Here is a 56639-nt window from a genome sequence, read left to right as displayed (position 1 = left end):
GCGCCTTCGTCAAGGCCGAACTGGCGCCCTACAAATGCCCGCGCGAGATCGTCTTCCTGGACGCGCTGCCGCGCACGGCGACCGGCAAACTCCAGCGGTTCCGATTGCGCACCCATGGTGACCAGCAGTGATCCACACGACCTAAGATGATCAACGTGTCCGACCAGCATGCACCACGGTCTCTCATCGTCACGCTCTACGGAGCCTACGGCCGCTTCATGCCGGGCCCCGTGCCCGTCGCCGAGCTGATCCGGCTGCTGGCCGCGGTCGGCGTGGACGCCCCCTCCGTACGGTCCTCGGTGTCCCGCCTCAAACGGCGCGGCCTGCTGCTGCCGGCCCGCACGGCCCGCGGCGCCGCCGGGTACGAACTGTCACCGGACGCCCGCCAGTTGCTCGACGACGGCGACCGGCGCATCTACCCGGTGACTCCGCCCGAGGACGAGGGCTGGGTGCTCGCCGTGTTCTCGGTGCCCGAGTCGGAACGGCAGAAGCGGCATGTGCTGCGCTCACGGCTGGCCGGCCTCGGCTTCGGCACGGCGGCCCCCGGGGTGTGGATCGCCCCCGCACGGCTGTACGAGGAGGCCCGGCACACCCTCCAGCGGCTGCGGCTCGACCCGTACGTGGACTTCTTCCGCGGCGAGCACCTCGGTTTCGCGGCGACCGTCGAGGCGGTGGGCCGCTGGTGGGACCTGGCCGCGATCGCCAAGGAGCACGAGGCCTTCCTCGACCGCCACGCGCGCGTGCTGCGCGACTGGGAGGAGCGGGCCGACACACCGCCGGATGAGGCCTACCGCGACTACCTCCTCGCGCTCGACTCCTGGCGGCATCTCCCCTACACCGATCCCGGCCTGCCCGCCCCCCTGCTCCCGGAGGACTGGCCGGGCCAGCGGGCGGCGGCGGTGTTCCGAGGCCTGCACGAGCGGCTGCGGGACGCGGGGGCCACGTTCGCCGGCTTGTGATCCCGGACACATCACGGTCCCCTAAGACAACCCTCAGGCTCCTCTGCCCCTCTTCTCAAGTTTCTTACCTAGCGTCCCCCGGGTCGTCGTGAGAAAGAAGAGGACCGTTGCGCATGACCACCACGGCAAGGGCTCGGGGAGCCACCGTCTGGCTCACGGGACTGCCGAGCGCGGGCAAGACGACCATCGCCCGCCTGCTCGCCGACCGGCTGCGGACCGAGGGACGTCGGGTGGAGGTCCTGGACGGCGACGAGATACGCCGCTTCCTCTCCGCCGGCCTCGGCTTCTCCCGCGAGGACCGCAACACCAACGTCCAGCGGATCGGCCTGGTCTCCGAGGTCCTCGCGCGCAACGGCGTCCTGTCCCTCGTGCCGGTGATCGCGCCCTACGCCGACAGCCGTGAGGCGGTGCGCGAGCGGCACGACGCGAGCCGGACGCCGTATGTCGAGGTGCATGTGGCGACGCCGGTCGAAGTGTGCGGCGAACGGGACGTGAAGGGGCTCTACGCCCGGCAGGCGGCGGGCCGGCTGACCGGACTGACCGGGGTGGACGACCCGTACGAGCCGCCCGCGGCCCCCTCGCTGGTGCTCAGGACGCAGGACCAGACGCCCCAGGAGTCGGCCGACGCCGTGTACGCGGTGCTGGCGGAGCGGGGGCTGGTGTGAGCGGCTCGGGTCCGTCCCGTCTGGGGCGACGCTGACCGCCGGCATGGTCGGCCTTGCCTGACGGGCGGTGCCCTCAAGTCCCCAGCGTGAGCCGGGGCTTGGGGGCGTCCGTGCGTCCGGTCTGCGGCCGTCGGCTGCCCGCGCGGTACGGATCGGGCCAGACCACGCCGGGACCGTCGTACCCCTGCTCGGCTGCCGCGTGCAGGGTCCAGTGCGGGTCGTACAGGTGCGGGCGGGCCAGCGCGCACAGGTCCGCCCGGCCGGCCAGGATCAGTGAGTTGACGTCGTCCCAGGAGGAGATGGCGCCGACCGCGATCACCGGGAGGCCGGTCTCGTGGCGGATCCGGTCGGCGTACGGCGTCTGGTACGAGCGGCCGTACTCCGGGTGCTCCTCGGCCACGACCTGTCCGGTGGACACGTCTATGGCGTCGGCGCCGTGCGCGGCGAAGGCGCGGGCGATCTCCACGGCGTCCTCGGCCGTGTTGCCGCCCTCGGCCCAGTCGGTGGCGGAGATGCGGACGGTCATGGGCCGTTCCTGCGGCCACACTCCCCGGACCGCGTCGAAGACTTCGAGCGGGAAGCGCAGGCGCTTGGCGAACGAGCCGCCGTAGGCGTCGGTGCGCCGGTTGGTCAGCGGGGAGAGGAAGCCGGAGAGCAGGTAGCCGTGGGCGCAGTGCAGTTCGAGAAGGTCGAAGCCGGCCCGGGCGGCACGCCAGGCGGCCGCCGTGAACTGCTCGCGGATATCGGTCAGTTGGGCGCGGCCGAGCTCGCGCGGGGTCTGGTTGAAGGGCTTGTGGGGGATCGGGGAAGGCGCCACGACGGGCCAGTTGCCCTCCGGCAGGGGTTCGTCGATGCCCTCCCACATCAGCTTGGTCGAGCCCTTGCGGCCGCTGTGGCCGAGCTGCAGGCCGATCGCGGTGCCCGGTGACCGCGCGTGCACGAAGTCCGTGATCCGCTTCCAGGCCTCGGCCTGTCTGCCGCTGTAGAGACCGGTGCAGCCGGGTGTGATGCGCCCCTCGGGCGAGACGCACACCATCTCGGTCATCACCAGCCCGGCGCCGCCGAGGGCCCGGGCGCCCAGGTGGACCAGGTGGAAGTCGCCGGGGACGCCGTCGGTGGCGGAGTACATGTCCATCGGCGAGACCACGACCCGGTTGCGCAGGGTCAGACCGCGCAGCCGGAACGGCGTGAACATCGGGGGCGTGCCGGGCGGGCAGCCGAACTCGCGCTCCACGGCGCCGGTGAAACGCGGGTCGCGCAGGCGCAGGTTGTCGTGGGTGACGCGGCGGCTGCGGGTTAGCAGGTTGAAGGCGAACTGGCGGGGCGGCTGGTCGAGGTACAGGCCGAGGTTCTCGAACCACTCCAGGCTGGCGCGGGCGGCGCGTTGCGTGGAGGCGACGACGGGTTTGCGCTCCGCCTCGTAGGCCGCCAACGCCCCCTCCAGCGACGGCTGTTCCTCAAGGCAGGCGGCCAGGGCGAGGGCGTCCTCCACGGCGAGCTTGGTGCCGGAGCCGATGGAGAAGTGGGCGGTGTGGGCCGCGTCGCCGAGCAGCACGGTGTTGCCGTGCGACCAGTGTGCGTTGACCACCGTGCGGAAGGTGGTCCAGGTGGAGTTGTTGGAGCGCAGGGGGCGACCGCGGAGGGCTTCGGCGAAGATCTTGGCGCAGCTCTCCGTCGACTCCTGCGCGGGGACCTCGTCGAAGCCGGCGGCCTTCCAGACCTCCTCGCGCATCTCGATGATCACGGTGGAGGAGTCGGGGGCGTAGGGGTAGCCGTGGAGCTGCATCACGCCGTGCTCGGTCTCGGCGATCTCGAACCGGAAGGCGTCGAAGGGGAAGTCGGCGGCGAGCCAGATGTAGCGGCAGTGGTGCGGGGTCACATGGGGGCGGAACACATGGCCGAGGCGTTGGCGAGTGGTGCTGTTGACTCCGTCGGCTGCGACGACCAGGTCGTGGGTCCGGGCCAGGTCGGCCGGGGCCTCGGTGCCGAAGCGCAGGTCGACGCCGAGAGCGCGGCAGCGGGTGTGCAGTATGGCGAGGAGTCGCCTGCGGCCCAGTGCGGCGAAGCCGTGACCTCCGGAGGTGTGCCGCAGGCCCCGGTGCACGATGTCGATGTCGTCCCAGCGGACGAAGTCCTCGCACAGTGCCGCGTAGACCTCGGGGTCCGCGTGCTCGATGCCTCCCAGGGTCTCGTCGGACAGCACCACGCCGAAGCCGAAGGTGTCGTCGGGGGCGTTGCGTTCCCACACGGTGATGTCCCGCCCGGGGTCGAGCCGTTTCAGCAGGGCCGCCGCGTACAGGCCACCGGGGCCGCCGCCGATGATCGCGATGCGCCGGACGGGAGTGGGCATGATCACCGCCCCTTCCATTTCGGCGGGCGCTTCTCCGTGAATGCCGCGTGGAACTCCCGGTAGTCCTCGCCGTTCATCAGCAGGGCCTGGGTCGCGGCGTCCAGTTCCACCGAGGCCGCGAGCGGCATGTCCAGCTCCGCCGTCAGCAGTGCCTTCGTCTGGGCGTACGCGAGTGCCGGACCCTCGGCCAGGCGACGGGCCAGGGTCTGCGCGGCCTCGTCCGCGCCGCCCTCCGCCGTCAGTTCGCTGATCAGGCCGATGCGCTCGGCCTCGGGGGCGCGGACCGGCTCGCCGAGCATGAGGAGACGGGTGGCGTGGCCGAGGCCGACCACGCGGGGCAGCAGGTAGGCCGCGCCCATGTCGCCGCCGGACAGGCCGACCCGGGTGAACAGGAAGGCGAAGCGGGCCGAGGGGTCCGCCACCCGGAAGTCGGCCGCCAGGGCGAGGACGGCCCCCGCACCCGCCGCCACCCCGTGCACGGCCGCGATCACCGGGAAGGGGCACTCCCGTACGGCCCTCACGACCTGGCCCGTCATCCGGTTGAAGTCGAGGAGCTGGGCGGTGTCCAGGGCGAGGGTGGCGCCGATGATCTCGTCGACGTCACCGCCGGAGCAGAAGCCGCGGCCCTCCCCGGCCAGGACCAGGGCCCGGACGGAACGCTCGCGGGACAGCTCGGCGAGCAGGTCGCGCAGGTCGGCGTAGGCGCCGAAGGTGAGCGCGTTGAGTTTGTCGGGACGGGCGAGGGTGACCGTGGCGACCCCGTCGGCGAGGTCGACGCGCAGGTGCTGCCAGTGGGGGGTGCGGGCGGCGGAGCCGGTGAAGGGGCTCATGTCCGTGCGGCCTCCTCGTGCTCGGGCTGGGTGCGAGGTTCGAGGTGCGCTCTTCCCTTCGAAGCTATCACTCATCTTTGACTGTCGTCACGAGTGCGCGATAGGAGCATCCCGATGTGACCTGGCCGCGTCACATCCGTCACGGCTCGTCGACAGACCGGCAACGGCGGGATCAGCCGTGCGAGGCAAGCCGTTGCTACGGGTAAGCCGCCTGCCAACGGGGCCGAAGGTCCCGTGCGGCGCCCGCCGGACGACACCGCCGACGGCGCCGTACCATTCATACGGTTGAAAGCAGGACAGCCTGCTCATGAACGGAACCGCCTTGCAAGATCGCCCCCCAGCCTCCGCCTCCTGGCGCATCGCGCTGCCGCATTCCGCCGCGGCCGTGCCCGTGGCGCGCGCTCTGGTCCGCACCGCGCTGGCGGAGCTGAAGCACGGGGCGGACTGCGACACCGCGGAGCTGCTGACGGCCGAGCTGGTGGCGAACGCCGTGGAGCACACGGCCGGCGACACCCCGATAGAGCTGGTCGTGGAGCTGCTGCCGACCGGCTGCCAGGTGGAGGTGCACGACCCCGACCCGGCACCCCCGGGCCACCTGACCCACCCGGACACCAGGGACCCGGACCCCTGGCAGGAACACGGCCGGGGACTGCTCCTGATCAGGGCGCTCAGCTCGTCGTGCGGGCACCGCCCGACCGAGACCGGCAAGGCGGTGTGGTTCCGGCTGCCGGTGGTGCCGCCGCAGTGGCACCCGGCGTGACGCTCAGGCCAGCGTCGCGACCAGCACGGCCTTGATCGTGTGCAGACGGTTCTCCGCCTCGTCGAACACGACCGAGTGCGCCGACTCGAACACCTCGTCCGTGACCTCCAGGGACTCCAGCCCGTGGGTCTCGAAGATCTCCTGCCCCACCTTCGTACCGAGGTCGTGGAAGGCGGGCAGGCAGTGCAGGAACCTGACGTCCGCGTTCTCCGTGGCCCGCAGCACGTCCATGGTCACCGCGTACGGCGACAGCGCGGCGATCCGCTCGTCCCACACGTCCTTCGGCTCCCCCATGGAGACCCAGACGTCGGTGGCGACGAAGTCCGCCCCGCGCACGCCCTCCTCCAGCGACTCCGTGAGGGTGATCCGCGCCCCGCTGTCCACGGCGAGCGCCCGCGCCCGCTCGACGACGTCCGGAGCGGGCCAGTAGGTCTTCGGCGCGACGATCCGCACGTCCATCCCGAGCAGCGCGCCGGTGACCAGGTACGAGTTGCCCATGTTGAACCGCGCGTCCCCGAGGTAGGCGAACGCGATCTCCCGGACCGGCTTCGCGGTGTGCTCGGTCATCGTCAGCACGTCGGCCAGCATCTGGGTGGGGTGCCAGTCGTCGGTGAGCCCGTTGTACACCGGCACCCCGGCGTACCCGGCCAGCTCCTCCACCTTCTGCTGGCTGTCCCCGCGGTACTCGATCCCGTCGTACATACGACCGAGCACGCGCGCGGTGTCCCGTACGGACTCCTTGTGGCCGATCTGCGAGCCGGAGGGGTCCAGGTACGTCGTCGAGGCACCCTGGTCCGCCGCCGCGACCTCGAACGCGCAGCGGGTGCGGGTCGAGGTCTTCTCGAAGATCAGCGCGATGTTCTTCCCGCTCAGGTACCGCGTCTCGGCCCCCGCCTTCTTGGCGGCCTTCAGCTCGGCCGCCAGCTCGACCAGGCCGAGGAACTCCTCGGCCGTGAAGTCGAGCTCCTTGAGGAAGTGGCGCCCGGCGAGGGCGGTGGGAACGGTCGCCATGGGGGCGCTCCAGAGGGACGGACGAGAACAGGACCCTGGAAGTCTATACGATGTTCAGCATTTCTATACAGCCGCCCTTTCTATACGGCCGCCCTCTCCACCGGACAGCTCATGCAGCGCGGTCCGCCCCTCCCCCGGCCCAGCTCGCTGCCCGGGATCTCGATGACCTCGATGCCCTGCTTGCGCAGATGGGTGTTGGTGGTGGCGTTGCGCTCGTAGGCGACGACGACACCGGGCTCGACGGCGAGGACGTTGCAGCCGTCGTCCCACTGCTCGCGCTCGGCCGCGTGCACGTCCTGGGTGGCGGTCAGGACCCGGATCTCGCTGAGCCCGAGCGCGGCGGCGATCGCGCGGTGCATGTGCTCCGGCGGGTGGTCGGTGACCTTGAGCTCCTTGTCGCCGACGCCCGGTTCGATGGTGTACGAGCGGAGCATGCCGAGCCCGGCGTACTGGGTGAAGGTGTCGCCGTCGACCATCGTCATCACGGTGTCCAGATGCATGAAGGCCCGCCGTTTCGGCATGTCGAGGGCCACGATCGACTGCGCGGAGCCCTCGGCGAACAGCTTGTGCGCGAGCATCTCGACGGCCTGGGGCGTGGTCCGCTCGCTCATACCGATCAGGACGGCGCCGTTGCCGATGACGAGGACGTCGCCGCCCTCGATGGTGGACGGGTAGTCGGCCTGCCCCTGCGACCAGAGGTGGAACGTCTCGTCGCGGAAGAGCGGGTGATGGCGGTAGATCGCCTCGAAGTGGACCGTCTCGCGCTGCCGGGCCGGCCACTTCATGGCGTTGACGGAGACCCCGTCGTATATCCAGGCGGAGGTGTCCCGGGTGAACAGGTGGTTGGGCAGCGGGGCGAGGAGGAAGTCGTCGAGGTCCATGACGTGGAAGCGCACGGAGGTCGGCTCCGGGTGCGCGTCCAGGAACTCCCGCTTGGTCATCCCGCCCACGAGGGCCTCCGCGAGTTCCGCGGCGGGCAGCGCCTCGAAGGAGGCCCTGAGGTGGTCGGTGGCCAGCGGGCCGTACTCCTTCTCGTCGAAGACGCGGTCGAGCACGAGCGACCGGGCCGCCGGGACCTCCAGGGCCTCGGTGAGCAGGTCGCCGAAGAGGTGCACGGCGACCCCGCGGTCGCGCAGCACGTCGGCGAACCCGTCGTGCTCGGCGCGCGCCCGGCGCACCCAGAGCACGTCGTCGAAGAGCAGTGCGTCCTTGTTGCTGGGGGTGAGCCTTTTGAGCTCGAGATCCGGCCGGTGCAGGATGACGCGGCTGAGCCGCCCGGCTTCGGAGTCGACATGGAATCCCATGCCTCCATCCTGACCACCGAGGAGCCTGTTGACCCCTGGGTCCGCCCGGATTTCTCTTCTCGTCCCGTTGACGACAACCCTTCACGCGAGTTATCGTCCACTAGACGAAAAGAGGGGTTTCGATGGCCGACATCACCCGGCGCCTCGGCTGGCGCCATCTGCGCGGCGCGCCCACCGCGCACATCCGCCACCACCGCGGCGGCACGCTGCTGCACGACGGTCCGGGGCTCAGCTTCTGGTTCCGCGCCCTGACGGCCGCGCTCTCCGAAGTGCCGGTGGACGACCGCGAGTTGGCCATGACCTTCCACGCCCGTACGTCCGACTTCCAGGACGTGGCGGTGCAGGCGACCGTGACCTACCGGATCGGCGACCCGGCACTGGCCGCCGCTCGTATGGACTTCTCGATCGACCCGGACACCGGGGTCTGGCGGGGGGCGCCGCTGGAGCAACTGGGCACGCTGCTCACGGAGACGGCCCAGCAGCACGCGCTCGACGTACTGGCCCGGACCCCCCTGTCCTCCGCCCTGGTCGACGGTGTGGCGGCGGTGCGCGAGCGGGTCGCGGCGGGCCTGGACGCCGAGCCACGGCTGCCCGCCACCGGCATCGAGGTGGTCGCCGTCCGCGTGATGGCACTGAGACCCGAGCCGGAGGTGGAGCGGGCCCTGCGCACCCCGGCCCGCGAACAGATCCAGCAGGAGGCCGACCGCGCGACCTACGAACGCCGGGCCGTGGCCGTGGAGCGCGAGCGGGCCATCGCCGAGAACGAACTGGCCAGCCAGATCGAACTCGCCCGCCGCGAGGAGCAGTTGGTCGAGCAGCGCGGCACGAACGCGCGCCGGGAGGCGGAGGAGCACGCGGCGGCGGACGCGGTACGGGCCGAGGCGGAGGCGACGCGTTCGGTACGGCTGGCGCGCGCGGAGGCCGAAGGAGCGCGCGCGGTCGGCGACGCGAAGGCACAGGCGCAGGCCGCCTGGTTGCAGGTGCACGCGGATGTCGAGGTCGCCACCCTGCACGCCCTGGCCGGGACCCGGCTCGCGGAGAACCTGCCGCACATCGACAGCCTGACGATCTCCCCGGACGTGCTGACGGGCCTCCTGGCCAAGCTGGGCGCACGGGAGCCGGAGTGAGTCTCGCGCCACGGGCCGTCCTGGTCCATCGCACCACGGAGTACGCGGAGTTGGTGGCCCACCACGGCACCCACGGCCAGGCCGCCTTCTTCCTCGCCTCCCGGGGCCGGGACATCGCGGAGGTCGCCGAACGCCATGAGCGCACCCGGCGCGCACTCGCCGAGGTGACCGCCGCGATTCCGCTGACCTGGCGTCAGGCCCGGGTGGAGCGGGCGGACCTGGACCGTTTCCTGTTCGCTCCCGAGGACGTCGTGCTCGTGGTCGGCCAGGACGGACTGGTGGCGAACGTGGCCAAGTACCTGTCCGGCCAGCCGGTGCTGGGCATCGACACCGAGCCCGGCCGCAACCCCGGCGTCCTGGTACGGCACCGCCCGCGGGACACGGCGGAGCTGCTGGCGGTGGCCGGTGCGAGTGTCCAGGAGCTGACGATGGTCGAGGCCGTCGCGGACGACACCCAGCGGCTCGTCGCGCTGAACGAGATCTACCTGGGTGCCGCCGGTCACCAGACCGCCCGATACCGCCTGGGCCTGGAGGGCGACGGGGGTGTCGTCGAGGCCCAGGCTTCGTCCGGGGTGCTGGTGGGGACGGGGACCGGGGCCACGGGCTGGCTCCGGTCCGTGTGGCAGGAGCGGGGCGCCGCCCTACGGCTGCCCGCCCCGACGGAGACCCGCCTGGTCTGGTTCGTCCGCGAGGCCTGGCCCTCCCCGGCCACCGGCACCTCGCTGACCGCCGGCGAGCTCCCCGCCCCGGCCCGCCTGCGCCTCACCGTCGAGTCCGAGCGCCTGATCGCCTTCGGGGACGGGATGGAGGGCGACTCCCTGGAGCTGACCTGGGGGCAGACCGTGGAGGTGGGCGTGTGCGGGGAGCGGTTGCGGTTGGTGGGGTGAGGGGTGGGGGGTGACGACAGGTCACCCCCCACCACGCCCGGACCCGCGGCTCACAGTCGCGGGTCGACCGGCTCCGACTCCAGCGCCAGCACCCCGAACACCGCCTCGTGGACCCGCCACAGCGGCTCGCCCTCCGCCAGCCGGTCCAGGGCCTCAAGGCCCAGCGCGTACTCGCGGATCGCGAGGGAGCGCTTGTGGTTCAGGAACCTCTTGCGCAGCCGGTCGAGGTTCTCCGGACGGGTGTACTCGGGGCCGTAGATGATCCGCAGGTACTCCCGGCCGCGGCACTTGATGCCGGGCTGCACCAGGCGACCCTCCGTGCTGCGGACCACCGCCCCGAGCGGCTTGACGACCATGCCCTCGCCGCCGCGGCCGGTCATCTCCAGCCACCAGTCCACGCCCGCCCGCACCGACTCCGGGTCACCGGTGTCGACGTAGAGGCGTCGCGTGGTCTGGAGCAGGCCCGTGCTGTCGTGCTCCACCATGCGGTCCAGCAGGGCCAGCTGCTCGTCGTGCGGGAGCCCGGCGAGGCTGCGGCCCTGGACGGCGAGGATCTGGAACGGTGCCAGGCGGACGCCGTCCAGGCCCTCGGTGGTCCAGCAGTAGCGGCGGTACGCGTCGGTGAACGCGGCGGCGTGCACGGCGCGTTCCCGCTGGCGGGCCAGCAGGTCGGCGACCTCGACACCGCGCGCCGCGGCACCCTCCAGCGCGGCCAGCGCGCCCGGGAACACCGCCCCGGACGCGGCACCGACCGCCGCGTACTGCGAGCGCAGCAGGCCCGAGGCCTTCAGCGACCACGGCATCAGCTCGGCGTCCAACAGCAGCCAGTCCGTGTCGAGTTCGTCCCACAGTCCCGCCTCGGCGACCGCCGCCCGCAGCCGGTCCAGGATCGATTCCGTGACCGACTCGTCGTCGAAGAACGGGCGGCCGGTACGGGTGTAGAGGGAACCCGTCGGACCCTCCACGCCGAAGCGCCTGCGGGCCGTCTCCGCATCCCGGCACACCAGGGCCACGGCCCGCGAGCCCATGTGCTTCTCCTCGCACACGACCCGCTCGACCCCGTCCCCGGCGTACTGCGCGAACGCCTCCGCCGGGTGCTCCAGATAGCCCTCGACCCGCGAGGTCGCCGTGGGCGCCATGGTCGGCGGCAGGTAAGGCAGCAGCCGCGGGTCCACCGCGAAGCGGCTCATGACCTCCAGGGCCGCTGCCGCGTTCTCCTCCCGGACGGCGACCCGGCCCTGGTGCCGGGTCTCGACGGCCCTGCGGCCGTGCACGTCGGCGAGGTCGAGCGGCCGGCCGTCGTGCCCGCCCGGGGCCTCGGACCTCAGCGGCTTCGTCGGCTCGTACCAGACCCGCTCCGCCGGTACGTCGACCAGCTCCCGCTCCGGCCAGCGCAGTGCCGTGAGCTTGCCGCCGAAGACCGCGCCGGTGTCCAGGCAGATGGTGTTGTTGAGCCAGGTCGCCTCCGGGACCGGGGTGTGGCCGTAGACCACGGCCGCCCGGCCGCGGTAGTCCTCCGCCCACGGGTAGCGCACCGGCAGCCCGAACTCGTCGGTCTCACCGGTGGTGTCGCCGTACAGCGCGTGCGAGCGGACCCGGCCGGAGGTGCGGCCGTGGTACTTCTCCGGCAGACCGGCGTGACAGACCACCAGCCGGCCGCCGTCGAGGACGTAGTGGCTGACGAGGCCGTCGATGAACTCCCGCACCTCGGCCCGGAACTCGTCGGAGACGCTCTCCATCTGCTCGATGGTCTCCGCGAGGCCATGGGTGTGCTGGACCTTGCGACCCTTCAGGTAACGGCCGTACTTGTTCTCGTGGTTGCCCGGCACACACAGCGCGTTGCCCGACCTGACCATCGACATCACGCGCCGCAGCACACCAGGGCTGTCCGGTCCGCGGTCGACGAGGTCACCGACGAAGACCGCGGTACGGCCCTCGGGGTGGACGCCGTCGGTGTAGCCCAACTTGCCGAGCAGCGACTCCAGTTCGGCGGCGCAGCCGTGGATGTCGCCGACGATGTCGAAGGGGCCGGTGAGGTGGGTCAGGTCGTTGAAGCGCTTCTCGGTGACGACGGTGGCCTGCTCGATGTCGGCCACCCCGCGCAGGACGTGCACCTTGCGGAAGCCCTCGCGCTCCAACTGCCTTACCGAGCGCCGAAGTTCGCGGATGTGGCGCTTGATGACCCGGACCGGCATGTCGACCCGGTCGGTGCGGCCCGCGTTGCGCTCGGCACACACCTCCTCGGGGACGTCGAGCACGATGGCGATCGGCAGGACGTCGTACTGCTTGGCCAGGTCGATCAACTGCCGTCGGGAGTCCGACTGCACGCTGGTCGCGTCGACGACCGTGCGGCGGCCGGCGGCCAGGCGCTTGCCCGCGATGTAGTGCAGGACGTCGAAGGCGTCCTTCGTGGCGCCCTGGTCGTTCTCGTCGTCGGAGACCAGACCACGGCAGAAGTCGGAGGAGATCACCTCGGTCGGCTTGAAGTGCCGGCGCGCGAAGGTGGACTTGCCGGAGCCGGAGGCGCCGACGAGGACGACGAGGGAGAGGTCGGTGACGGGGAGCACCCGTCCCCTGGTCTGTGTCTCGCTCATGCGGCCTTCGCCTCCTTCTCGGTCCTGATCACGGCTGTGCCCAAGGTGAAAACGGCCATCTGCGTGGGCGGTCCCACTTCCGGGTCGTCCGGCCCCACGGGCACGAACTCCACGTCGTAGCCGTGCCGTTCGGCCACCGCCGACGCCCAGGCCCGGAACTCCTGCCGGGTCCACTCGAAGCGGTGGTCGCCGTGCCGGACGTGCCCGGCCGGGAGCGACTCCCAGCGGACGTTGTACTCGACGTTCGGGGTCGTCACGAGGACGGTCCGCGGGCGGGCCGCGCCGAACACCGCGTACTCCAGGGCGGGCAGCCGCGGCAGGTCGAGGTGCTCGATCACCTCGCTGAGCACGGCGGCGTCGTACCCCTTGAGCCGCTTGTCGGTGTACGCCAGCGAGCCCTGGAAGAGCTGGACGCGGGAGGCCATCCGCTCGCCCATGCGGTCCAGCTTCAGCCGCCGGGAGGCGATGGTCAGCGCCCGCACCGACACGTCGACGCCGACGATCTCGGTGAACTTCGGGTCCTTGAGCAGTGCCTGCACCAACTGGCCCTGTCCGCAGCCGAGGTCGAGGACGCGGGCGGCACCGGCGGCGCGCAGCGCCTCCAGGATGGCCTCGCGGCGTTGCACGGCGAGCGGGGTCGGCTTCTCCTCGGTCTCCGTCTCCGCCTCGACGGCGTTGTCGATGTCCTCGACCTCGCTGTCGTCGGCCTCGGCGAGCCGCACCAGTTCCAGGCGTTCCATCGCCTCGCGCGTCAGCGACCAGCGACGGGACAGGTAGCGGCTGGTGATCAGCTTCTGCTCCGGGTGCCCGGGCAGCCAGCCCTCACCGGCCCTGAGCAGCTTGTCGACCTCGTCGGAGGCCACCCAGTAGTGCTTGGCGTCGTCGAGGACGGGGAGCAGGACGTACAGGTGACGCAGGGCCTCGGCGACGGTGAGCTGCGTGGACTCCAGTTCGAGGCGGACGTAGCGCGAGTCGCCCCACTCGGGGAACTCGCTGTCCAGGGCCACCGGTTCGACGGTCACGGTCCAGCCGAGCGGCTCGAAGAGACGCCGTACGAGCTCGGGACCGCCGCGGGCCGGAAGCGCCGGTACCTCGATGCGCAACGGCCGGGGCTGCGAGGGCAGTTCGGGCTTGGCGGCGCACACCGCGCGCATGGCGCTGGAGAAGACCGCGCTCAGCGCCACCGCGAGCAGCGAGGAGGCCGCGTAGGGGCGGTCGTTGACGTACTGCGCGAGGGCCGAGTCCGGGGCGCCGCCGCGTCCCTTGCCCTTGCCGCGCCTGACCAGCGCCACCGCGTCGACCTCCAGCAACAGCGCCGCCGTGCAGCGCTGATCGTCCGCCTCGGGATACAGGACGTGCGCCCTGCCGTAGGAGGTGGAGAACGCCTGCGCCTTCTCGGGATGCTTGTGCAGCAGGTAGCCGAGGTCGGTGGCGGGGCGCTCGGGAGTGCCGGTGGTACTGATCGTCAGAAACATGCGAGTGGCCTCTCCGGCCGGTGGAAGGGACTGGGTGCCGTACGCGCGAGAGCCCCCGAGGACGGTGATCCCGGGGGCTCGGCAGGACGACGGCCTCAGCTTCCCACAGTCCGTCCCACCTGCGCCTTCGATTAACGGCGCCGGCTACGACAGCTGCGCCTGGACCTGCGCGGAGATCAGCTCCAGGTGGTCGAGGTCGTCGAGGTCGAGGACCTGGAGGTAGATCCGGCGGGAGCCCACGGCGGCGTAGCGGCCGATCCTGTCGACGACCTCGGCGGGGGTGCCGGCCAGGCCGTTGGTCTTGAGCTCCCCGACCTCACGGCCGATGGCCGCGGCGCGACGGGCGACCTCCCGGTCGTCCTTGCCGACGCAGACGACGAGCGCGTTGGAGAAGGTGATCGCGTCGGCCGCGCGGCCCGCCTCCTGGGCGGCGGCCCGGACCCGGCCGAACTGCGCCTCGCTGTCCTCGGCCGAGGCGAACGGCATGTTGAACTCGTCGGCGTACCGGGCGGCGAGGCGCGGGGTGCGGGTGGTGCCGTGGCCGCCGATCAGCACGGGGATCTTGTCCTGGGCGGGCTTGGGCAGCGCGGGCGACTTCGTGAGCTGGTAGTGCTTGCCCTGGAAGTCGAAGGTCTCGCCGGGCTCGGTGGCCCACAGGCCGGTGACGATCTCCAGCTGTTCCTCCAGGCGGGGGAACTTCTCCTTCGGGAACGGGATGCCGTACGCCGTGTGCTCCTCCTCGAACCACCCGGCGCCCAGGCCCAGTTCGACACGCCCGCCGGACATCTGGTCGACCTGGGCGACCTGGATCGCGAGGACGCCGGGGAGCCGGAAGGTGGCGGCGGTCATCAGCGTGCCGAGACGGATCCGCTTGGTCTCGCGGGCCAGGCCGGCGAGGGTGATCCAGGCGTCGGTGGGCCCGGGGAGGCCGTCGCCGTCGCCCATCCTGAGGTAGTGATCGGAGCGGAAAAAGGCGTCGAACCCGAGGTCCTCGGTGGCCTTGGCGACGGTGAGGAGGGTGTCGTAGCTCGCGCCCTGCTGGGGCTCGGTGAAGATGCGGAGGTCCATGACTCCATCCTGCACGCAGGAGTTCGCCCTGGCCCCATCGGTCCCGCGCTCCCCCTCGTCCCCGGGCGGGTGAAAATCCGGCAACGGGGTGCGCGAGGGCTGACCGTGCCAGTGACCGGGCCCTTTGGTGATCGTTGGCTCGGGCGGAACCGGCTTGTCGTCGCCGGTGCGTGATCCGTTACCCGCGTCGGCCCCTCCGCCGGGGTCCTGGGGCCGAGGAGGCCGTCATGTCCGAAGAAACCGTGCCGCTGACTGCGGGGGCTGGGCAGCCGAAGGGCCTGCTGCAGCAGATGGAGGAGCTGATGGCGGCGCTCAACGCGGACCTGTCGGCACTCAAGATCGAAACGGGTTTTCCGCCCGATGAATCACAGGGCGTCTGAACTGGGGCGATGGCAATGTACGGTCGCTAATCCGGCCAACTCGTCGATCATGCTCGGGGCTAGGAATCGATGGCGCACCGTGCAGGGCGCCATCGGTCCACAGACGGCTAGGTCGGAGCGGGTGCCGAGAGGTCCGGCGGCCCATAGCGGAGCGTAACCGACCAATGAATCAAGGATTTGCGGCGTCAACTCGCTCCCGAGTTAGGTGGTCGGCATGACGCAGAACAACCCGGCCGCGACGGAAAACCGGCCCACCATCAGCATTGACCAGTTCAACCAGCTCAGCGAGACCATGTACAGAGCGCAGCTCGGCGTCTCGGCCTCGCAGGAACTCCGCCCTGGTCAGGAGCCCCGGCAGCCGCACCGTGATCTGGCCCTTCAGGTGCTCCAGACACTTGGGCTCAGTCTCCGGGTGGAGGACCCCGAGGAGTTCAAGAAGGCCCTCGGTCACGGCAACTGGTAGTGAGCATGGAGCCCCGCCAGGGCAGGATCTGCCGGGTCAGGGCGCGATCGTGCAGCCAGGAGCGCAGCTCGGGCGGCCAGGTCTCCACGGCGGCCCGGTCGGCCTCGGTCAGGCCCTCGGGCAGGAGGGTGTCGGCCACATCCTTGGAGGACGGGTCGGCCGACAGGTTGACCATCTTCCCCCGCAGATGGGCGGCGGTGAACTTGTCGTAGGCGAGCTGGTGCAGGTCGACGGCCGAGCAGTTGGTCTCACCTGCGATCTGCTTGATGGTCCGCAGAAAGGTCGACTTGCCGGACCGGGGCGGCCCGAACAGGAACGCGGCCTTGGTCGGGGTGCGTGACTGATCGAGCATCAGCGAGACGATGTCTTCCAGCTCGGCCGCCCGGGCCGGGCACACCTGCCATCACGTCCTGCTGACCACTTGCCGGCCGAATAACCGAATCGACTAAATCAGCTCCGCAGACGGGTTCCCCGCCGCAGAATCCTCGACATGACTGCTGCTGACTGGATCAAGTTCACACCTGGATGGCTCGCCTTCGTCATCTCCGTCGGGACCTTGGTCCACAAATGGTGGCGGGGACGCCATGTGCGCGCCCTCGGGCCCGACAGCGACGCCCTGCGCACGCTGCTGGCGGACTTTCGGACGTGGTTCGCCATGACCCTGGACGAGCCCGTGACGCAGACGCAGCTACAAAACACGGACGGGACCACGAGCGCCCATCAACGTCTCAACGATCTCATCGGGCGCCGTTCGGACAAGGAACTGATCAAGCACCTCGAACGGGTCGGCGAGCACTGGGCGCAGTTCTCGGCCTACCTGATGCCGGGGAGCCCCTACATGCAGCCCGGCACGTCGCAGCGGGCCGAGTGGGAAGCCGAGAGGGAACGGCTCTGGGACGAGCAGCGCCGCATATCGGAGGAGGGGCGCAACGAGGTCGAGGCGGCTCTTGGGCGCCTGAACAAGCTGGAGCGAAAGAACCTCAAAGTGTCGTGATCACATTCCTGCCCCCTGGTACGTACCCGCAAGGACAGCTGGGACATGCGGCAGGGATATTGAGACAAGGCTCGGGACAGAGAGCGGGGGCAGGGGGACAGCCGACAAGGACAGGGACAGGGCGGGGACACGAGGCGGCACAGCCGACAGGGACATGTCCCGCCCGTGTCCCCGGGTCCGGGCCGAGCGGGAACAGCGGAGCCGCCTCCGGCGCTCCCGCTGCAAGGGAGCAGGACGGCCACGGGCCGAGCCGTCAGACCGCTGACGGCGATCTTCGTCAGGGTCTGATCAGGATGGCCGTCAGGTGCTGATCAGCACATTGACCAGATACCTGACGACCGTTTTGGCCTGGGTATGTTCTCTGGCCTCGCAGCCCTGACGCGTCAGGGGTGCTCAGACGTTGAGGTCGCTGCGTGCGGCAGCGATGACCTGGTGAGCATCGGAGCCGTAGACGGCGGACTCCCGCAGGGTGTTCCAGGTGCGCAGGTACGTGTTCACGCTGGCGTCGTCCTCGACCCACAGCTCGCTGTGCCAGGTCTCGACGATCACTCGGCTGTCGTCGTAGATCCAGAAGGCCGTGGCGGGCGGGATCTTGAGCGAGGAGCTGAACGGGATGATCCCCAACTCGACCGTGTCCAGGCCGACGGCGCCGGACAGCCGGTCGAGCTGCGCGGCCAGGACCGACGGCGGACACACCAGGGCGCGCAGCGCGGCCTCCCACAGGATCAGGTGGAAGCGCTTGGTGGGGTCGTACAGGGCTTCCTGGCGCTTCATGCGGGAGCGGACGGCGTCCTCGGTGTCCCGGGGCGACTGCTGGAGTTCGGCGTACCGGGTGAAGATCGACCGGGCGTAGTCGGGGGTCTGGAGGATGCCGAAGACCATGGAGGACTCCCAGCCCCGGAACACCGAGGCGTCGGTGTGTGCGCTCAGGTGGGTGTCCTGGACGGGCTTGTGCCCCGAGGCGAGCTGCCGCCGCCAAGAGCGGATGTGCGACTCGAACCCCCGTAGCCGGGCGAGTAGTTCGTCGTACGTGTCGGGGTGGCCGGTCCCGTCGGCCCACGCGCGGAGGTCGTCCGGCGTGGCGGTCTGACGGCCGTTCTCCAGCTTGGAGACCTTGGGCTGCGGCCAGCCGAGCCGCCGGGCGAGTGCGGAACCGGTGAGCCGACCGTCCGGGGCCGACAGCCGTAGCTCGCGCAGCCGTACCCCGAGCGCTTCGCGCGCCTGCTGGTAGTCGGTGGTCACCGGTCCCGCTCCCTGGTCGTGCCCTACTTCGCGGACAGGTTCGCCGCGAACTCGTCGTACGGCACGGCGTAGTGCGTGGCGGCGTCGCGCGCCTGGGCGTACCGGTTGACCTCCACCGGCTCCGTGATCAGCTCCACGCCGGTCAGCTCGTCGGCGTCGGTGAAGTTGAGCCGGGCCACCAGCCGGGAGTCGAACAGCCAGAAGTCCTCTTCGGGGAGCTGGAGGCGCTCGGCGTCGGCCCGCCAGAGCTGCCGGATGTCCTCACCGACGGAGCTGTTCCGCCGGGCGTTGTCGAGCAGGTAGAGCTGGCCCGGCGTGGGTGGGTTGTCGACGACGCGCACGCGCTCGAACCGCTTGCCGAGGGCGGTCTGTTCGCGGCGCTCGGCGCACCACTCCTCATCCCTGCCCGCCCAGTCGAGGGGCTCGCCCCGGAGGAACTGCGCGTAGGTGTCGGTGACCTCGTCGGAGGCATACCGGCGGCGGGTCTCCAGCCGCCAGGCCGTGTGCTTGAAAGCGGTGAACAGCCGGTCGAACTCGTCCAGGCCGATGATGTTCGGCACGCGGTTGACCTCCTTGGGGCCGAAGTCGACGAGCAGTTCGCGCGGGACCACGATGGGCACCTCACCCTCCCCCAGGTGCCGCAGGCGGGCGATGTCGTCGGGGTCGGTGAGGGCGGGTCCGTGAATGATCACTTCACCGGTGTCGAGGTCTTCGTGCACGGCCGGGCAGCCGTTCACGCCGCTGCCCGTGCCGTTGAAGCGCAGCCGTCGCGCCATGATCAGTTCCTTTCGCCGGGTACTGATGACCTCATGATCACCGTGCCCGGGAGGGGACGGTACAGATTCGCCGGGGCCCCGTGGACATAAACGGCTATAGGCAGTCCCTACCCGAGAATAATTGGGTCTAGGCGCTAGGCCTCTCAACTGGCTCACCAGAACGCTGAGTTCATGGTCACAGCGCAGCAAGAGCCGGGCACCTCGGATGTCACAGCGGCGGTCGAAACTCTGCGGGAAGCACTGACGGCGGCGGGGCTCGTCCTGCCGTCCCTGGGGGCGGATACGGCGTCGCCCTCACTGAACCTGATCACCCTCGGCCGGGTACGCGCTGACGTCGCGCTACGGCTGGCCGACGTGATCCAGCGGGGGTGCGCATGAACACGTACGAGCCGGAGCCCGGCGACCTGGTGTACGACGAGGCAACGCGCAAGGTCGGCCGAGTGATGGGGCATGAGGGGCCGTACGTTCAGCTCCGGCCGCCCGGCGGCGGACGGGAATGGGACGCGCGCGGCCCCCTTCGGCCCGCTACGGCGGCGGACAGGCTGTCGGCGGGCGTGGCCCTGGCGAACGCCCGGAGCCGAGGAGAGGCACCGTGAGCGCGCCTTCTGTGGACACCTCGGCCCTGTCTGCTGAGTGCGCGGTCGCCCAGCAGGCCGGGTACAAGGATCTGCACGGCGAGTGCAGGCAGACCCAGGACGTGCCCCTGCCCCACGGTGGCGGCCTCCTGCTCGCACGGCGGTGCGGGTGCACCTGTCACCGAGGGCGCCCCGAGGCGTAGCCCCAACAGCACGACACCCGGCCGGGGATGCTGCCCGGCCGGGCGTCGTCGTGCAGCAGCTCGGGCCTCAACCCCATTGCCGGCTGGCCACGTTGACGGGGCTCCCTCGTCTTCCGGCGCCCTTCCGTTGTCTGTGGTGGCTGCCACAATTCTCTGCATGAGTGATGAGCTGGCGTCACCCGACATGTCCTTGGCCCTCGACGCCCCGCAGAACGCCCCTTTGGTGAGTGAGTGGCTGCTCGGCACGAGCGCCGTACTCGCATATCACCTCGGGAAGACCGACACGGCACGGATGATCGCCGACGTGTCATCGGCTGAGGTCCGGCTCTGGAATACCGAGTACAACCAGGAGGGCTACAGGGTCGTGCTGGTCGTTGAGCCAGGCCTGTACCCGACGTATGACGAAGAGGCGCTGGATGGCATCGCTGAGGTGATGCGAGAGGTGATGTGGGGGTCGGCGAAGCAGGTCGACACCCTCGTCGCCCGGCCGTCGATCCCTCGCCTCGGCCCGGACTGGCGCAGGCAGATCAAGACAGCCGACGGCCCCAAGCCGAGCAACCAGGGGCGCAAGGTGCAGCTCGAACCCAGCCATCCAGTCGAGGACCAGCTCCGGTTCACCAACGAGTGGGAGCTGGACGTGTACCGGGTGCTTCGGGAACGGCAGGAGTCCCTGCCGGACGACGAAACGATCGGGATTGTGCCTCTGGGCGGCATGCGGGTACGAGGTTGGACCTTCGAGCCCGACCTACTGATCACGTATCGCGGGTACGCCGGAGTGATCGAGATCGACGGGCCACACCACAAAGGCCATGCCGGGCGGGACCACAGCCGAAGCCGTCTGCTCCTGAACGCAGGGGTGAGGTACGTCGACCGCCTGAACGTCGAGGAAGTGAAGAGCCGGGCCGAGGTTGAGAAGTTCGTGGACAGCTTCCTGTCCCGGCTCACGCGGTAGACAGCACGAAGCCCCCACCAGTCGGCAGGGGCTCCAGCGCGCGGGCGGGGGGTCAGCAGTTTCCCTTCCAGTCGATGCGGACGGAGGCGGGGTCAAGGCCACCGGCGGCGACACCCAACGGACGACCTCGCCGACCAGGCATAAGGGTCACCTCGGCGAGCAGCGTGAGGATCTTGCGGCGCCGCTCCAGCGGGTACCTCTGACGCCACCACACGAGGGCGTCATCCGAATCGGCCTCGTGCCGTCGGACCAACTCCGGTAGGTCAATGCTGTCGAGCGGACCCGGCGCCGCTGCGGAGGCAGCGGCGGCAGCGGCCTCGGTGATCTCCTGCTCGACGGCAGCGATCCGTTCCTTGATCTTGCGGGAGGCGGTCCGGTACTCCATCGGGTCCGCCTCATCGTCCTCTGCGAAGGTCTCCGCGAGTGCCTCCAGCCGGGCCGTCAGGGTCGCATGACGAGCGTTCAGGTCCTCGGCGGACACCCCAGCCTGGGGCGCCTCGACGGGCGCGGAGAAGGCCGCTCGGGCGTCCTCGCGGCACAGCCGGGCGACGATCACGCGCTCCACGAAGTCGTCGACCGGCTCGGCAGTGCGGATCAGATGCGCGCTGGAGGTGCAGCGGTACTGCTGGCGCTGCCCGGCCCTCGCTCCGCCCGGGCGGACCACAGCGCCGCAGCCGTCCCGGCCGCACCGGTACAGGCCCGAGCCGAGGTACTTGGGCTGACGGTCGTCGTCACCCCCAGAACCCCGGCGCCGGGAGGGGTCTTTGAGCACGTTGCGCAGGGCCAGCCACACGTCGTAGTCGACGATGGCGTCCCACTGTGCCGGGCCAGCGTCCTCACCCTTGTGCGCGATGCGTCCGGCGATCCGGGGCGAGAGCAAGACTCCACGCAGGGACTGGATGGTCCACGCCTTCCCACGCGGGGTGGGGATCTTGCGTTCGTTCCAGTCGCGGCAGATGCCGGTCAGCGTGCGGCCGGTCGCAGGATCAGCAGCGTAGGCGAGCACCGCGTTGGCGGCCTCACGGATCAGTGCGGCTTCCCTCGGGTCCACCTTCGGGACTTGGGGGGCTTGGTCCTTGACGGCCTTGGGCTTCACGGCGCGGAATCCGAAGGTGCGCGGGCCGCCGTGGTTGATCCCGGCCCGGCGGTTCGCCTCATGCTTGGCCTTCATGCGCTCGACGGCGTGCTCCACCTCGTGCGTGCTCACGCTGGCGAGGATACGGGCGACCATCCGCCCGGACGCCGTGGCAAGGTCCAGCTCACCCTGCTTGACCGGTCGGATCACGACGTGCGTGCGTTCCACGATGTCGATGAGCGGTTCGAGGTCACGTGCCTGCCGGTACAGGCGGTCCGTGTGCCAGACGAGCACGGCGTCGACCTCACGGGCGGACAGCATGTCGAGTAGTTCCGCATAGGCCGGGCGCCGGGCACGGTCACCGCTCTTGCCGATGGCTGTGCGGTCGTCGTCGGTCTTTACACCGACGATCCGCCAGCCGAGTTCGGCGGCGAGCTTACGGCAGGCTTCCTGCTGCCGAGTGACGCCCTCGGCCTTGCCGGAGGGGTCGTGACTGATGCGTGTGTAGATGACGGCTCGGAGCTGCCGCTCTGTCTGGTTCGTGGCCATACTTCAAAAATACGCTCTTAGACGCAAGTTGGACCTGTCGGCGCTGGACGCGGATCTTCAGGGGGCCGGGGGTCCGGGGCGCGGGGTCGGTGAGGAGGAGGCCGACTGAGGACTGTTCTTCGGCAGTTGCCGCGCCCGTGATTCCGCCGCCGGCATCGCGGGCGCCCTGTGGGTGCGCTGGTCCCTGCGCCCGCTCAGCCGGGTCGCCGCGGCCGGAGCCGGCGCCATCTCCTGCCCGGACGTGGCCTCGCAGCTACCCGCGATCCCGGCGGAGGTGGGCACTGCCGGGCACGCTTCGGCCGCAACCACGCAGGGGCGCGGGGAACCGCGCGGTCGGCCACGACGCACCCACGGCCGAAGAGCTCACCCCGCCTCGGGCAATTCCTCCCCCCGGTCCGCCAGTCTTCGCAGCATCTGCAGCACCCGGTCCCGGGACTCGTCCGCCGCGTCAATCGCTTCCATGCACTGCCAGTACGTCATCTCGTCGTCCGCCGCGCAGGCGAGGCCGACCAGGGCGATGCCCACCTCGCCGAGGAGGCCGCCGAGGTAGAGGAGGGCCTGGCGGGCATCGCCGAGTTCGGTGAGCTGCGCGGCCCGCAACTCCGCCAGGGCGATGTCGGGACGCTCCAGGACCCCGCAGCCCCGGCCCGCCAGCTCGGTCAACCCCAGGGCCTCACCCCGGAGTTCCGGTGGCCCGGCGACCGCGAGGCGGCTTCCTATCGCCTGGGCCAGGGCCTGCGCCTGCCACACCTCCGCCATGACCTGGGGCGCCTCACCGCCCCCGGCCAGGGCACGCCTGCTCGTCACGATGAGCCGCACCGCGTCCATCGGCTGCCCCCGTCTGTCGCGACGTACCCCGGGCACGTCCGCCCGAACTCCCTTGTCCACTACCCAGAGTGAGGGCGCCCGGAACGAAAAACCAGAGGTAGACGGAAATCTGTGGACAACAAATCGGTTTCGGTGCGGATTTTCGTCACGGAGAGTGAAAGAGGACGGAATCCTTCCTCAGGGCGCCGGAAACCTCCGCTCGTTGCGGTCGATCTTCGCGTCCAGCGCGGTCAGCGGATCGACGCCGAGCACCTCGCACAGCTGCAGCAGATACGCGAGCACATCGGCGATCTCGTCCATGACGCGGTGCGCGCTGTCGGGGTCGTCCATGACCCGGGTCGACTCCTCGGGGGTCAACCACTGGAAGATCTCGACCAGTTCGGAGGCCTCCACGCTGAGCGCGGCGACGAGGTTCTTGGGGGTGTGGTACTGCTGCCAGTCGCGCGCCGCCGCGAAGTCGGCCAGCCGGCGCTGCAGTTTCGCCACGTCGAGAGGTTCGGTCACGGCTCCAGGTGTACCACCGTGACGCCGTCCACCCCCGCGGCCCACGAGGCGTCGCTGACCGCGCCGACGAGCCTGATGTGCCCGCGCTCGCACATCCGCACGGCCAGCCCCAGCAGTTCGGTCCGCTGCCGCTGGTCCAGGCTCCGGTCGAGGTTGTCGGCGAGCACGGTGAGCGTCTGCATCGCCGCGGGCACCTCCCCTGCCGGGTCGACCTCCAGCACCCCCGGCCCGGTGAGCAGCACCAGGGCGAGGGCGAGGTACCTCAACTCGCCGTCGCCCAGCCGCGAGAGCTCCGTCCGGCCGCCGTCCCCGCGGTCGAGCAGGGCCCGGACCCTCCCGGCGGGCAGGGGTTCGGCGAGCACGTCGGCGACGGGGCCCGCGCATCCGGCGCGCACCGCGGCGACCAGTTGGGCGTGGCGTCGGCCGCACTCCGAGCGGGTGCGCCACAGCACGTCGGCGAGGTTGTCGCAGCCGCCGAGCAGCCGCCCCGAACCGGTCGGGACGGGCAGGCGCATGCGTCCGGGCCGCGGGTCGCAGCCGAAGACGGAGCGCAGGGCGACGACCATCTGCTCGGCGGCGGCGAGGACCCGCCGCTGTCCGTCCGTCTTGCCGGCCACGCGCAGCGGCAGCAGGGAGGTGCCGAGCCGGTCGTCCGGGAGCGGGGCGCGGGTGACGGGTGCGTTTCCGGCGGTGTGCCAGGCGGCCTGCACGGTCCGGCGGGAGGGGTCGCGCAGGGCGGTCTCCAGCAGGACGAGCCCACCGGAGGTCAACCGCTCCCCCACGATGCGCAGTTCGGGCTCGGCCTGGACGGCGATGTCGAGCCGCACCGGGCCCTCGGGTCCGTCGGCCGTGCAGCCGATCCGGAAGCCGCGGCGGCGCTGTGCGTCCGGGCGGGCCCGGTCGGGGACACAGGAGACGGGCCGGGGGAACGCCTCGTCGAGGCTCGCGCCGCCGCCGAGCCGCGCGAGCGCGTCGTACGCCCTGAGCGCGCTCGTCTTGCCGCTGCCGCTGGGGCCGGCGAACAGGGTCAGCGGCCCGAGCGGGAGCCCGGCCCGCCGGTGCACGGCGTACGCGGAGAGCCGCAGCTCGGTGAGGCAGGGCCGGTCGGGGCGGCGCTCGGCACCCTGCGCCGGCTCCGCGAGCGGGGAAGCCGACTGAGCCGGCACTACGGAGGAGGTGGGGGACACACGCATATCCGGACCGTAGGACTCCGCCACCGGGCGAACCGTTCCTCCGCCGCGGCCTTCCCACGAACGGGCTAACCTCCCCGGGGCTCAGGCCCCCGGCATCCCCGCGCTCTCCATCAGGCCCGTCACCTCGGTGCCGGCCGGGGTGAGCAGGAACACGTTCCGGTCGACCCGGTGCATCCCGCTGGCCAGCCCGAACACGACTCCCGTACTGAAGTCGAGGACGCGCTTGGCGACCTCGGTCTCCGCACTGGTGAGGTCGAGCAGGACGGGGATGCCCGCCATCAGGGTCTCGGCGACCTCGCGGGCGTCCGCGAAGACGTTGATCCGCAGGACCACGAAACGGCGCCTGGCCTCGGTCTCGGCCTCGGGCATTGCCCGGTGTCCGACCGCGGACGGCCACGCGTCCCGTCCGCGCAACGGAACGACCTGGGCGAGCCCCTCCCACTGTTCATCGGTGACGTCGTACCTGTTCACCGGCTCCCCCCGATCCGACTCGCCTTCGTTGCCTGCACCAGCCAATTCTTACGCCAAGTCACCCGTTCGGCCCAACAGCGACACGATCCGCGACCGTCTCGGAGGTCACATCACACCCCATTCGCCGCGGACGAAAGGGTCTTACCCGCCTCACACCGGACTCTTGGCCTCCGGCGCAGGGCCCCTCACCAGGCCCGATTAGCGTCCGATGCCGTGCTCCTGGCAGATACTCAGCTGTCGGCACCCGGCCGGCCGACCCAGCCGGCGGTGTCCGCCGCCCCGGAACCCCCTACGCAGTGGCATCGCGTCCTGACACTGCTCGCGGACGTCAGCCTTTTCATCGGCACGCGCGAGGTGTGGACGCAGGCGGCCACCCACCGGCCCGCCGTGGCCGCGGTCATCTCGGTCTGCTACGCCTCGATCCTCGTCTGCGGCGTCCTGGCCCTGGTCGTGCGCGACCGGCGCTCGCTCGCGCGCGTGGACGCGTGCGTACTGGTGACCGGACTGGCGCTGGCCCTGTGCGCGTTCGTCCTGTTCCACCGCGGCTCCGACGAGTCCGTCCTCACCGCCCAGGCGGCCCGCGACCTGGCCGCGGGGCACGGGGTCTACGGCCGTCCCTGGCCCTGGCTCTTCGGCGGCAACGGCATCGCGCTCACCCCGACCGTCACGGGCGGCTACGACTACACGTACGGCTATCCCCCGCTGGCCCCGCTGCTGACCGCGCCGCTGCTGTGGCTCGGCCACGGCGGCCTGCCGGCCATAGCGATGAGCACGGGCGCACTGCTCGTGGGCACGGTCGCGCTGTGGTGGCTGCTGCCCCCGCCGTGGCGGTCGGCGGCGACCATGACGTGCCTGGGATTCTCGATGATCCCCATGTACGGCCGTCTCGGCTACCCGGCGATCCTGGCGCTGGCCCTGCTGGTGCCGGTGGTGGTGCGCTGGCCCCGGATCGGCCGGGGCGGCCGGCTGGGGCCGGCCGGGGTGGCGCAGGCCGCCTGCCTCGGCGCGGCGTGCGCGGCTCAGCAACTCCCGTGGTTCCTCACGCCGTTCCTGCTCGCCGGGATCTACGCGGTACGGCGCGGGGAGCTCGGGGCGCGAGAGGCGGGCCGGGTGGTGCTGCGGCTCGCCGGGATCGCTGCCGCCGTATGGCTGCTGATCAACCTGTACTTCGTCGTGAGCCAGCCGGGCGCGTGGCTGAAGGGGATCGCGCTGCCGCTGGTCCAGGGCGCGGTGCTGCACGGCCAGGGACTGGTGGGCGTGTCGCTGTACCTCACGGACGGCAGCGACCGGCTCGACTGGTACGGGTACGCGAGTCTGCTGCTGCTCGCCGGACTGCTGGCGTTGTTCGTGCTGTTCGTGCGCCGCCTCGGCCCGGCGGCGACCGTGCTGCCGTGGCTGGCCTTCTGGCTGGCGACACGTTCGCAGGACGGCTACTACCTGATGATGACCCCGCTGTGGCTGGCGGCGGCGGTCACCGCGCCCGCGTCGGAGTTCGCGGGGGCCTGGCAGCCGTTCAGGCGCCGGCTCACCGGCCCGCACCGGCGTCCGGTGCGGATCGCCGCGGCCGTCGTACTGCTGAGTCCCGCCTTGGTCGGCGGGACACTGGCGGCCACCGGGTCGCCGCCCCTGCGCATGGAGCTCACCTCGGTGCACCACGGTGTGCGCACGCTCTCCGGGCTGACCCTCCGGGTCACCAACACGGACGACGACGCCCTGACGCCGCACTTCACCCTCACCCGGGGCCAGGGCATGTACCCGTACTTCTCGGTGCTGCGCGGTCCGGTCACGCTGCCCGCGCACACGACGGCGACCTATGAACTGCGGCCGCCCGGGGGGACGTACGCCCTCCCGAAGCCCGGTCAGCGGATCCGGCTCCGGGTGTTCACGTCCTCGCCGCAGACGCTGTCGAGCACCTACGTCACACTGCCGACCGCTTGAAGCGGAGCGCGGCGGTGACCGTGGTCAGGCCGCGGATCATGCCCAGCTGGTTCCAGCCCAGGCCGAAGTGCTCGCGGTCCACCGAGAACTCGGCGTGCACCGTGACCGCGTCGGCGCTCGCGTCGCCGAGCCGTGCGGTGAAGGACAGGGGGCGGCTGATGCCGCGCGCGGTGAGCTGGCCGATCACCTGCACCTGGTCGCCGTCGCGCAGTTCGGCGCTGCGCACGGCGAAGGTGATCTCGGGGTGGTTGGCCACGTCGAAGAAGTCGGACCCGCGCAGGTGCTCGTCCCGCTTGGCGTTCTTGGTGTCGAGGGAGGCGGCGTCGAGGGTCACGGTACCGACGGCGGAACCGTCGGCCCGCACCTCGCCCTGACCGTCCACGGTGGCGAAGGCGCCCTTCACGGTGACCAGGCCCCACATCGTCTTGTGCTTCAGGGCGACGGTGGTGGCGGTCCGGTCGAGCTGCCAGGTTCCGGTTTCGACGGCGACGGTCATGGTCCCTCACTTCTATAGTCCAAATTTGGATGACAGCACACTAGCCCATACTCCAAATTTGAACAACAGCTACACTCGACCCATGGCCGATCCGTCCGAATGCCCCGCCGCCTCCGGCGGGCTCCTGCCCCCTGAGCTGCACGCCTGGATGCTGATGCGGGCCGTGACCGGAGCCGTCGAGCAGGAGCTGCGTTCCGTCGTCAAGGAACGGCTGGACGTCTCGCACGACGAGTTCCTGGTCCTTTCCCTGCTCGCCGCGCACCCCGGTCAGGCTCTGCGCATGACGCAGATCGCCGAACTCCTGGGCCGTCCCAAGACCCGCCTCACCTACCAGATCGCCTGCCTCCAGCACGTCGGTCTGGTCAACCGCAGGTCGGTCTGCGGCGACAAACGGGGCATCGAGGTCGCCCTCACCGAGAAGGCACGGCGACTGCTCGAAGAGGCCTCCGAGGCACTGGCCGAGACGGTCAAGGAGGCACTCGGGCGCTCCATGGGCCCCGCACAGTGCAAGGCGGTGTCCGCGCTGATGCCCGACTTGGCCGCCGAGAAGGCACCGGAGTAGCACCGGAGCAGCCATCCAGGGGGACGCGGACGGCGGCCAGGGGGTCGTCGGTCGGTCGTCGGCGGGTCCGGACGGCACCGACAGGCGCTGTCAGACCACCAGTTCCATCAGCACGCCCCTGGCCCGTGCCACCCGGGACCGCACGGTCCCCACGGGACAGCCGCTCACCACGGCGGCCTCCTCGTACGACAGGCCCAGCAGCTGGGTGAGCACGAAGGCCTCCCGCCGCTCGTCGGACAACGCCCCCAGCAGGTCCAGCAGCGCTATCCCGTCGTCGAAGCCGGGCAGATCCCGCGGCTGGGCGCGCTCCACCGCGCCCTGCCAGTCCGCACCGTCGTACCGGCGGGGCCGAGCCGCCGCATGCCGGAAACCGTCGATCACCGCACGGCGGGCGATGGACAGCAGCCAGGCCCGCGCCGAGGACCGCCCCTCGAACCGGTGCAGACTGCCGAGCGCCCGCAGGAAGGTGTCCTGGGCCAGGTCGTCCACGGCCTGGGGGTCGGCGCAGAGGTAGGAGACATAACGCAGGACGTCATGGTGCAGCGCGCGGACGAAACGGTCGACGGCGTCGGTGTCACCGGCACGGGCGGCGAGGGCCCATGCGGTGGCCAGGGCGTCGGCGGACTCCCGTTGAGCACGGAGGTCGGCCGGGGCGGGCGGGGCGGTCGGGGCGGTCGGGGCGGAAGTGATCACCAGGTGTCCTTCTCGGGTCAGCCGTGATCCGGGCCGCTCCGGTGCACAGGGGTGCACACGGGTGCATACGGGTGCACAGCGGTCCGGTGAGGAGATTCGGCCGTGCGGCGACCACATGTGCAGTGAGCACAGGTGCTGAGACCACATGTGCGGTGAGCACAGAGGCAGATGCACGACCGAGCCCGAGGCGCGCAGGGGCTGCCTCGGGGAACCGTCTGTCGTCAGGCGACAGCGGTCCCCGCGGGCGGGCCCCGATGGGTGATCGCGTGGACGAGAAGGAGAAGCCGCGGCGCGCGCCGCGAGCGGGCCCGGCGTGTCCGCGGACGCGGGCGGTGCGGGGTGGCGGGCAGGGCGAGCAGCAGGCGCAGCGGGCCGACCAGCCGGGCCGCGACGGCCCGCAGGACGCGGAACGCGGCCCGCTCGCCGTACGCCAGCCAGAGCCCGGTGAGGAGCGCGGCGAGCAGGTGGGCGGCGTACATCCCGAACGGCACGAGGAACGAGAGTGCGCCGACACCCGACGAGGTCCCCACCGCCGCGTCGAGGGAGTCCATGCCGCCCATATGCATGGACTCCATGTGCATCCCGCCCATGTCCCGCGCCGCCGCTGTGGGTTGCGTGAGGGAGAACGTCGAGTGGAGGGCCGTCTGGGCAGCGACCACGACGGCCACGATCAGCGGCAGCCCGCGTTCACGGCCGGCCAGGCACCAGCCCGCGCCCCCGGTCACCGCCAGGCCCGCGGCCAGTGTCCGGCCCGGCACGGGGGCGCCGGACATGAGGACGTGGCCCAGGGCGGCGAGCAGCACACAGACGGCCGCGAACACCGCGGCCCGAACTGTGCGTGCACACCACCCTGCTGTCATGGCGCCTCATCCTCCCATCCGGGCACCCGTCGTCACCTGGGAGTACGGAAACCCACAGGTCCCGGCTCACCGCGCACGGCGACTCCGTACGACCGCGAACGCGCCCGCCGCAAGCCCCAGAACGCCCACGACCAGCCCGGCGACGCCGAGGCCGCGGGCGGTCGAGTCGCTCGCGGAGTCCCCGGAGGTGGTCGCCGACGCCTTCGCGGCGGCGGACGGGCCGGTGCCCGAGGTCAGCTTCAGGACGGGCGCCGGGTTCTCCGGCTCCTCGTCGCCCCCGGCGGCCTCCTCGATCCAGCGCACGACCTTCCCGTCGGAGTAGGTCTGCAGGGTCTTGAAGGTCAGCCGGGCGGTGTCGTCGGGCAGTTGGCCGAAGGCGACGTCGAAGTCCTCGTACTGGCCGGGGCCGATCCTCCCGCCGGTCCAGGTGATCTCGGAGACCGCGTCGGTGATCGTGCCGTCGTCCGTCTTGACCGGTGTCTTCAGCCTGGTGTTCGCCACCTTGGCGGTCCAGCCGTCGTGCGGGGAGACGAGCACGCCGAGCAGGGGGTGGTCGGTGGGCAGGAACAGCTGGACCTTCGCGGTGCTCGCGGTCTCGCTCTCGTCGGGCACACGGAAGGTGAGGGCGCCGTCGGTGGCGCCCTTGGCGTAACGGTCGGGGTGGACGGTGACATGGGCGGAGGCGACGCCCGCGGCGGTGAGGACGGCGGAGGCGGCGAGGGCGCTGCCGAGGCCGGCGCGGCGCAGGGCGGTGCGTGCTGAGGACATGGGTGAGGGATCTCCGTACTGACGGGAAGGGGTGCGGGGGTCAGTTCGCGTACGGGATCCGGGTGGGCGGTCCGCGCCGGTGGACCGTGTGGCGGAGCAGGAGGGGCCGCGGCGCGTGGAGTCCGCTCGCGGTGACCTGCCGCACCGGCGCCGGGGTGCGGGGCTCGCCGTACCCCTGGAACCAGGCCGCGAGGCCCGGCAGGAGCGTGACCGCCCGGCGCAGGAGGGACCACAGGGCGGCCTCGCCGCGTCGGAGCCACCAGGTCAGCAGGAGGGCCGCCGAGACATGTGCGGCGGTGGCGTGCGGGGTGAGGGCGTGGGAGTGCGGTGCCGCCATGTGGGCCATGCGCATTCCGTGCAGGGCCATGGGGTGCGTCGCCGACATGTGCTGCATGGACACACCGTGCGCTGTCCCCGTGGGGCGTGAGTGGGCCGCGGCGAAGGCCAGATGCAGGCCGCCCTGGGAGCCGAGGGTCGCCCCGCCGATGGCCGCGAGCGAGCGTTCGCGGCCGCCGAGCAGCCACCCGGCCGCGAACACCGGCACGAACCCCGTCGCCTGCGTCCACACCGGCGGTGCCATGCCGGTCGCCAGCGCGTGTCCCCCGGCGGCCAGCAGCACGCAGAGCGCGGCGAACACCGCCGCGCGCAGGCTCCGGACCGCAGGGGGCGCCCTCATGGCGACCGATACTCCCACGTGTGGCCCGAGCCCCGGGCACGGGTTCGGTCAGTAGATGTCACGCACATAGCGCTTGTCGGTGGCGAGTTGCTTCACATAGGCCGCCGCGGCCGCCTCGTCCATGCCGCCGTGCAGGACCGCGATGTCCCGGAGCGCCCGGTCGACGTCCTTCGCCATGCGGGAGGCGTCCCCGCACACGTAGAAGTGGGCGCCTTCCTGGAGCCAGGACCACAGCAGCGGGCCGTGTTCGCGCATCCGGTCCTGGACGTACACCTTGGCGCGCTGGTCGCGGGAGAAGGCGGTGTCCAGGCGGGCGAGGGTGCCGTCCGCCAGGAAGCCGGTCAGCTCGTCCTCGTAGTAGAAGTCGCTCGCCCTGTGCTGTTCACCGAAGAACAGCCAGTTCGGGCCCCGGTGGCCGAGGGCGCGGCGCTGCTCCAGGAAGCCGATGAAGGGGGCGACACCGGTGCCGGGGCCGACCATGACCATGGGGGTGCCGGAGTCGGCCGGCGGGCGGAAGTGCGGGGAGCGCTGGACGTGGACGGGCACCGGGGTGTCCGCGGCGTCGTCCGCGAGGAAGGGCGAGCAGACGCCCTGGCGGGACCTGCCGTTCAGGTTCTCGTAGCGCACCACGGACACGGTCAGCGAGACGAGGTGCGGGTCGGTCAGCGGGCTGGACGAGATGGAGTACAGGCGCGGCTGGAGGCGTCCGAGGATCCGCGCCCATTCCTGCGGGGCGGCCTGCACGGCGTACTCCGTGATCACGTCCACGGCCTGCCGGCCCCAGCCCCACTTGGCGAGCTCGTCCCTGTTGTCAGGACGCAGGAGCTTCTTCAACTCCCTCGGGTCCCGGGTGCGTTCGGACACGAACCGGAGCAGGCCCGGGGTGATCCTGGTGATGTCGAGGTGGCGCAGGAACGCCTCACCGAGCGCGACCTCGCCCACGCCGTCGACGTCCACGGCGGCCCCGGCGTCCAGGCCCGTGACCGCGAGCCATTCCTCGACCAGGTCGGCCGAGTTGAGCGGCCGGATGCCGAGCGCGTCGCCCGCCTCGTAGAGCAGCGGGCTCGCGGCGTCCCGGGTGTCGAAGGTGAACCTGCGCACCTCCTTGCCGGCGCCGGGCAGGCTCAGGAGGCGGTTGCCGGTGAGGCGGGCGAGGACGGGAGCGGGCTTCTTCGAGCGGGGCGGGGCGGCGGGGAGGGCCGAGGGGTCAGGGAGGGCCGGGGCCGGCCGGGCCTCGACGGGGGTCGACCCGCCCACGCCGTACCCCGGCGTGTCGGACAGCGCCGTCAGGATCTCGTCCAGCCATCCGTGCGCCGCGTCCTCGAAGTCCGGCTCGCAGTCCCGGCGCGGGGCGAGGCGCAGCGCGCCCAGTTCGTCGAGGCGCTGGTCGAGACGGCGGCCGTGGCCGCAGAAGTCGTCGTACGACGAGTCGCCGAAGGCCAGCACCGCGTACCGCCGGCCCTCCAGGCGAGGGGTGCCGGGATCGGCCAGGGTCTCCCAGAAGCCGCTGCCGTTGTCGGGGGCGTCGCCGTCGCCGAAGGTACTGGTGATGAGCAACAGGTCGGCGCCGGAGGGCAGTTCACCGAGGTCGGCCTGGTCCATGCCGACCAGGGAGGTGCTGTGGCCGACAGTGGTGAGCCGTTCGGCGGTGGCGGCGGCGAACTCCTCGGCGGTGCCGGTCTGCGAGGCCCACAGGATGACGACCTCACGGCGCAGGACGGTGACCATGGAGGGTGTGGTCAGGGACGGTGTGGCCACCGGGTGCGGGGTCGCCGACTGTGTGGTGGCGGCCCATGTCGTGGCGGGCTGTGTCGTCGAGGGCTGTGTGGCTGTCGCCCGTGAGTACATCCCGGCGAGTGTGCCGTTCACCCACAGAGCGTGCTCGGGGCTGAAGGGCGCGTCGGGCGGCAGCACCGGCACGCCGGGCGCACCGGCGGGAATCCCGGCGAGGAAGCCGACCAGGTACTGGCGTTCCCGGGCGGTGAGGACGGGTGGCGGGGCCGGGTCGAGGCCGAAGACGGACGCGGCCGTGGACGCGGCGGGAGCGATCTCGGCGTGCTCGGCGTGCTCGGCGTGCTCGGCGTGCTCGGGCGCTGCCGCCGGAAGCGGAACCACCGCGGTCCCGGGAGTCCGCAGGGTCACCGGCGTGGGCACCTTCGTCAGCGACACCGCGCACGCCTTGAACTCCGGCTGGAACGACAGCGGATCGACGGCGTCGCTCGTCACCGCGTTGACGCTCAGGTACTCCCCGAACAGGTCGTTCCAGTGGAAGGGCGCGAAGCAGCACCCCGGCCGCACCCGGTCCGTCACCACGGCCGGCAGCACGGCCCGCCCGCGCCGCGAGGCCACCTCGACGGAGTCACCGTCGGCCACCCCGAGGGCCGAGGCGTCCTCAGGGTGCAGCTCCACGAAGGGCCCGGGGTTCAGCTTGTTGAGCTTCGCCACCTTCGCCGTCTTGGTGAGCGTGTGCCACTGGTGCTGGAGCCGCCCGGTGTTGAGGACGAAGGGGTAGTCGTCGTCCGGCATCTCGGCCGGCGGAAGGTGCGGCCGGGCGTGGAAGACACCCCGCCCGCTCGCCGTGGGGAAGCGGAGCGTCCCGTCCTCCCCCACGTACCGGATCGGATTCCGGTCCGGGCCGTCCTCGCTCGCCGCCGGCCACTGCACCGGCGTCCGCCGGAGCCGCTCGTAGGTGACCCCGCGCAGGTCCCATCCCGTCTTCGGGTTCCAGGCCCGCCTGATCTCCTCGAAGACGTCCTCGGCACTGTCGTACGAGAACCCCTTCTCGTACCCCATCTCGCGGGCGACGGCGGCGATGATCCGCCAGTCGGCCATCGCCTCGCCGGGCGGGTCGGCCACGGCGGGTGTCAGGGTGAGGTTGCGCTCGCTGTTGACGAAGACGCCCTCTCCCTCCGTCCACAGCGCGCCCGGGAGCACGACGTCGGCGTAGGCGTTGGTCTCGGTGTCGGCGAAGACGTCCTGGGTGACGACGAACTCGGCGGCTTCCAGGCCCTCGATGACCGTGCGGCGGTTGGCGACGGAGGCGACCGGGTTGGTGCAGATGATCCAGCAGGCCTTGATCTCGCCGTCCGCCATCTTCTGGAACATCTCGACCGTGCCCCTGCCGACGCCGTCGGCGCGCAGGGTGTCCGGGGGCAGCTCCCAGAGGTCCTCGATGAAGGCCCGCTCGTCGTCGACGAGGACGGACCGCTGGCCGGGCAGGCCCGGACCCATGTACCCCATCTCGCGGCCGCCCATGGCGTTGGGCTGGCCGGTGAGGGAGAAGGGGCCGCTGCCGGGGCGGCAGAGGGCGCCCGTGGCGAGGTGGAGGTTGACCAGGGCATTGGTGTTCCAGGTGCCGTGGGTGGACTGGTTGAGCCCCATGGTCCACAGGCTCATCCACTCACCGGCCTCGCCGATCAGCCGGGCCGCCTCCCGGATGTCCTCCTCGGCGAGGCCCGTCGTCTCGGCCACCGCGGCGGGCGGGTAGTCCGCGAGGAACTCCGGCATCGCCTCCCAGCCCTCGGTATGGGCTGCGATGAAGTCGGGGTCGGTGCGGCCCTCGGCGTGCAGCAGGTGCAGCAGGCCGTTGAGCAGCGCGAGGTCGGTGCCCGGCTTGATCTGCAGGAACAGGTCGGCCTTCGCGGCGGTGGCGGTGCGCCGCGGATCCACGACGATCACCTTGGCGCCCGCCGACTTCACCCGCTCCATCATCCTGAGGAACAGGATCGGGTGGCAGTCGGCCACGTTGGAGCCGATGACGAAGAACAGGTCGGCCCTCTCGAAGTCCTGGTACGAGCCGGGCGGGCCGTCCGCGCCGAGGGACAGCTTGTAGCCGGTGCCGGCGCTGGCCATGCACAGCCGGGAGTTCGACTCGATCTGGTTGGTGCGCAGGAATCCCTTGGCGAGCTTGTTCGCCAGGTACTGGGCCTCCAGGCTCATCTGCCCGGACACATAGAGCGAGACCGCGTCGGGGCCGTGCTCGTCGATGATCTCCCGCAGCCGCCGGGCGGTCTCGGTGATCGCCACGCCGACGGCTTCCGGTACCGGCTCCTCGCCGCGCTCGGGCCGCACCAGCGCCGTGGCCAGCCGTCCGGGCGCGGCGAGCAGGTCGGCGGTGGTCGCGCCCTTGGTGCAGAGCTTGCCGAAGTTGGCGGGGTGCTCCTTGTCGCCGGACGCCTTCAGGACCGTACGCCGTCCGTCGGGGCCCATCCCGATGTCGAGGACCAGGCCGCAGCCCACACCGCAGTACGAGCAGACCGTCCGCACCACGGGCGCTCCTCCTGACCTCAGCCGATTCGATCTCGTCGACCGTACGAAATGCCCATTACACAGATGTCTCCCGAGCCGTTCATCAGGGGTTACACCGCCCGCACACCTGACAGGGGACCCTTGTGAGCGCCTGCGGGGCCGCGATCCGACGCGACACAGACTTGGATCGGTTCCATTTCTTGAACCATTCAGGTTTATGGGGGTAGGTTGGTCCCCATGACCGCCCCCCAGCCTCCGAACACCGCCGATGAGCTGCGCGGTGCCGGCCTGCGGGTGACGGCCGCGCGCGTCGCGCTGCTCGAGACCGTCCGGGCCGGTGACCACCTCCCGGTCGACGCGATCGCCACGGGAGTGCGCGACCGTCTCGGCCACATATCCCTCCAGGCCGTGTACGAGGCCCTGCACTCGCTCACCGCGGCGGGCCTCGTGCGCCGCATCGAGCCGCCCGGCAGCCCGGCCCGGTTCGAGGGACGGGTCGGCGACAACCACCACCACCTGGTCTGCCGGTCGTGCGGGACCGTCGTCGACGTCGACTGTGCCGTCGGTCACGCGCCCTGTCTGACAGCTTCCGACGACCGCGGCTTCTCGATCGACGAGGCCGAGGTCATCTACTGGGGCCTGTGCCCCGACTGTTCCCCCCAAGCCGTTACTTCAGCAGTTACTTCAGCACCGTGATCCGCCCCGTTCGGAAGGACCCCCATGTCTGAGAATCCCGACGCAATCGTCACCGACGCCAAGACCGAGGGCAGCGGAGGCTGCCCGGTCGCGCACGGGCGTGCCCCGCACCCGACCCAGGGCGGCGGCAACCGCCAGTGGTGGCCGGAGCGCCTGAACCTGAAGATCCTCGCCAAGGACCCGGTGGTGGCGAACCCGCTCGGTGCGGACTTCGACTACGCCGAGGCCTTCCAGGCCCTCGACCTGGACGCCGTCAAGCGCGACATCGCCGAGGTGCTGACCACCTCGCAGGACTGGTGGCCCGCGGACTTCGGCAACTACGGCCCGCTGATGATCCGGATGGCCTGGCACAGCGCCGGCACCTACCGCATCAGCGACGGCCGCGGCGGTGGCGGCCGCGGCCAGCAGCGCTTCGCGCCGCTGAACAGCTGGCCGGACAACGGCAACCTGGACAAGGCCCGCCGTCTGCTGTGGCCGGTCAAGAAGAAGTACGGCCAGTCCATCTCCTGGGCCGACCTCATGATCCTCACCGGCAATGTCGCCCTGGAGACGATGGGCTTCGAGACCTTCGGCTTCGCCGGCGGCCGTGCCGACGTCTGGGAGGCCGACGAGGACGTCTACTGGGGTCCCGAGACCACCTGGCTCGACGACCAGCGCTACACCGGCGACCGCGAGCTGGAGAACCCGCTCGGCGCCGTCCAGATGGGCCTCATCTACGTCAACCCCGAGGGCCCCAACGGCAACCCGGACCCGCTGGCCGCGGCCCGCGACATCCGTGAGACCTTCCGCCGGATGGCGATGAACGACGAGGAGACCGTCGCCCTCATCGCCGGTGGCCACACCTTCGGCAAGACCCACGGCGCCGGCCCGGCCGACGCGGTCGGCAACGACCCCGAGGCCGCCGACATGGCGGACCAGGGCCTGGGCTGGAAGTCCACCCACGGCACCGGCAAGGGCGGCGACGCCATCACCTCCGGCCTTGAGGTCACCTGGACCACCAAGCCCACCCAGTGGAGCAACGACTTCTTCGACATCCTCTTCGGCTACGAGTGGGAGCTCACCCAGAGCCCCGCGGGCGCCAACCAGTGGGTGGCCAAGGACGCGCAGGCGATCATCCCCGACGCCCACAGCGACTCCAAGAAGCTGCCCACCATGCTCACCACGGACCTCTCGCTGCGCTTCGACCCGATCTACGGCGAGATCTCCAAGCGCTTCCACGAGAACCCGGACCAGTTCGCGGACGCCTTCGCCCGCGCCTGGTACAAGCTGACCCACCGTGACCTGGGCCCGAAGTCCCTGTACCTCGGCCCGGAGGTCCCCGCCGAGACGCTGCTGTGGCAGGACCCGCTGCCGCAGGCCGAGGGCGAGGCCATCGACGCCGCCGACGTGGCGGCCCTGAAGGCCAAGGTCCTGGAGACCGGCCTCACGGTCTCGCAGCTGGTGTCGACCGCGTGGGCCTCGGCGTCCACCTTCCGCGGCAGCGACAAGCGCGGCGGTGCCAACGGCGCCCGTATCCGCCTGGAGCCGCAGCGCGGCTGGGAGGTCAACGACCCCGAGCAGCTCGCCCAGGTCCTGCGCGCCCTGGAGGGCGTCCAGGCCGAGTTCAACACCGGCGCCAAGAAGGTCTCGCTGGCCGACCTGATCGTCCTCGCGGGTGCCGCGGCGGTCGAGAAGGCCGCGGGGGACGCCGGCGTCGCCGTGGAGGTCCCCTTCACGCCGGGCCGCGTGGACGCGACCGAGGAGCACACCGACGTCGAGTCCTTCGCCGCCCTTGAGCCGGTCGCGGACGGCTTCCGCAACTACCTCGGCAAGGGCAACCGCCTGCCGGCCGAGTACCTGCTGCTCGACCGCGCCAACCTGCTCACCCTGAGCGCCCCCGAGATGACCGTCCTCGTCGGTGGTCTGCGCGTCCTGGGCGCCAACCAGGGCGGCACCACGCACGGCGTCCTCACCGAGCGTCCGGGCGTCCTGACCAACGACTTCTTCGTCAACCTGCTCGACCTGGGCACGACGTGGAAGTCCACCTCCGAGGACCAGACGGCGTTCGAGGGCCGTGACGCGCAGACGGGCGAGCTGAAGTGGACCGGCACCCGTGCCGACCTGGTCTTCGGCTCCAACTCCGAGCTGCGCGCGCTCGCCGAGGTCTACGCGAGCGACGACGCGAAGGAGAAGTTCGTGAAGGACTTCGTCGACGCGTGGGTCAAGGTCTCGAACCTGGACCGCTTCGACCTGGTCTGAGCAGCTGAATGAGGCGGGGGCCGGTCCTGGTGGACCGGCCCCCGTGTCATGCCTGGGAGAGCGTGGCGACGAACTTCCCGAGCCGCGCGATCCCCTCCCGCAGCTCCTCCGCCGAGGCCGCGTAGGACAGCCGTACATGCGTGTCGGCGGTGGCCACCCCGAAGTCCCGCCCCGGCGTGAGCGCGACCCGCGCCTCCCGCAGCGCCCGTCCACAGAACTCCCACGAGGTGAGCCCGGTGCCGCTGACGTCGAAGTAGACGTAGAACGCCCCGTCGGGCGGCACGGGCACCGGCAGCCCGATCTGCGCGAGACCGTCGAGGACCAGGGCCCGCCGGCGCCCGAACTCGGCCCGCCGCTCCTCGCACACGGCGAGCGACTCGGGCGTGAAGCAGGCGAGCGCGGCGTACTGGGCGGGCGTGGAGGCGCAGATCATGTAGTTCTGGGCCAGCCGCTCCAGCGCGGGCACCAGTGCCTCGGGCACCACACACCAGCCCAGCCGCCAGCCGGTCATCCCGAAGTACTTCGAGAAGCTGTTGATGACCACGGCGTCCTCGTCGTACGACAGCACACTGCGCGGCGGCCGCCCGTGATCGTCGTGATCGCCCAGGTCGAGGTAGATCTCGTCGACGATCCGCCAGGCGTCCCGCTCCCGGGCGAGCTCGCAGACTGCGGCCAGTTCGTCGGCCGGGACGGAGGTGCCCGTCGGGTTGGAGGGACTCGCGACCATGATCCCGCGGGTGCGGTCCGTCCAGTGCGACCGCACCGAGGCCGCGTCCAGCTGGTAGCGCGACCCGGCACTGGTGGGCACGAGGGTGACCCGCGCCCCGAAGCTCTCGGCGATCTGCCGGTTGCAGGGGTACGAGGGGTCGGCGATGAGCACCTCGTCCCCGGGATCGACGAGCGCGGCGGCACCGAGCACCAGCGCGGCCGACGCCCCCGCGGTCACGACGACCCGGCCCGGATCGACGTCGACGCCGTGCCGCTCGCGGTAGAACCGCGCCACGGCCAGCCGCAGTTCGGGCAGCCCGAGCGCTCCCGTGTAGCTCAGGGGCCTGCTCCCCACGGCCTCGCGCAGCGCGTCCAGCACGGCCGGCGGCGCCCCGAAGTCCGGTTCCCCCAGACTGAGCTTGACGACGTGCTGCCCCTCCGCCTCCAGCGCCGCGGCATGCTTGCCGAACTCCATGGCGTAGAACGGCGCGACGGACTGGGCGCGTTGCGAGATCCTCATACGGCGGGCCTCCGGGGGTCACGTGGTCGGGGGCTCCAGAAGGGCCGCGCGCTCATGTGGTGGGTCATCGCAAAGATGCCACGGAGAAGCCGAATGGGAAAACGTGGAGGTCCGGCGGCGCCCCTCCCGCCTCACAGAGAGGTACGGCAACCCCGCCGGGGCGTCACGGCCGGAAGCCCTGCCCTCACGCCACCGCGTTCAGCAGGTCGGCCAGGACGTCGGGGCGTTCCAGGGCGATGAAGTGGCCCGCCCCCGGGACCTGGACGAAGTCGGCGGCGGGCAGCAACTCCTTGTCGGCCGCCCGGTCCGAGGGGCGGGACCAGTCCTTCTCCCCGTAGACGAGGTGGACGGGCGCCTTGATCCCGGGATAGCGCGAACGGGCCGCGACGAGACTGGGCAGGCTCTGGTACACGGCCCGGGCGACGGTCGCATAGCCGGGGCGGCCGCCCACCTGGAGCAGTTCGTCCACGTAGTCCGCCCGCAGCGCGCTCTTGTCGCCGAGGCCGCCTCGCAGGATCCGGCCGAGGACCGGCCTGGGCTCCACTCCGGCGACCACCGGACCCACGCCCGGCGCGAGAACAGCACCGACGACCAGGCGGGCGAGGAGGCTGGAGCGGGCGATTCCGCCGGGGAAGTCGTACGTGTTGACCGCGATCACGCGCCGGACCCGTTCCGGCAGTTCGGCGGCGGTGGTCAGGGCGAGAACCGCCCCCATGGACTCCCCGACCAACGTCACGTCGTCGAGGTCGAGTTCGGTGAGGAGCCGTACGACACCGGCACGCATCGCCGGCTCGTCGTACGAGGCGCCGGGCACGATCTCGGAGTAGCCCATCCCCGGCAGATCGAGGGCGTACACCGTGTACCGGTCGGAGATCAGCGGGATGAGCGAGCGGAAGTGCTCGGCCTGGGTGCGCACGGTGTGCAGCAGGACCAGGGGGGCACCGGTGCCCGCCTTGAGGTAGCGCAGCGTCCCCTCGCGGGGGTGGCCTCCGGTGCGCGGGGCGATGGTGTGGCTCGTGGTCCCGGGAATGTGGATCGTGGGACGCGCCTCGTGGCTGGGCATCTCGGTCACTCCTTGTCTTCGACCAGGGCCGAGTGCCTCCTCATTGAGAAACCGACCGGTTTCCAGCAGCGTAAACCGATCAGTTTCCACACGCAACCCCTGGCGCGCCGCCCGCGCGACACCCACGACACCCCTTGGCTTGCGCCACGGAAACCGATCTGTTTTTCTAAGGTGAAACAGATCGGTTTCCAGCATCGCCGACCGGTCCACGCCCAGTAATCAAGGGGAAAAGTGAGTACCACCTTCGACCGCGGGGCTCCCGCCTCCGGCACCACAGACCCGGGCCGTCGCGGCTCCCACGCCGTGCGCTGGTGGGTGCTCGTCGTGCTGGGCACGGCGCAGCTCATGGTCACGCTCGACGCCACCGTCGTGAACATCGCGCTGCCCGCGGCCCAGCACGACCTCGGCTTCAGCGACGGCAGCAGGCAGTGGGTCATCACGGGGTACGCCCTGGCATTCGGCAGCCTGCTGCTGCTCGGCGGCCGGCTCGGCGACCTGTTCGGCCGGCGCACCACCTTCGTGACCGGGCTGATCGGTTTCGCGGGCGCGTCCGTCCTCGGCGGCGCGGCCGGCAGCTTCGACGTTCTCGTCACGGCACGTGTGGCCCAGGGACTGTTCGCCGCGCTGCTCGCGCCCGCGGCACTCTCACTGCTCAGCGTGACCTTCACCGACCCCGCCGAGAGGCCGAAGGCCTTCGGCATCTTCAGCGCGCTGGCCGGTGCCGGCGGCGCGGTCGGCCTGCTGCTAGGCGGCATGCTCACCGAATGGGCGTCGTGGCGCTGGGTGATGTACGTGAACGTCGTCTTCGCGGCGGTCGCCCTTGTCGGTGCCCTGCTGCTCCTTGCCAGGCCCGCCGTCACCGAACGTCCGAAGCTCGACATCCCCGGTACGACCCTGGCGAGCGCCGCCCTGTTCGCCATCGTCTACGGGTTCGCACACGTCGAATCGACCAGTTGGACCGACCCGGTCACCCTCGGCTCGATGATCGCCGGCGTGGTGCTGCTTGCGGCGTTCGTACGGCTGGAATCCAGGGTCGCGCATCCGCTGCTGCCGCTGCGACTCGTGCTGGACCGGACCCGCGGTGGTTCGTTCCTGGTGGTGTTCGTCATCGGCATGGGAATGTTCTCGATCTTCCTCTTCCTGACCTACTACCTGGAGGCCGGCATCGGCTACTCGCCGATCAAGACGGGGCTGGCGTTCCTGCCGATGGTCGCGGGAATCGTCGCCGCGTCGACCACGGCGCCATCGCTGCTGCTGCCCAGGGTCGGCCCCAAGGTCGTGATCAGCGCCGGCTTCCTGGTCGCCGCAACCGGCATGGCCCTGCTGACCCGGCTCGGACTGGACAGCACCTACGCCGCCCACATCATGCCCGGCCTGATCCTGCTGGGCCTCGGTCTCGGCGGCGTGATGGCCACCGCGTTCCAGGGGGCGACCGCGGGAGTGCACCACGAGGACACCGGCGTCGCCTCGGCACTGATCAACACGGGCCAGCAGGTGGGTGGTTCGATCAGCACGGCACTGCTGACCACCGTCGCCTCGTCGGCCACGAGCGACTACCTGTCCTCGCACAAGCCGAGCGCGCTGACCGTGGCGCAGGCCGGGGTCGAGGGCTACACGGCCACCCTGGCGTGGGGCGCCGGGTTCTTCGTGGTCGGTGCCGTCCTGTCGGCCCTCCTGATACCGAACGCGCCGCTGGCCCCGTCGGAGGGCGAGCCCGTGATCGCCCACTGAGGCCACGTCCCCCGATGCCGTGAGGCCCGAAGCAGCGAAGGATCATCGCGGGCGGCGGGCGCTCACGGCGGGGGACGACCCCCGTAAACCGATCGGTTTTCAATCGGCTGGAGAGGAGTTAACCTCGCACTATGACGACCGAGGCGAAAACAAGCTCCCGAGAGCGGCTGCTGGAGGCCGCGGCCACGCTCACCTACCGCGACGGAGTCGGCATCGGCGTCGACGCGCTGTGCAAGGCGGCGGGTGTGTCGAAGCGCTCCATGTACCAGCTGTTCGAGAGCAAGGACGAACTGCTGGCGGCGAGCCTGGAGGAACGGGCCGCCGCCTACGTGGCGGCGCTCCTGCCCCCGGCGGACGGCGACCGCTCACCCCGCGAACGGATCCTGCACGTCTTCGCCCAGGTGGAACTGCTCGCGAGGGCACCCGAGTTCCGGGGCTGCCCGTACCTGGCCGTGCAGATCGAGCTCAAGGACCAGAACCACCCCGCGAGCCGGGTGGCCCACCGGATCAAGAGCAACCTGACGAGCTTCTTCCGCACCGAGGCCGAACAGGGCGGCGCGAGCGACCCGGACCTGCTGGCCCGGCAGCTCAGCCTGGTCTTCGACGGCGCCAGCGCCCGCGCGGGAATCCAGGCCGACACCCTGACGGGGCTCATCGCCCCCACGGTGACGACACTGCTCGACGTGGCGGACATGCGCTGACGCGAGGGCCTGCCCGCGGAGGGTCGGACGCGGGTCACGAACCCTTCGAAGCCGGCTCCAGAATCGCCACGCACTCCACGTGATGCGTCATCGGAAACAGGTCGAACACCCGAAGCGTCCGCACCCGGTACCCCCCGTCCCGGAAGTACCCCAGGTCCCGCGCCAGCGCGGCAGGATCGCAGGCGACGTACGCGATGCGGCGGGCCCCCAGCGAGGACAGGTGCTGCACCGTCTTGCGGCCCGCTCCGGCGCGCGGGGGGTCGAGGACGATCAGGTCGACCTCGGTGATGCCGGTGCGGGGCAGTACCGCCTCGACCTTGCCCTGCTCGATGCGGACCCGGTCGAAGGCGGCGAGGTTGTGCCGGGCGTCCTCGACCGCGCGCTTGCCGGACTCGATACCGAGGACCGCGCCCTGGTCGCCGAGGCGGTCGGCCAGCGCGCCGGCGAACAGGCCGACACCGCAGTACAGGTCGAGCGCCATCTCGCCCTTGCGCGGCAGCAGGCCCTGCATGACCGCCTTCACCAGGGTGTCGGCCGCCTGCGGGTGGACCTGCCAGAAGCCGCCGCTGCCCACCCGGTGGGTGCGGCCGTCGGCCCGCTCGCGCACGAAGGCGCGGCCGTGCACACGGTGGATGCCGCCGTCCTTCTCCTCGACGCGCATCACGGAGACCGGCTTGTCGAGTTCCACGAGAGGAAGGCGAGCGCCGGGGCGGGGCTCCAGGATGACCATGCGGTCCTGGGAGCCGGTCGCCGCGATCGCCTCCACGGACGCCATCCCGGACCAGTCCCGCTCCTCGATGCCCAGCTCACTCACGCCCGGTGCCGCGATCATGCAGTGCTCGACCGGCTCGACCTCGTGCGAACGGTGGCGGCGCAGACCGGCGTTGCCGTCGGCGTCCACCGCGTACTGCACGCGGGTCCGCCAGGCAGGCACCTCTCCGGCGGGCAGCTTGTCGCCCTCGGCCGGCATCACCGTGCCGTCCCAGCCGGCCTCCTCGGGGGTGAGGCCGGCGAGCCGCTGCAGCTGCTCGGCGACGACCTCGCCCTTCAGGCGGCGCTGCGCGCCCGGCTTCGCGTGCTGCCAGTCGCAGCCGCCGCAGCGGCCGGGGCCGGCGTAGGGGCAGGGCGCCTCGATACGGTCCTTGGAGGCCGAGAGGATCTCCACGGCATCGGCACGCAGGAAGCGCGCGCCCTCCTCGCCCTCGGTGACCCGGGCCACGACCCGCTCACCGGGCAGCGTGTGCCGGACGAACAGCACCTGGCCGTCGTCCGTGCGGGCGATGCAGTGTCCGCCGTGGGCGACGGGGCCGACCTCGACTTCGAACTCCAGCCCCACCAGCGATTTCTTCGGTTCTGCCTGCATGGCGGGGTGACTCCACAACGTCAAGGGAAGAGGCGGGACGACAGCCCGCCAGGACAACAGCCGACCAGTCTACTTCGGCGCCGACGACTCCTTCGCCCGCTCGGCCGGACCGCGCCGCACCGAGCCCGGCGCGTTCCACTCCTGCCGCCTGCGGGCCCGCAGCTTCGCCGCCTCCGAGGACTGCAGCTGGTAGGGCACCGAGGTCACCATGACCCCCGGCGTGAACAGCAGCCGGCCCTTGAGCCGCAGCGCGCTCTGGTTGTGCAGCAGATGCTCGTACCAGTGGCCGACCACGTACTCGGGGATGATCACGGAGACCGCGTCGCGCGGCGACTCCTTCCGGAGCCCCTTGACGTAGTCGATGATCGGCCGGGTGATCTCGCGGTACGGCGAGTCCAGCACCTTCAGCGGTACGTCGATCCCGCGCCGCTCCCACTCGGCGCGCAGTGCCTTGGTCTCGGCCGGGTCGACGTTGACGCTCAGGGCCTCCAGGGAGTCCGAGCGCATCAGCTTGGCGTACGCCAGTGCCCGCAGCGCCGGGCGGTGGATCTTGGAGATCAGGACGACGGAGTGGACGCGGGACGGCCGCAGGCTGTCGTCGCTGGGGCCCTCGGGCGCCGCGAGCTCCTCGGAGACCCGGTCGTAGTGCTTGCGGATCGCCGTCATCGTCGCGTAGAAGATGCACATCCCGAGCAGGGCCACCCAGGCGCCGTGGGTGAACTTGGTGACCAGGACGACGACCAGGACGAGCCCGGTGAAGAAGGCGCCGAAGGCGTTGATCGCGCGCGAGCGGACCATGTGGCTGCGCTTGGCGGCGTCCTTCTCGGTGGCCAGGTGGCGGTTCCAGTGCCGGACCATGCCGGTCTGGCTGAGCGTGAAGGACACGAACACACCGACGATGTAGAGCTGGATCAGCCGGGTCGAGTCGGCGCCGTAGATCCACACCAGCATTGCGGCCGCGCCCGCCAGCAGCACGATGCCGTTGGAGAAGGCGAGGCGGTCGCCGCGGGTGTGCAGCTGGCGCGGGAGGTAGCGGTCCTGGGCGAGGATCGAGCCGAGCAGCGGGAAGCCGTTGTAGGCGGTGTTCGCGGCGAGGAACAGCACCAGCGCGGTGGCCGCGGCCAGCACGATGAACAGGAAGCTTCCCTTGCCAAAGACGGCCTCGGCGACCTGGGAGATCACCGGGTTCTGCACGTAGTCGGAGCCGAGGGCGACGCCGTTGTGGATCAGGTCGACGGCCGGGTTCTCGGCCATGCGCACGTTGGTGGCCATGGCCAGCGCGATGATCCCGCAGAACATGGTGACGGCCAGCAGGCCCATGGCCGCGAGGGTGGTCGCCGCGTTCTTCGACTTGGGCTTGCGGAAGGCCGGCACACCGTTGGAGATCGCCTCGACACCGGTGAGCGCGGCACAGCCGGAGGAGAAGGCGCGCAGCATCAGGAAGACCAGCGCGAATCCGGCCAGACCCTGGTGTTCGGCCTTGATGTGGTAGTCCGCCGTCGGTGCCTTCATGGTGTCGCCGAGCACCAGCCCGCGGAACGCACCCCACGCGATCATCACGAAGACGCCCGCGACGAAGACGTAGGTCGGGATCGCGAAGAGCGAGCCGGACTCCTTGACCCCGCGCAGGTTCATCAGGGTCAGCAGGACGATCACGGCGATCGCGCACAACACCTTGTGCTGGACGACGAACGGGATCGCGGAGCCGAGGTTCTCGATGCCGGAGGCGATGGAGACGGCGACCGTGAGGACGTAGTCGACGAGCAGGGCGCTGGCGACCGTGAGGCCGGCCTTCGGGCCGAGGTTGGTGGTGGCCACCTCGTAGTCGCCGCCACCGCTCGGGTACGCGTGCACGTTCTGCCGATAGGAGGCGACCACGGTGAACATCAGCACGACGACCGCCACGGCGATCCAGGGGCTGAAGTGGTACGCCGACACGCCCGCGATGGACAGGACCAGCAGCACCTCGCCGGGCGCGTACGCCACGGAGGACAGCGGGTCGGAGGCGAACACGGGAAGGGCGATGCGCTTCGGCAGGAGCGTTTCCCCCAGCCGGTCACTGCGCAGTGCGCGCCCGATCAGGATCCGTTTGGGCACGTCGGTCAGTTTGGACACAACAGTGAAGCGTAAGCGTTCGAACGGGCGCACAACCACCCGGCACCCCGCATCTGCCCTCCGGGTGAAATCCGGACGCACTCCGGCTACGGATTCCGCAGGTGAGCGAGGTGGCATGCCTATATGACAGGACCCCGCCCGTTACTGCTCCCGGAGGTCCCATGCACGCGACCGCAGAGCTCGTCGGTGCCACGGTCACCCTTGTCGGCCTCGGAATCCTCACACTCGCGAGCGTCCGCAGCATCAGCCGCCGCTGACCGACCCCGAGTCGGGGCAACCGTGCACAGGGGTGCCGTCGTCCTACCGCGCGTGTGTAGCTTGGGCCTCGGTCTGAGACCCTGATGTGGCTGAGCAGTACTTATTGACACCGGAAGGACGGTCGTGCACATCGTCATCATGGGCTGCGGGAGAGTGGGTTCCGCTCTCGCCCAGACCCTGGAGCAACAGGGGCACACGGTCGCCGTGATCGACCAGGACCCCACCGCCTTCCGACGACTGGGCTCCGGCTTCGGCGGTCGTCGCGTCACCGGAGTCGGCTTCGACCAGGACACCCTGCGCGAGGCGGGCATCGAGGAGGCCGGCGCCTTCGCCGCGGTCTCCAGCGGCGACAACTCCAACATCATCGCGGCGCGTGTGGCCCGCGAGATGTTCGGCATCGAGAACGTCGCGGCCCGTATCTACGACCCCCGGCGCGCCGAGGTCTACCAGCGCCTGGGCATCCCGACGGTGGCCACGGTCCGCTGGACGGCGGACCAGATGCTGCGCCGACTGCTGCCTTCGGGCGCGGAGCCGCTGTGGCGCGATCCCACCGGTGGGGTGCAGCTGGCCGAGGTGCACGCCTCGACCGCCTGGGTCGGCCACAAGATCAGCAAGATGCAGGAGGAGACGGGCGTCCGGGTGGCGTTCCTGACCCGCCTCGGCGAGGCGATCCTGCCCACCTCGCAGACGGTGCTGCAGGAGGGCGACCTGGTGCACGTGATGATGCGCACGGACGACATCGAGAAGGTCGAGGCGTCGTTCGCCGAGGGCCCCGAAGAGGAGGGCGGTCACTGATGAGGGTCGCCATTGCCGGTGCCGGCGCGGTCGGTCGCTCGATCGCGGGCGAACTGCTGGAGAACGGCCACGAGGTCCTTCTCATCGACAAGGCGCCGACGGCCATCTCGGTCGAGCGCGTCCCGCAGGCGGAGTGGCTGCTCGCCGACGCCTGCGAGATCACCTCCCTGGACGAGGCCGCGCTCCAGCGCTGCAACGTCGTGATCGCCGCGACCGGCGACGACAAGGTCAACCTGGTCGTCTCCCTGCTGGCGAAGACGGAGTACGGCGTCCCGCGGGTCGTGGCCCGGGTGAACAACCCGAAGAACGAATGGCTGTTCAACGAGTCCTGGGGCGTGGACGTCGCCGTCTCCACCCCGCGTCTGATGTCCGCCCTGGTCGAGGAGGCGGTGAGCGTCGGCGACCTGGTCCGGCTGCTGCGCTTCAGCCACGGCGACGCGAACCTGGTCGAGCTGACCCTGCCCGAGGAGTCGGCCCTGGCCGGCACGACGGTGGGCGACGTGGAGTGGCCCGAGGACACCTCCCTGGTCACCATCATCCGCGGCACCCGCGTCCTGACTCCCTCCCGGGAGGACTCCCTGGAGGCGGGCGACGAACTCCTGTTCGTGGCCGCCCAGGCCCGCGAGGAACAGCTGGAGGATCTGCTGTCGGTCCGCAAGGAAGAAGCCTCTTAGGCGGTACGACGACGGAGGGCGCCCTGCGTGTGCAGGGCGCCCTCCGTCGTCGTGGAGCTGTCTAGGCCTCGCGCCGGTGCCGCCCGCCCGCGGCCTCCGTGTCCCCACGCTCCGCGGCCTGTGCCGCCTTGCGCTCCTCCTCGGCCTTCTCCTCCGCCTCCATCTCCGCGAACACGTCGATGGGAGCCGGCGCCTTCGCGAGGAAGACCCAGGTCAGCCACACGGCCAGCAGGAACGGCGGGATCTTCAGGGCGACCAGGACCCAGCCGAGCTGGGCGGTGTCGGCCCACCAGTACAGCGGGAAGAGGATCGCGCACTTGGCGAGCAGGATGCCGCCCCAGGCGTAACTCGCCTTGGCGTACGCCTTCTTGCGGCCGGGGTTGCGGGTCCGCCAGGAGAGGTTCTCCTTGAAGACCGGGCCGAGGATGAGCCCCATCAGCGGCACACCCGCGAGCGTGGTGATGACGTACGCCAGGCCGAGGCCGAGCGTGTACAGCATGCCCGGCAGGTAGAAGTTCTTGGCGTTGCCCGTCATCATCGCGAAGACGACACCGAAGGCGACGCCGAAGACCCCGCTGAAGGCGTGCTTGACGGTGTCCCGCATGACCAGGCGGACCACGACCAGCAGCAGCGACACCGCGAGCGCGGCGATCGCCGACAGGTGCAGGTCCTTGTTGATCGTGAAGATCGTGACGAAGAGCAGGCCAGGCAGAACCGTCTCGACCATGCCGCGGACGCCGCCGAACGCCTCGAACAGGGCGGCCTCGGTCACCGCCCGTGCGTCGTCGGCCTGAGTGTCTTCGGTCGGCTTGTCGAGAGACGTCACCGGCTACTCCCGTCCGAGGGGTCGGAGTTCGTATTTCGGATTGAACAGCACCCGGCGGCCCCGGCTCATCGAGATCCGCCCGGAGGCGATCAGCTTGCGCCCGGGCTCTATCCCGACGATGGAGCGCCGGCCGAGCCACACCACGTCCAGGGCGGCGGAGCCGTCGAACAGCTCGGCCTCCAGGGCCGGGACGCCCGCGCGCGGCCGCAGGGTGACCGTGCGCAAGGTACCAGTAACGGTCACGATCTGGCGGTCGTGGCAGTCGCCGATCCGGGTGCATCCGGTGGTCGCGGTGTCCTCCCGCAGCTCCTCCGACTCCAGATCCTCCTGCGACGAGGAGAGCCGGTCGAGCATGCGCCGGAACCGGCCCACCGGCTTCTCGGAACGAGGAACAGCACTCATATCCGAAAGCGTACCGGGGTACGCCGACAGCGTTGTACCCGCAGCACTAGCGTTCGAACCGGTATCCCATGCCCGGTTCGGTGACGAAGTGCTTCGGATGCGAGGGGTCCGCCTCCAGCTTCCGCCGCAGCTGGGCCATGTAGACCCGCAGGTAGTTCGTCTCCGTCCCGTACGACGGCCCCCAGACCTCCTGGAGGAGCTGCTTCTGGCCGACGAGCCGGCCGGTGTTGCGGACCAGTACCTCCAGCAGGTGCCACTCGGTGGGGGTGAGACGCACGTCTCTGCCGTGCTTCTGGACCTTCTTGGCGGCCAGGTCGACGGTGAACTCGTCGGTCTCCACCAGGACGTCCTCCTCGCCTCCCCCGGTGGGCTCGGCGCGGCGCACGGCGGCCCGCAGGCGGGCCAGCAGCTCGTCCATGCCGAACGGCTTGGTGACGTAGTCGTCGGCGCCCGCGTCCAGTGCCTCGACCTTCTCGTCGGAGGAGTGCCGGGCGGACAGCACGAGGATCGGCACCCGGGTCCAGCCGCGCAGCCCCCTGATCACCTCGACGCCGTCCATGTCGGGCAGGCCCAGGTCCAGGACGACCACGTCGGGGTGGCGGGCGGCGGCGAGCCGGAGCGCGCCGGCCCCGTCGTGCGCCGTGTCGACCTCGTACTTGCGCGCCCTGAGGTTGATCACGAGGGCGCGCACGATCTGCGGCTCGTCCTCGATGACCAGCACTCTGGTCATGTGGCCTGCCTTTCTGGTTCTGCCTCGTCGAAGGGGTCCGCGAGGAGCTGTGCGTGCGCGTCCGCCGCGCGGAGCGTCAGCACCATGGTGAGGCCGCCGCCGGGCGTGTCCTCGGCGTTGAGGGTGCCGTGCATGGCCTCCGCGAAACCACGGGCCACCGCGAGCCCGAGCCCCACCCCGGCGCCGCGCGGGGCGTCGCCGTAGCGCTGGAAGGGCGCGAAGATGCGCTCCTTGGCCTCGTCGGGGACGCCGGGGCCGCGATCCACGACCCGGACCTCGACGCGGTCGGCGATGGCGCTCGCGGAGACCCGGACCGGGATGCCGGGCGGGCTGTACTTGACGGCGTTCTCGACCAGGTTGGCCACCGACCGCTCCAGCAGCCCCGGGTCGACGGCGACCATCGGCAGGGTCTCCGGGACGTCCAGTTCCACGCTCCCGTCGGGCACCCCGCCGAGCGCCATCGGCACCACCTCGTCGAGGTCGATCTCCCGGACGATCGCGGTGACCGTGCCGGTCTGGAGGCGGGACATGTCGAGCAGGTTGCCCACGAGGTGGTCCAGCCGGTCGGCGCCCTCCTCGATGCCCTCCAGGAGTTCGGCCTGGTCCTCCTCGGACCATGCCACGTCGTCGGACCTGAGCGAGGAGACGGCCGCCTTGATCCCGGCGAGCGGGGTCCGCAGATCGTGCGAGACGGCTGCCAGGAGCGCCGTACGGATGCGGTTGCCCTCGGCCAGCGTGCGGGCCTGGTCCGCCTCCTCCTGGAGCCTGCGGCGGTCCAGCACGACGGCGGCCTGGGCGGCGAAGGCGGCGAGCACCCGGCGGTCCTCGGCGGGCAGCACCCGGCCGGTGAGCGCGAGTGAAATGTGGTCCCCCACCGGCATGTCGACGTCGGCGTCCTCCGGCCGCTCCACGGGCGGTCCGAGTCCGGCCCGGCCGGCGCAGGTCCACGGCTCGACGTCGCTCTCCCGTTCCAGCAGGGCCGCCGACTCCATGCCGAAGGTCTCCCGGACGCGTTCCAGCAGCTCCTCCAGGCGGGTCTCGCCGCGCAGCACGTTCCCGGCGAGGAAGGACAGGATCTCCGACTCGGCGCGAAGCCGGGCGGCCTGATGGGTCCTCCTGGCCGCCAGGTCGACGACGGAGGCCACCGAGATGCCGACGCCCACGAAGATCACGATGGCGACGATGTTCTTAGGGTCGGCGATGGTCCAGCGGTGCAGGGGCGGTGTGTAGAAGTAGTTCAGCAGCAGCGAGCCGACCGCGGCCGACGCGAGCGCGGGGAAGAGGCCGCCGAGCAGGGCCGCCGCGACGACGACCGCCAGGAACAGCAGCATGTCGTTGGCGAGGCCGAGGTCGACGGTGGTGAGCAGGACCGTCAGGAGCGCCGGGCCGGTCAGGCCGACCAGCCAGCCCCACAGGATCCGGGCCCGTCCGAGCCGCGCGCTGCGGGCGACGGGCAGTCCGCGCCCCTTGGCGACCTCGTCGTGGGTGACGATGTGCACGTCCAGGTCGGGCCCGGACTCGCGGGCCACGGTCGCGCCGACGCCGGGGCCGAAGACGTACTGCCAGGTCTTGCGGCGGGACGACCCGAGGACGATCTGGGTGGCGTTGAACCCGCGCGCGAAGTCGAGCAGCGCGGCCGGTATGTCGTCGCCGACCACGTGGTGAAAGGTTCCGCCAAGGTCCTCGACGAGGGTCCTCTGGACGGCGAGTTCCTTGGGCGAGGCGGAGGTCAGGCCGTCGCTGCGGGCTATGTAGACGGCGAGCACCTCACCGCCGGCCCCCTTCTCGGCCAGCCGCGCGCCCCGCCTTATCAGCGTCCGCCCCTCCGGCCCGCCGGTCAGCCCTACGACGATCCGTTCCCTGGAGCCCCAGATCTTCGAGACCCGGTGCTCGCTGCGGTACTGCTTGAGGTACTCGTCGACCCGGTCGGCCACCCACAGCAGCGCGAGCTCGCGCAGGGCGGTGAGGTTGCCGGGCCGGAAGTAGTTCGACAGGGCCGCGTCGACCTTGTCCGGCTGGTAGATGTTGCCGTGCGCCATCCGCCGCCGCAGCGCCTCGGGCGACATGTCGACCAGCTCGATCTGATCGGCCCGGCGTACGACCTCGTCGGGCACGGTCTCGCGCTGCCGCACCCCGGTGATCGCCTCGACGACGTCGCCGAGCGACTCCAGATGCTGGATGTTCACGGTCGAGACCACGTCGATCCCGGCCGCGAGCAGTTCCTCGACGTCCTGCCAGCGCCGGGCGTTGCGCGAGCCCGGAATGTTGGTGTGGGCCAGCTCGTCCACCAGGGCTACGGCGGGGGCCCGGCGCAGTACCGCATCGACATCCATCTCGGTGAAGACGGCGTCCCGGTACTCGATCTCCCGGCGCGGAACCTCCTCCAGCCCGTGCAGCATCACCTCGGTGCGCGGGCGCCCGTGATGCTCCACGAAGCCCACGACACAGTCGGTGCCCCGCTCGATCCTGCGGTGCGCCTCGGAGAGCATCGCGTACGTCTTGCCGACGCCCGGTGCCGCACCGAGGTAGATCCGAAGCCTGCCGCGTCCCATGAGCCCATTGTCTTCCGGTCAATCCTGCCTGCGCAGCGTCGACCTTACGTCCGGCGATCCCGCCGACGGGGCCGGAGAGCAGGCCGGGGCCGCTCTTTGACACAACTCTGACGCGAGGACGGCCGGGCCCCGTGACGAGGATCTCGGCAACGGGCCCCGCTCAGCACCCCGACCGTCACGGCGACGGCCCGACGCCGCCCGCACCGACCCACCGCCCACGACGGGAGCGCGACTCGGCACCCCTGGCGGCTGAGACGACTGCGCGGCCCTACGCATCACGCACGAAGGACCCCTGGCAACCTCGCCGGGGCCGTGCAGAGGCCCTCAGGCACGGGTTTGCCGCCCGGACGCCCTGGCACGGCGGTCCGGCGACACGCCTGGCAGCCCCACTCGCCCCGGCCGGCAAGACACCGGTCTCGGACAGAGGCTCGGCGGCACCGAGACCGCGGCCCGGTGCCCCCGAAACTTGGAAGCACGCGCCGATACGGCATCACGTCATGGCCAAGGGCCCTCAGGCACGGGCTTGCCACCCTGACACCCCGGACGACGGTCCGGCGACACGCCTGGCAGACCGCCCCGACGGCAATCCCGGACACAGGCTCGGTGGCCCCATCCGGCTCGGCGGCATCGGGACGGCACCCCGACGCACCCCGGGAAACCCAGCCCACGTCGTCACGGAAGCCGCCGGTACAGCCTCGGGCTCCTGGGCCTCACTGCAGCGGCCCGCGCAACGGACTCGACAACACCCGGGAAGCACGCGCCGATACGGCATCACGTCATGGCCAAGGGCCCTCCGGCACGAGCTTGCCGCCCTGACACCCCGGACGACGGTCCGGCGACACGCCTGGCAGACCGCCCCGTCCCCCACGGCACCGGGACCGCACTACGGCGCCCGGGCGCTGGCAAGACGCCAGGCTCGTCGGCACCGAGACCGCGGCCCGGCTCACCCCGGAAACTCCGCCCCGGCCGTCACGGAAGTCGCCGACACAGCCCCGGGTCCCTGGGCCTCATGGCAGCGGCCCGCGCAACGGACTCAACGGCCCCCGGAAGCACGCGCCGACACGGCATCACGTCATGGCCAAGGCCCTCCGGCACGAGCTTGCCGGCCTGACACCCCAGACGACGGTCCGGAGACACGCCTGGCAGACCGCCCCGACGGTAATCCCGGACACAGGCTCGGTAGCCCCATCCGGCTCGGCGGCATCGTGACCGCACCCCGACGCACCCCGGGAAACCCCGCCCACGTCGTCACGGAAGCCGCCGGCACAGCCTCAGGCCCCTGAGCCTCACGGCGGCCGCCCGGAAACGGCTCGACGGCACCCGGGACGTCATGGCCCAGGTCCCCAAGTCCCGTCGCCGGCGCCAGGCATTCCCCCGCCCCGGCCGTACAGCGAATGTCCAGGCGCCCCAGCCGCCTCCCCCACCGTCCCCGCTGACCCAGCACCCAGCACCCACCTGAGCCGCCCCGGACATACCGGAGCGCCCTCGGCTCACTCCCCCGCGGCCACGTACGTCGGCCCAAAGCGGCACCAAAGCTCGCTCGAACCCCTGCACGGGTCGAAGCCCCACAGGGACCCGCCACCCGACCCCAGGACTTCCCTCAGTGCCCCACGATCTCCCCGTCCCCCAGCTCCAGCACCCGGTCCGCCAAGTCCAGGAGGGTCGCGTCGTGGGTGGCCACCAGCGCGGTGACGTTCTCGCTGCGTACGACCGCTCGCAGCAGCTCCATCACCGCGTGGCCGGTCTCCGCGTCCAGTTGGCCGGTCGGCTCGTCGGCGACGAGGAGGGAGGGGTTGTTGGCGAGGGCGCGGGCGATGGCGACACGCTGCTGCTGGCCGCCGGAGAGCTCACCGGGCCGCTGCTTGGCGTGGTCCGCGAGGCCGACCAGGGCCAACAACAGCTCGACGCGCTCCTCACGCGCGCGTGCGTCCATCCGGCGCAGCCGCATCGGCACGCCGACGTTCTCGGCGGCGGTGAGGATCGGGATGAGCCCGAAGGACTGGAACACGAAGCCGATACGGTCCCGGCGCAGAGCCAGCAGCCCGTCCTCGTCGAGGCCCGCGATGTCGACCCCGTCGAGCTCCACCCGTCCCCGGTCGGGCCGGTCGAGCCCGCCGACGATGTTGAGCAATGTGGTCTTCCCGGAGCCCGAGCGTCCCTTGAGGGCGACCAGCTCACCGCGCGGCACCTCGAAGGAGACCCCGCGCAGCGCGTACACCGCGGCGGCGCCCTCACCGAACGACCTGTGGATGTCCTCGACCCGCACCATGGTCTCGGTGACCACCTGAGTCATGCGTCCTCCCCCGTGAAACCGTGAACCGTGGAACCGGGCGCCAGTATCACCGCCCGGCGCCCGGCCCTACAACGGTTTCAGCTCGGGTTGTCCCCGTGGGTGAGCGTCTCCCACGCCACGAAGAGGTTGTTGCTGCCGGCCGGACGGTTCCGCTCGGTCAGGGCCTGCGTGTTAGTCATGCCCATGCCAAGCCGATTGTGCAGCGCGTTGTACCCGACCTCGGTGACCGGCCCGAGCCCGAGCTTCAGCGACCCGCCGCACAGCCAGCTCGGCACGGCCGCCCCCAGCTCGTACTTGGCCTGGAAGCCCAGCGCCTGGCGCAGCCGCTCGCCCACGTCCGTGCCGTACAGGTCCTGTCCCTGGATCCGGCTCGTCTCGGCGACATGCGAGATCGCGGAGATGCCGTACCCGGTGTGCGTGAGGTCCCGGCAGGTCTCCTGGGTGAGTCCGGTGACGAAGGTGGACTGCCCCTGCCAGTAACCGACGATCTTGTCCCGGGTGTTGAGGTTCTGGCTCGGCACGGTCTTCGGGAGCTCGCCGTCGGAGTCGAGGTACACATAGGCCGCGGCACGGGTGCGGAACTTCGCCAGCGCCTTGTCGTACGACGTCTTGTCCTCCAGGAAGACGGAGATGCCGACGGCCGCCTCCATCATCGACAGCTCCCAGTTCCCGTTGGAGTTGGAGCCGTTGCTGGTCTCCGGCAGATAGACGGTGCGGAGCATGGTGGCGAAGCGCCCGGAGTTCGCCCACCCGCCGCTGTACGTGTACTTGATGATCTCGGCGGCCCTGGGCCACGAGGAGCCGGCCCAGCCGGTCTGGAGGGGCGCGTTGCTGTTGGTGTGGTCCGTGATCACCGCCGACCAGGCGTCCATGAGCTGGATGGCCTTCCTGGCGTAGCGCTCGTCCCGGGTGATGTACCAGGCGAGGGCGTCGGTGTAGGCGGCGATCGCGTCCTCGCGCTCGTCGGTGCAGCCGTAGTTGGGGTTCGAGTACGAGCCGCATTCGACGACCGCTCGCGGCTTGGGCGTGCGGTTCAGGTCGGCGTACTTGCTCGCCAGCATCTGGTCGAAGGCGCCCTTCCAGGGCTGGGCACCCGCGTTGACCTTGCTGCGGGTGAAGTCCAACTGCCCCTGGGAGACGGTGACTCCGGGATGGACGAAGGTGGCGGGCGCGGCGTCGGCGGGCACGGCGAGAGCACCGGCGGCGAGGGCCACGACAGCGGCCGGAAGAGCGGTTCTGCGCATACGTGGAGGGCCTTCCGTTCTCGTATATGAACGTGAAGCGCCTTTGTGAACAGGCGCGCTGAGCCGAGAAGGTAGGTACAGACCAATCCTGCGTCAAGGTCCCGCGCACGAGAACGCACGAAAAAGGGCCGCACCCCTGACGGGGTACGGCCCTCGACGTCGTACGACTACCGGACCTCGGTGATCTCCGGTCCGCGCTGCAGCTGGCCCATCCCGCCGGAGAAGCGGGAGCCCTCCTCCTGCTGCTGGACGCC

At 71.0% G+C, this 56639-nt stretch carries 53 protein-coding genes (2 of these 53 cut by a window edge); 21 read left to right on the top strand and 32 right to left on the bottom strand.

Annotated elements, in window-relative coordinates; genetic code table 11:
* The 3 genes from AQI94_RS25285 to cysC form a co-directional block, all read left to right on the top strand.
* Window positions 1-131, top strand: the end of a protein-coding gene (locus tag AQI94_RS25285) for an AMP-binding protein (RefSeq protein WP_031057453.1). Its footprint begins 1462 nt before the window's first position; 131 of the gene's 1593 nt are visible here — the last part of the coding sequence; its start codon lies beyond the left edge, outside the window; its stop codon occupies window positions 129-131.
* A gap of 15 nt (window positions 132-146) precedes the next feature.
* Window positions 147-959: a PaaX family transcriptional regulator gene (locus AQI94_RS25280; protein ID WP_031057456.1), complete on the top strand. Its 813-nt coding sequence runs from the start codon at window positions 147-149 to the stop codon at window positions 957-959.
* A gap of 113 nt (window positions 960-1072) precedes the next feature.
* Window positions 1073-1624, top strand: coding sequence for an adenylyl-sulfate kinase (gene cysC, locus AQI94_RS25275; RefSeq protein ID WP_031057459.1), 552 nt, complete (start codon window positions 1073-1075; stop codon window positions 1622-1624).
* A 73-nt stretch (window positions 1625-1697) separates the two neighbouring features.
* On the opposite strand, the gene AQI94_RS25270 is transcribed toward cysC, so the two are convergent.
* Complete coding sequence (locus AQI94_RS25270) at window positions 1698-3992, bottom strand: bifunctional salicylyl-CoA 5-hydroxylase/oxidoreductase (protein ID WP_078902925.1); 2295 nt, start codon at window positions 3990-3992, stop codon at window positions 1698-1700.
* Window positions 3977-4804, bottom strand: coding sequence for an enoyl-CoA hydratase family protein (locus tag AQI94_RS25265; RefSeq protein WP_031057464.1), 828 nt, complete (start codon window positions 4802-4804; stop codon window positions 3977-3979). Before AQI94_RS25265 ends, AQI94_RS25270 begins: the two co-directional genes overlap by 16 nt.
* Before the next feature lie 307 nt (window positions 4805-5111).
* On the opposite strand from AQI94_RS25265, the gene AQI94_RS25260 reads away from it, so the two are divergent.
* A complete protein-coding gene (locus tag AQI94_RS25260; protein WP_031057468.1) occupies window positions 5112-5564 on the top strand; it encodes an ATP-binding protein in 453 nt (150 codons plus the stop codon).
* Between the two features lie 3 nt (window positions 5565-5567).
* Here AQI94_RS25260 and argF read toward each other — a convergent pair whose 3' ends face one another.
* Both argF and AQI94_RS25250 read right to left on the bottom strand, forming a co-directional pair.
* Window positions 5568-6575, bottom strand: a complete 1008-nt coding sequence (argF, locus tag AQI94_RS25255) for an ornithine carbamoyltransferase (RefSeq protein WP_031057470.1) — start codon at window positions 6573-6575, stop codon at window positions 5568-5570.
* 80 nt (window positions 6576-6655) lie between these two features.
* A complete protein-coding gene (locus AQI94_RS25250) occupies window positions 6656-7879 on the bottom strand; it encodes an arginine deiminase (RefSeq protein ID WP_031057474.1) in 1224 nt (407 codons plus the stop codon).
* A gap of 122 nt (window positions 7880-8001) precedes the next feature.
* Here AQI94_RS25250 and AQI94_RS25245 point away from each other — a divergent pair, with 122 nt between their 5' ends.
* Entirely contained in the window at window positions 8002-9006 is a 1005-nt protein-coding gene (locus AQI94_RS25245; RefSeq protein ID WP_062229942.1) for an SPFH domain-containing protein, read from the top strand.
* Window positions 9003-9893 carry an NAD(+)/NADH kinase gene (locus AQI94_RS25240; protein ID WP_031048214.1) on the top strand — a complete coding sequence of 297 codons (891 nt, stop codon included), beginning with the start codon at window positions 9003-9005 and terminating at the stop codon, window positions 9891-9893. The genes AQI94_RS25245 and AQI94_RS25240 overlap by 4 nt, the downstream gene beginning before the upstream one ends.
* 50 nt (window positions 9894-9943) lie before the next feature.
* Here AQI94_RS25240 and AQI94_RS25235 read toward each other — a convergent pair whose 3' ends face one another.
* From AQI94_RS25235 to AQI94_RS25225, 3 genes are all read right to left on the bottom strand, one after another.
* Entirely contained in the window at window positions 9944-12487 is a 2544-nt protein-coding gene (locus AQI94_RS25235; protein WP_031048211.1) for a polynucleotide kinase-phosphatase, read from the bottom strand.
* Window positions 12484-13962 carry a 3' terminal RNA ribose 2'-O-methyltransferase Hen1 gene (locus AQI94_RS25230; RefSeq protein WP_031048208.1) on the bottom strand — a complete coding sequence of 493 codons (1479 nt, stop codon included), beginning with the start codon at window positions 13960-13962 and terminating at the stop codon, window positions 12484-12486. Before AQI94_RS25230 ends, AQI94_RS25235 begins: the two co-directional genes overlap by 4 nt.
* A gap of 144 nt (window positions 13963-14106) precedes the next feature.
* Entirely contained in the window at window positions 14107-15030 is a 924-nt protein-coding gene (locus tag AQI94_RS25225) for an LLM class F420-dependent oxidoreductase (protein ID WP_031048207.1), read from the bottom strand.
* Window positions 15031-15257: 227 nt separating this feature from the next.
* On the opposite strand from AQI94_RS25225, the gene AQI94_RS45120 reads away from it, so the two are divergent.
* Together AQI94_RS45120 and AQI94_RS25220 are read left to right on the top strand one after the other, a co-directional pair.
* Window positions 15258-15410: a hypothetical protein gene (locus AQI94_RS45120; RefSeq protein WP_167364524.1), complete on the top strand. Its 153-nt coding sequence runs from the start codon at window positions 15258-15260 to the stop codon at window positions 15408-15410.
* A gap of 214 nt (window positions 15411-15624) precedes the next feature.
* Entirely contained in the window at window positions 15625-15873 is a 249-nt protein-coding gene (locus tag AQI94_RS25220) for a thiamine pyrophosphate-dependent enzyme (protein ID WP_158806281.1), read from the top strand.
* Here AQI94_RS25220 and AQI94_RS25215 read toward each other — a convergent pair.
* The gene (locus tag AQI94_RS25215; protein WP_158806279.1) at window positions 15842-16225 is read right to left on the bottom strand and encodes a DUF5906 domain-containing protein; all 384 of its coding nucleotides are present in this window, start codon (window positions 16223-16225) and stop codon (window positions 15842-15844) included. The two genes, AQI94_RS25220 and AQI94_RS25215, sit on opposite strands and share 32 nt — an antisense overlap.
* 138 nt (window positions 16226-16363) lie before the next feature.
* Here AQI94_RS25215 and AQI94_RS25210 point away from each other — a divergent pair, with 138 nt between their 5' ends.
* A complete protein-coding gene (locus AQI94_RS25210; protein WP_158806277.1) occupies window positions 16364-16867 on the top strand; it encodes a hypothetical protein in 504 nt (167 codons plus the stop codon).
* 393 nt (window positions 16868-17260) lie between these two features.
* Here AQI94_RS25210 and AQI94_RS25205 read toward each other — a convergent pair whose 3' ends face one another.
* Window positions 17261-18109 (bottom strand): helix-turn-helix domain-containing protein, encoded by an 849-nt coding sequence (locus AQI94_RS25205; RefSeq protein WP_031048196.1) that lies wholly within the window; start codon window positions 18107-18109, stop codon window positions 17261-17263.
* A gap of 23 nt (window positions 18110-18132) precedes the next feature.
* Complete coding sequence (locus AQI94_RS25200) at window positions 18133-18885, bottom strand: DUF6879 family protein (protein WP_031048194.1); 753 nt, start codon at window positions 18883-18885, stop codon at window positions 18133-18135.
* A gap of 171 nt (window positions 18886-19056) precedes the next feature.
* Here AQI94_RS25200 and AQI94_RS25195 point away from each other — a divergent pair, with 171 nt between their 5' ends.
* The 4 genes from AQI94_RS25195 (at window position 19057) to AQI94_RS25180 (ending at window position 20615) form a co-directional block, all read left to right on the top strand.
* Window positions 19057-19263, top strand: a complete 207-nt coding sequence (locus AQI94_RS25195) for a hypothetical protein (RefSeq protein WP_031048189.1) — start codon at window positions 19057-19059, stop codon at window positions 19261-19263.
* Window positions 19260-19481 (top strand): hypothetical protein, encoded by a 222-nt coding sequence (locus tag AQI94_RS45750; protein ID WP_031048187.1) that lies wholly within the window; start codon window positions 19260-19262, stop codon window positions 19479-19481. Before AQI94_RS25195 ends, AQI94_RS45750 begins: the two co-directional genes overlap by 4 nt.
* A complete protein-coding gene (locus tag AQI94_RS25185) occupies window positions 19478-19663 on the top strand; it encodes a hypothetical protein (RefSeq protein WP_031048185.1) in 186 nt (61 codons plus the stop codon). The genes AQI94_RS45750 and AQI94_RS25185 overlap by 4 nt, the downstream gene beginning before the upstream one ends.
* A gap of 157 nt (window positions 19664-19820) precedes the next feature.
* The gene (locus tag AQI94_RS25180; RefSeq protein WP_031048182.1) at window positions 19821-20615 is read left to right on the top strand and encodes a hypothetical protein; all 795 of its coding nucleotides are present in this window, start codon (window positions 19821-19823) and stop codon (window positions 20613-20615) included.
* A 52-nt stretch (window positions 20616-20667) separates the two neighbouring features.
* Here AQI94_RS25180 and AQI94_RS25175 read toward each other — a convergent pair whose 3' ends face one another.
* From AQI94_RS25175 to AQI94_RS25155, 5 genes are all read right to left on the bottom strand, one after another.
* Window positions 20668-22239 (bottom strand): recombinase family protein, encoded by a 1572-nt coding sequence (locus AQI94_RS25175; protein WP_031048179.1) that lies wholly within the window; start codon window positions 22237-22239, stop codon window positions 20668-20670.
* A 363-nt stretch (window positions 22240-22602) separates the two neighbouring features.
* Complete coding sequence (locus tag AQI94_RS25170) at window positions 22603-23067, bottom strand: DUF6099 family protein (RefSeq protein ID WP_031043722.1); 465 nt, start codon at window positions 23065-23067, stop codon at window positions 22603-22605.
* Between the two features lie 177 nt (window positions 23068-23244).
* The gene (locus tag AQI94_RS25165; protein ID WP_031043725.1) at window positions 23245-23571 is read right to left on the bottom strand and encodes a nucleotide pyrophosphohydrolase; all 327 of its coding nucleotides are present in this window, start codon (window positions 23569-23571) and stop codon (window positions 23245-23247) included.
* Window positions 23568-24764, bottom strand: coding sequence for an AAA family ATPase (locus AQI94_RS25160; RefSeq protein ID WP_037942132.1), 1197 nt, complete (start codon window positions 24762-24764; stop codon window positions 23568-23570). Before AQI94_RS25160 ends, AQI94_RS25165 begins: the two co-directional genes overlap by 4 nt.
* Window positions 24765-24845: 81 nt before the next feature.
* The gene (locus AQI94_RS25155) at window positions 24846-25235 is read right to left on the bottom strand and encodes a cell division protein SepF (RefSeq protein WP_031043730.1); all 390 of its coding nucleotides are present in this window, start codon (window positions 25233-25235) and stop codon (window positions 24846-24848) included.
* Window positions 25236-25448: 213 nt separating this feature from the next.
* On the opposite strand from AQI94_RS25155, the gene AQI94_RS25150 reads away from it, so the two are divergent.
* Window positions 25449-27173, top strand: a complete 1725-nt coding sequence (locus AQI94_RS25150; RefSeq protein WP_404817931.1) for a hypothetical protein — start codon at window positions 25449-25451, stop codon at window positions 27171-27173.
* Here AQI94_RS25150 and AQI94_RS25145 read toward each other — a convergent pair.
* On the bottom strand, window positions 27154-27669 hold the full coding sequence (locus tag AQI94_RS25145; protein WP_031043737.1) for a YceI family protein: 516 nt from the start codon (window positions 27667-27669) through the stop codon (window positions 27154-27156). The two genes, AQI94_RS25150 and AQI94_RS25145, sit on opposite strands and share 20 nt — an antisense overlap.
* Window positions 27670-27751: 82 nt before the next feature.
* On the opposite strand from AQI94_RS25145, the gene AQI94_RS25140 reads away from it, so the two are divergent.
* Entirely contained in the window at window positions 27752-28231 is a 480-nt protein-coding gene (locus AQI94_RS25140; RefSeq protein WP_031043739.1) for a MarR family winged helix-turn-helix transcriptional regulator, read from the top strand.
* Between the two features lie 90 nt (window positions 28232-28321).
* Here the strand turns inward: AQI94_RS25140 and AQI94_RS25135 are convergent, their stop codons facing one another.
* The 5 genes from AQI94_RS25135 to AQI94_RS25115 form a co-directional block, all read right to left on the bottom strand.
* Window positions 28322-28924 (bottom strand): sigma-70 family RNA polymerase sigma factor, encoded by a 603-nt coding sequence (locus AQI94_RS25135; RefSeq protein WP_031043742.1) that lies wholly within the window; start codon window positions 28922-28924, stop codon window positions 28322-28324.
* Between the two features lie 221 nt (window positions 28925-29145).
* Complete coding sequence (locus AQI94_RS25130; RefSeq protein ID WP_031043744.1) at window positions 29146-29784, bottom strand: hypothetical protein; 639 nt, start codon at window positions 29782-29784, stop codon at window positions 29146-29148.
* Between the two features lie 66 nt (window positions 29785-29850).
* Entirely contained in the window at window positions 29851-30552 is a 702-nt protein-coding gene (locus tag AQI94_RS25125) for a YcnI family copper-binding membrane protein (protein WP_031043747.1), read from the bottom strand.
* Between the two features lie 40 nt (window positions 30553-30592).
* A complete protein-coding gene (locus tag AQI94_RS25120; RefSeq protein WP_051832095.1) occupies window positions 30593-31228 on the bottom strand; it encodes a hypothetical protein in 636 nt (211 codons plus the stop codon).
* 48 nt (window positions 31229-31276) lie between these two features.
* The gene (locus AQI94_RS25115) at window positions 31277-35437 is read right to left on the bottom strand and encodes a molybdopterin-dependent oxidoreductase (RefSeq protein ID WP_234438785.1); all 4161 of its coding nucleotides are present in this window, start codon (window positions 35435-35437) and stop codon (window positions 31277-31279) included.
* 276 nt (window positions 35438-35713) lie between these two features.
* Between AQI94_RS25115 and AQI94_RS25110 the strand changes: the two genes are divergently transcribed.
* On the top strand, window positions 35714-36172 hold the full coding sequence (locus AQI94_RS25110; protein ID WP_031043756.1) for a Fur family transcriptional regulator: 459 nt from the start codon (window positions 35714-35716) through the stop codon (window positions 36170-36172).
* Between the two features lie 24 nt (window positions 36173-36196).
* Entirely contained in the window at window positions 36197-38410 is a 2214-nt protein-coding gene (gene katG, locus AQI94_RS25105; RefSeq protein ID WP_031043759.1) for a catalase/peroxidase HPI, read from the top strand.
* A 46-nt stretch (window positions 38411-38456) separates the two neighbouring features.
* On the opposite strand, the gene AQI94_RS25100 is transcribed toward katG, so the two are convergent.
* Window positions 38457-39638, bottom strand: coding sequence for a pyridoxal phosphate-dependent aminotransferase (locus tag AQI94_RS25100; RefSeq protein WP_031043761.1), 1182 nt, complete (start codon window positions 39636-39638; stop codon window positions 38457-38459).
* A gap of 184 nt (window positions 39639-39822) precedes the next feature.
* Window positions 39823-40701, bottom strand: a complete 879-nt coding sequence (locus tag AQI94_RS25095) for an alpha/beta fold hydrolase (protein WP_031043766.1) — start codon at window positions 40699-40701, stop codon at window positions 39823-39825.
* A 231-nt stretch (window positions 40702-40932) separates the two neighbouring features.
* Between AQI94_RS25095 and AQI94_RS25090 the strand changes: the two genes are divergently transcribed.
* Together AQI94_RS25090 and AQI94_RS25085 are read left to right on the top strand one after the other, a co-directional pair.
* Window positions 40933-42432, top strand: coding sequence for an MFS transporter (locus tag AQI94_RS25090; protein WP_031043769.1), 1500 nt, complete (start codon window positions 40933-40935; stop codon window positions 42430-42432).
* Between the two features lie 131 nt (window positions 42433-42563).
* Entirely contained in the window at window positions 42564-43133 is a 570-nt protein-coding gene (locus tag AQI94_RS25085; protein WP_031043772.1) for a TetR/AcrR family transcriptional regulator, read from the top strand.
* A gap of 34 nt (window positions 43134-43167) precedes the next feature.
* Here the strand turns inward: AQI94_RS25085 and AQI94_RS25080 are convergent, their stop codons facing one another.
* Together AQI94_RS25080 and AQI94_RS25075 are read right to left on the bottom strand one after the other, a co-directional pair.
* A complete protein-coding gene (locus tag AQI94_RS25080) occupies window positions 43168-44496 on the bottom strand; it encodes a class I SAM-dependent RNA methyltransferase (RefSeq protein WP_062229941.1) in 1329 nt (442 codons plus the stop codon).
* Between the two features lie 69 nt (window positions 44497-44565).
* The gene (locus AQI94_RS25075) at window positions 44566-46611 is read right to left on the bottom strand and encodes an APC family permease (protein WP_031040409.1); all 2046 of its coding nucleotides are present in this window, start codon (window positions 46609-46611) and stop codon (window positions 44566-44568) included.
* 381 nt (window positions 46612-46992) lie between these two features.
* Here AQI94_RS25075 and AQI94_RS25070 point away from each other — a divergent pair, with 381 nt between their 5' ends.
* Both AQI94_RS25070 and AQI94_RS25065 read left to right on the top strand, forming a co-directional pair.
* Window positions 46993-47664 (top strand): potassium channel family protein, encoded by a 672-nt coding sequence (locus tag AQI94_RS25070; protein WP_007385233.1) that lies wholly within the window; start codon window positions 46993-46995, stop codon window positions 47662-47664.
* The gene (locus tag AQI94_RS25065) at window positions 47664-48338 is read left to right on the top strand and encodes a potassium channel family protein (protein ID WP_020122416.1); all 675 of its coding nucleotides are present in this window, start codon (window positions 47664-47666) and stop codon (window positions 48336-48338) included. The genes AQI94_RS25070 and AQI94_RS25065 overlap by 1 nt, the downstream gene beginning before the upstream one ends.
* Before the next feature lie 61 nt (window positions 48339-48399).
* Here AQI94_RS25065 and AQI94_RS25060 read toward each other — a convergent pair whose 3' ends face one another.
* From AQI94_RS25060 to AQI94_RS25030, 7 genes are all read right to left on the bottom strand, one after another.
* Window positions 48400-49164, bottom strand: a complete 765-nt coding sequence (locus tag AQI94_RS25060) for a DUF3159 domain-containing protein (protein WP_031040399.1) — start codon at window positions 49162-49164, stop codon at window positions 48400-48402.
* 3 nt (window positions 49165-49167) lie between these two features.
* Complete coding sequence (locus tag AQI94_RS25055) at window positions 49168-49566, bottom strand: OB-fold nucleic acid binding domain-containing protein (RefSeq protein WP_033415996.1); 399 nt, start codon at window positions 49564-49566, stop codon at window positions 49168-49170.
* A 46-nt stretch (window positions 49567-49612) separates the two neighbouring features.
* The gene (locus AQI94_RS25050; RefSeq protein WP_031040394.1) at window positions 49613-50296 is read right to left on the bottom strand and encodes a response regulator; all 684 of its coding nucleotides are present in this window, start codon (window positions 50294-50296) and stop codon (window positions 49613-49615) included.
* Entirely contained in the window at window positions 50293-52848 is a 2556-nt protein-coding gene (locus tag AQI94_RS25045) for a sensor histidine kinase (RefSeq protein WP_031040391.1), read from the bottom strand. Before AQI94_RS25045 ends, AQI94_RS25050 begins: the two co-directional genes overlap by 4 nt.
* 1600 nt (window positions 52849-54448) lie before the next feature.
* On the bottom strand, window positions 54449-55141 hold the full coding sequence (locus AQI94_RS25040; RefSeq protein WP_031040388.1) for an ABC transporter ATP-binding protein: 693 nt from the start codon (window positions 55139-55141) through the stop codon (window positions 54449-54451).
* 77 nt (window positions 55142-55218) lie between these two features.
* Window positions 55219-56385 (bottom strand): alginate lyase family protein, encoded by a 1167-nt coding sequence (locus AQI94_RS25035; protein WP_031040385.1) that lies wholly within the window; start codon window positions 56383-56385, stop codon window positions 55219-55221.
* A 167-nt stretch (window positions 56386-56552) separates the two neighbouring features.
* A protein-coding gene (locus tag AQI94_RS25030; RefSeq protein WP_031040382.1) for a DUF3710 domain-containing protein crosses the window boundary here: on the bottom strand, window positions 56553-56639 show its final stretch. It continues 672 nt past the right edge of the window; 87 of the gene's 759 nt are visible here — the last part of the coding sequence; its start codon lies off the right edge, out of view; the stop codon is at window positions 56553-56555.

The organism is Streptomyces pseudovenezuelae (genome assembly GCF_001513955.1).
Taxonomy (GTDB): domain Bacteria; phylum Actinomycetota; class Actinomycetes; order Streptomycetales; family Streptomycetaceae; genus Streptomyces; species Streptomyces pseudovenezuelae.
The sequence above is the reverse complement of the archived record's forward strand: the minus strand, read 5'-3'. Positions and strand labels throughout refer to the sequence as shown.

Coding starts and splice junctions, on each gene's coding strand:
- AQI94_RS25280 (WP_031057456.1), top strand. CDS start 147: ATGATCAACGTGTCCGACCAGCATGCACCACGGTCTCTCATCGTCACG.
- cysC (WP_031057459.1), top strand. CDS start 1,073: ATGACCACCACGGCAAGGGCTCGGGGAGCCACCGTCTGGCTCACGGGA.
- AQI94_RS25270 (WP_078902925.1), bottom strand. CDS start 3,992: ATGGAAGGGGCGGTGATCATGCCCACTCCCGTCCGGCGCATCGCGATC.
- AQI94_RS25265 (WP_031057464.1), bottom strand. CDS start 4,804: ATGAGCCCCTTCACCGGCTCCGCCGCCCGCACCCCCCACTGGCAGCAC.
- AQI94_RS25260 (WP_031057468.1), top strand. CDS start 5,112: ATGAACGGAACCGCCTTGCAAGATCGCCCCCCAGCCTCCGCCTCCTGG.
- argF (WP_031057470.1), bottom strand. CDS start 6,575: ATGGCGACCGTTCCCACCGCCCTCGCCGGGCGCCACTTCCTCAAGGAG.
- AQI94_RS25250 (WP_031057474.1), bottom strand. CDS start 7,879: ATGGGATTCCATGTCGACTCCGAAGCCGGGCGGCTCAGCCGCGTCATC.
- AQI94_RS25245 (WP_062229942.1), top strand. CDS start 8,002: ATGGCCGACATCACCCGGCGCCTCGGCTGGCGCCATCTGCGCGGCGCG.
- AQI94_RS25235 (WP_031048211.1), bottom strand. CDS start 12,487: ATGAGCGAGACACAGACCAGGGGACGGGTGCTCCCCGTCACCGACCTC.
- AQI94_RS25230 (WP_031048208.1), bottom strand. CDS start 13,962: ATGTTTCTGACGATCAGTACCACCGGCACTCCCGAGCGCCCCGCCACC.
- AQI94_RS25225 (WP_031048207.1), bottom strand. CDS start 15,030: ATGGACCTCCGCATCTTCACCGAGCCCCAGCAGGGCGCGAGCTACGAC.
- AQI94_RS45120 (WP_167364524.1), top strand. CDS start 15,258: ATGTCCGAAGAAACCGTGCCGCTGACTGCGGGGGCTGGGCAGCCGAAG.
- AQI94_RS25220 (WP_158806281.1), top strand. CDS start 15,625: ATGACGCAGAACAACCCGGCCGCGACGGAAAACCGGCCCACCATCAGC.
- AQI94_RS25215 (WP_158806279.1), bottom strand. CDS start 16,225: ATGCTCGATCAGTCACGCACCCCGACCAAGGCCGCGTTCCTGTTCGGG.
- AQI94_RS25210 (WP_158806277.1), top strand. CDS start 16,364: ATGACTGCTGCTGACTGGATCAAGTTCACACCTGGATGGCTCGCCTTC.
- AQI94_RS25200 (WP_031048194.1), bottom strand. CDS start 18,885: ATGGCGCGACGGCTGCGCTTCAACGGCACGGGCAGCGGCGTGAACGGC.
- AQI94_RS25195 (WP_031048189.1), top strand. CDS start 19,057: ATGGTCACAGCGCAGCAAGAGCCGGGCACCTCGGATGTCACAGCGGCG.
- AQI94_RS45750 (WP_031048187.1), top strand. CDS start 19,260: ATGAACACGTACGAGCCGGAGCCCGGCGACCTGGTGTACGACGAGGCA.
- AQI94_RS25180 (WP_031048182.1), top strand. CDS start 19,821: ATGAGTGATGAGCTGGCGTCACCCGACATGTCCTTGGCCCTCGACGCC.
- AQI94_RS25175 (WP_031048179.1), bottom strand. CDS start 22,239: ATGGCCACGAACCAGACAGAGCGGCAGCTCCGAGCCGTCATCTACACA.
- AQI94_RS25170 (WP_031043722.1), bottom strand. CDS start 23,067: ATGGACGCGGTGCGGCTCATCGTGACGAGCAGGCGTGCCCTGGCCGGG.
- AQI94_RS25160 (WP_037942132.1), bottom strand. CDS start 24,764: ATGCGTGTGTCCCCCACCTCCTCCGTAGTGCCGGCTCAGTCGGCTTCC.
- AQI94_RS25145 (WP_031043737.1), bottom strand. CDS start 27,669: ATGACCGTCGCCGTCGAAACCGGAACCTGGCAGCTCGACCGGACCGCC.
- AQI94_RS25140 (WP_031043739.1), top strand. CDS start 27,752: ATGGCCGATCCGTCCGAATGCCCCGCCGCCTCCGGCGGGCTCCTGCCC.
- AQI94_RS25130 (WP_031043744.1), bottom strand. CDS start 29,784: ATGACAGCAGGGTGGTGTGCACGCACAGTTCGGGCCGCGGTGTTCGCG.
- AQI94_RS25125 (WP_031043747.1), bottom strand. CDS start 30,552: ATGTCCTCAGCACGCACCGCCCTGCGCCGCGCCGGCCTCGGCAGCGCC.
- AQI94_RS25120 (WP_051832095.1), bottom strand. CDS start 31,228: ATGAGGGCGCCCCCTGCGGTCCGGAGCCTGCGCGCGGCGGTGTTCGCC.
- AQI94_RS25115 (WP_234438785.1), bottom strand. CDS start 35,437: ATGGGCCCCGACGGACGGCGTACGGTCCTGAAGGCGTCCGGCGACAAG.
- AQI94_RS25110 (WP_031043756.1), top strand. CDS start 35,714: ATGACCGCCCCCCAGCCTCCGAACACCGCCGATGAGCTGCGCGGTGCC.
- katG (WP_031043759.1), top strand. CDS start 36,197: ATGTCTGAGAATCCCGACGCAATCGTCACCGACGCCAAGACCGAGGGC.
- AQI94_RS25100 (WP_031043761.1), bottom strand. CDS start 39,638: ATGAGGATCTCGCAACGCGCCCAGTCCGTCGCGCCGTTCTACGCCATG.
- AQI94_RS25095 (WP_031043766.1), bottom strand. CDS start 40,701: ATGCCCAGCCACGAGGCGCGTCCCACGATCCACATTCCCGGGACCACG.
- AQI94_RS25085 (WP_031043772.1), top strand. CDS start 42,564: ATGACGACCGAGGCGAAAACAAGCTCCCGAGAGCGGCTGCTGGAGGCC.
- AQI94_RS25080 (WP_062229941.1), bottom strand. CDS start 44,496: ATGCAGGCAGAACCGAAGAAATCGCTGGTGGGGCTGGAGTTCGAAGTC.
- AQI94_RS25065 (WP_020122416.1), top strand. CDS start 47,664: ATGAGGGTCGCCATTGCCGGTGCCGGCGCGGTCGGTCGCTCGATCGCG.
- AQI94_RS25055 (WP_033415996.1), bottom strand. CDS start 49,566: ATGAGTGCTGTTCCTCGTTCCGAGAAGCCGGTGGGCCGGTTCCGGCGC.
- AQI94_RS25050 (WP_031040394.1), bottom strand. CDS start 50,296: ATGACCAGAGTGCTGGTCATCGAGGACGAGCCGCAGATCGTGCGCGCC.
- AQI94_RS25045 (WP_031040391.1), bottom strand. CDS start 52,848: ATGGGACGCGGCAGGCTTCGGATCTACCTCGGTGCGGCACCGGGCGTC.
- AQI94_RS25040 (WP_031040388.1), bottom strand. CDS start 55,141: ATGACTCAGGTGGTCACCGAGACCATGGTGCGGGTCGAGGACATCCAC.
- AQI94_RS25035 (WP_031040385.1), bottom strand. CDS start 56,385: ATGCGCAGAACCGCTCTTCCGGCCGCTGTCGTGGCCCTCGCCGCCGGT.